Origin of the sequence: Paenibacillus sp. GCM10027628, from assembly GCF_042676385.1 — a bacterium.
In the GTDB taxonomy this organism is placed as follows: Bacteria; Bacillota; Bacilli; order Paenibacillales; family NBRC-103111; genus Paenibacillus_E.
This window is the reverse complement of sequence record NZ_JBHTHA010000005.1, coordinates 57672-115342: the sequence shown is the minus strand read 5'-3', so window position 1 is coordinate 115342 and position 57671 is coordinate 57672. Positions and strand designations below refer to the sequence as shown.

Below are 57671 nucleotides of genomic sequence, written 5' to 3'. Positions count from 1 at the left end.
TGTTCGCGCCGCGGCGGAAATGAGCGCTTCCCGCGAAGCTTGAAGCGCAGGAATCTTCAACGCTTGAAGCACGTCCGTCAAAGTAACGCCCCATTTGGGGGGCATACTTGGACTGCCGTGAAGCGTTGTTGGCAGCCCGCATGCGGCGAGCACGAATGCGGTCGGCAGTGTCGCGATGAACGTGCGGGCACGTCCATCGTAAGGTCCGGCGCAGTCCATGCTGCCTGCGACCGGATAAGGAGTGATGCGCGCGCGCAGCGCATCGATGAAAGCTTTGAGCTCATCGGGGGATTCCATCTTGATTCGCTCGGCAACAAGAAAAGCGCCGATTTGAGCGGGCGTTGCCGCTCCGGTCAATATCGCAACAGCTGCCTGCGCAGCTTCTTCATAAGTTAAATCTCTAGCTCCGCGTTTCCCGCGGCCCACTTCTTTTAATAAGGATATCATCGTTTTCTTCCTCCTTTATTCTCATCTTGCAGCAGTTGATACACTTTGACGATGGAGGTGGCGACGTCAACCATCCGTTTGCGTTCATTCATCGCTTGTTTGCGTAAAAAATCGTAAGCTTCAGCTTCGGAAATATGTTTGATTTCGCATAAAATCCGCTTCGCCTGATCAATCCATTTGCGCTCTTCGAGCTTGGACAGAAGCTGCTCCCTTTCCTGATGCCATTCCGTCCTTTGAAAATAATGGTTGACGCCGAGCAGCAAAGCGCAATGAATTTCCAAGGCGCTCATGCCGGGGCCGATTAACCCGTCAATACCGGAGTCGAGCTTACACTCGTGGCTGGGGAACGTATGCGCGTCGCACCACCAGAATACAGGGAGGCTGCGCTGCGCAAGCATACGAGTTCGCCATGGCTCCACTTGGTCTGGTTCTACTGATAATAATATAGCGTCAACCTTGGGCAGGAATAAAGGAATTTCTTTGGCGTGCGTAGCTTCGTACACCCGAAATCCCATATCTTTCAAGACGTTTTCAGGCATAGACTCCTTAACGGCAAGCGAAGCATCCAGTTTGTAAGGCGTTGACGAGGTGGAGGGGGCCCGGCGAATTCGTTCAAACTCGTCGATCAAAATAAATGATTGTAACATTAAGATACCTCCATCATCATTCAACTTCAGAACTCATGTTAGTTAAATGTTAGGTATTTGGTTGATTTTCTGGTATATTTACGCATTACTATATCATAATGTTATAATTTTTGTCGATATGCACCTATAAACGGAATAATGAAAAAATATATGTTATGTTTATTGACATTTTAAATTGAGCTATACTATAATAACAACATGAACGAACACAATGATGTGTTCATTACGAAGGCAATGGCGCCTATCCCTTACAAATGCGTAAATGGATAGGCTTTTTATGTTTTCATATCATCTAAATATTCTAACATGCAGTTCACAGAGAAGTGGCTGCAGTGGCAAAGAGGCCGATGAACATACCGCATTTGTGCGGTTTTGTATGTCGGCTTTTTTTGTTGCGGATCAGACACAAAAACGAAGGATAGGATCACAAAGAAGGCGCAAAGCCTCAAAAAAAGGAGAGGGTACACATGGTCGATCGGAAAAGTTTCTTGCAAAGCGGTCACAAGGGGTCATTACTCGGCGCATTTTTGTATTTTGACATGAGCTTTATGATTTGGGTGATGCTGGGTCCTCTTGCCGTTCTCATTGCAAAGGATTTTGGGCTGGATGCGGCGCAGAAAGCGAATCTGGTCGCTCTTCCGGCTCTCGGGGGCTCGATTCTCAGAGTTGTTTTAGGATTTCTGACAGACCGAATCGGCCCTAGGAAAACAGCCATCATCGGCATGACTTTAACCGTGGTGCCCCTCATCTTCGGTTGGAAGTTCGCAAACTCCTTGAACGACATGTACTTTGTCGCGCTCATGCTCGGTATTGCCGGAGCCAGCTTCGCAGCTGCTCTTCCGCTGGCCAGCCGCTGGTATCCGCCGGAATATCAAGGTTTGGCGCTTGGCATCGCCGGAGCGGGCAACAGCGGAACGATTTTTGCTACCTTGTTTGCCAACCGGTTAGCGCAGCATTTTGGCAGCTGGCACGTCGTATTCGGATTAGCGCTTATCCCGCTAGTTCTCGTTTTTATCATCTTTATTTTCACGGCAAAAGACAGTCCTACGCAACCGGCTCCAGCCAAGCTCGCGGATTACGGTCGCGTTCTGAAGCAAAAAGATACTTGGCTGTTCTGTATCTTCTATATGGTCACTTTTGGCGGTTTCTCCGGCATGGCGAACTATTTGACGATCTTTTTCAATACACAGTACCAATTAAGTCCTGTTAGAGCAGCGGATTTTGCCACGATTTGTATAATCGCTGGAAGCTTCTTCCGTCCTGTAGGCGGTTGGCTCTCGGATAAAATGGGCGGCTTGCGGATGTTAATGACCCTGTATGCTGTAATCGGATTGATGCTGGCGGCCGTATCTACACTTCCTGCCTTAGGTATTACAACGGCTTTGCTCTTCATCGGAATGATGTGCATGGGCATGGGCAATGGCGCCGTTTTCCAACTCGTACCTCAGCGATTCAACAATGAAGTCGGTATGATTACAGGCATCGTCGGAGCGGCGGGCGGATTAGGCGGATACTTCTTGCCAAAGATTCTCGGTAATTTGAAGCTTTCCACAGGTTCCTTTACGCCGGGGTTCCTTATTCTTAGCGGGATTGCCATCGTTTGCATCCTAATCATTGCTGCCGTACAAGGCCAGTGGAAACGCTCTTGGATCGGCGAGGGCGGGAAGGTTAAGGCGGCGCCTCCACTGGACAGCGTACATGCGTAATTGAAAAGGTTGGGGCCGCTGACCTGACCGTCAGTGGTCTCTGCTCTGCTAAACGTTTTGCTCATGCAGCTTGCCGCTCCGGGAAGTAGGCTGTATGCGCAAAGACGTTTACGACCACTCGTCTTTGGTAGTTCATGACGAACTGCTCTAGCTCCATATCCCAACTATTGTCATTTGGGGGCAGCTATCGCTCCCGATGACCCTTTTTAGTCGGTTATGGATAAAAAAACAATGGGATATAGAGATGGAAATCGAGAGAGGATGATTGAAATGTTACAGAAAGAGAAGCTCGTATTGGTCGGGAATGGTATGGCTGGAGTAAACGCTGTAGAACACTTGTTGAAACTGGCGCCAGGTAAATATGAAGTTACGATTTTCGGTAGTGAGCCTCACCCGAACTATAATCGGATCCTGTTGTCTTATGTTCTTGCCGGGGATTCGAAAGTGGATGACATCGTCATACATCCGTTCGAATGGTATGAAAAGAGCGGCATTAAGCTGTATACCAATCAAACCGTAACCGCAATCGACACGACCGCACAAACGGTAACAAGCGACAAAGGGTTGACGGTTCCTTACGATAAATTAATTTTGGCAACAGGCTCCAATCCGTTCATGATTCCGTTGCCGGGAGCTGATAAGGAAGGTGTTATGGCTTATCGTACGATTCGCGATTGCGAGATCATGATCGAGTCGGCGAAAAAATACAAGAAAGCGATCGTCATCGGCGGCGGCCTGCTTGGACTTGAAGCGGCGAGAGGCTTCCTTAATCTGGGGATGAAGGTCGATGTCGTTCATATCGTAGATACGATCATGGAGCGTCAGCTCGACCGGCCGGCGTCCAAGATGCTGCAGGCGGCGCTTGAAGAGCAAGGGATCAACTTCCTGCTGGAAAAACAATCCGCTGAAATCATCGGCGACAAGCGGGTAACGGGCTTGAAATTCAAAGACGGCAGCATCGCCGAAGCCGACCTTATCGTCATGGCTGTCGGCATTCGCCCGAATGTCCAGCTCGCGAAGGATGCCGGATTCGAATGCAATCCTGGCATCGTGGTGAACGATTATTTGCAAACAAGCGTGCCGAATGTGTATGCGGTTGGTGAATGCGCCATGCATCGCGGCATCGCGTATGGTCTCGTTGCTCCTCTCTATGAGCAAGGCGCCGTTCTTGCCAAACATCTGGCCGGCGTAGAAACCGGACCGTATGAAGGTTCAGTCGTTTACACCAAGCTTAAAGTTTCCGGTGTTGACGTGTTCTCTGGCGGGCAATTCGTGGATGCCGAAGGAACGAAAGCCATTCGCGTTCACGACGAGTTTTCAGGTATCTACAAAAAAGTTGTCATCAAAGATAACAAAATCATCGGAGCCGTGCTATTCGGCGATACGTCAGACGGAACTCGTTTAATGCAAATGATCCGTGATGAAACAGATATCAGCGGCATGGAAAAAACAGCGATTCTGAAGGATTCTTCTGGCGGCGGCGCAGCATCCGGTGTTGCAGACATGAAAGACGATGCGATCATCTGCGGTTGCAATGGGGTTACCAAAGGTACCATTTGCTCGGCGATCAAAGAACAAGGCTTGACGAGTGTGGAAGAAGTCAAGAACTGCACAACAGCATCCCGCTCATGCGGTGGTTGCAAACCGCTGGTTAGTGATCTTCTCGCATTCACGTTAGGAGATTCCTACGATAAAAACGCAGCCAAAGAAACGATTTGCGGCTGTACCGATCATACGCGCGATGAAGTTGTAGCTGCCATTCGTGAAAAAGGGCTTACCCACGTTCGCGAAGTCATGAATGTACTTGGCTGGAAAAACGAAGAGGGCTGCTCCAAGTGCCGTCCGGCATTGAACTACTACCTCGGCATGGTTAGTCCTGAAACGTACCGTGATGACAGCACTTCGCGATTTGTGAACGAGCGGATGCATGCCAACATTCAGAAGGATGGCACTTACTCCGTAGTTCCTCGGATGTACGGCGGAGTGACGAATCCTGCGGAGCTGAAGCGTATTGCTGAGGTAGCGGAACAGTTCAACGTCCCTACGGTGAAGCTGACCGGCGGGCAGCGAATCGACTTGCTTGGCGTGAAAAAAGAAGACTTGACCGCGATGTGGGAAGCGCTCGACATGCCTTCCGGTTATGCCTACGGCAAAGCGCTCCGTACGGTTAAAACATGCGTCGGCGAGACATTCTGCCGATTCGGCACTGGCGATGCGATGGGTGTCGGCATCCAAATGGAGAAACGTTTTGAACGGCTAAATACGCCGGCGAAAGTGAAAATGGCGGTATCCGGTTGCCCGCGAAACTGCGCAGAATCCGGTATTAAAGATTTGGGTGTCGTTTCGGTCGATGGCGGTTGGGAGCTGTATGCCGGAGGAAACGGCGGTGTGAAAGTTCGCGTCGGCGACCTCCTGACAACCGTGAAAACTGAAGAAGAAATCATCGAGTACACGGAAGCGTACCTGCAATATTACCGCGAAACGGGCAAATACGGAGAACGTACCAGCGAATGGGTTCACAGACTCGGTATCGAGCACGTGCGTGAAGTGATTCAAAACGATGAAAAACGAAAAGAGCTGTGCGCAAGAATGGATGTTGCATTGTCGGTGACCCAAGATCCTTGGAAAGCAGCCATTGACAGTAAAAAAATTCGACAAGACCTGTATGAAGTGGTCGAGCTTAAATAGACGTTTTTACATGGGGAGGAGCGAGTGATATGAGCGTAAAAGAAGAACAAATGGTATGGGTGAAAGCCGTTTCCTATGATGAATTGGCGGTTAATACGGGGAAAACCATTCGCTATCAAGGCGAAGAGGTAGCACTTTTTAAACTAAGCAGCGGCAAGCTTCAAGCGATTCAAAACCGCTGCCCGCATAAGGAAGGCGTACTTGCCGAAGGGATCGTTTGCGATGACCACGTTTTCTGTCCTTTGCATGATCGTAAGATACACCTGCCTTCCGGTCTGGTTCAAGCTCCCGATACCGGATGCGTTCAAACGTACTCCACGAGAGTTCAGGACGGCGTTGTGTTTATCGGATTTACTAAAACGGAAGAAATGGCCAGTTAATCTGGCCTTCCTCAGTAGAAAGCTTTAGGGGGAGAGGTGCGATGAAAGCACTACTTACGACAGTGCCTATGGAGCAGACCTCGTCCCACTGCTGCTTTTGCAGCATGCAGTGCGGGCTTTCGCTCATCCCGAGCGATAAAAGCCCTGGTCTCACCATCAAGCCGAGTCCGGATTTTCCGGTAGCTACAGGCCGGCTTTGCCAAAAGGGCTTGAATGCGATGGATCACGTTATTCATCCGGAACGGATTACGGAGCCGTTGCATAGAACATTTGGGGAGACTCGGAGTTGGCATGAAGTTACATGGACGTTCGCGTATAAAGATATTGCGGATCGAATCAAAAGGCTGCAAGCGAAGTACGGCAACGATGCTGTAGGTGTTTACGGCGGCGGGTCGCTTACTAATGAAGTTTGCTATCTGCTTGGAAAATTTACCCGCGTGGCGCTCCGCTCCAAATATATCGACTACAACGGGCGCTACTGTATGTCATCGGCTGCAGCGGCAAGCAATCAGGCGTTCGGTCTGGACCGCGGGATGACAATGCCATTATCCGAAATTCCACATGCCAAATACATTATTTTGGCTGGTACGAACATTGCGGAATGCCAGCCGACCATGATGCCTTATTTGCTAGATGCCAAGAAAAACGGGGCAGTCATCGTCACAATCGATCCGCGCAACACAATGACTTCGAAGGTCGCCGACATCCATGTCCGTCTTCAGCCGGGTTTTGATTCCGTTTTTATTAACGGACTGCTGCATGTCATGATTGAAGAAAAGCTGGTTGCGGATTCCTTTATTCAGGGGCGGACGATAGGCTTCGATCAACTGAAGGAAGCGGTTCGACCTTTCACCCCGGCAAGAGTAGAAGAGCTTACAGGCGTTCTTGAGGGAGTTATTCGCACGATTGCACGCGGTTTTGCCAAAGCAGAGACCGGGATTGTCCTCACGGCGCGTGGGTTGGAGCAGCAGGTGAACGGTGTCGAGAACACCTTGAACTATATTAATTTGACGCTCCTCACCGGCAAAATAGGGCGAAAAGGCTGCGGCTACGGAGCCGTTACGGGGCAGGCGAACGGTCAGGGCGGGCGCGAACATGGACAAAAGGCCGATCAACTGCCCGGCTATCGGCTGATCGAAGATCCGGCTGCGCGTGAGCATGTAGCCAAGGTGTGGGGCATCGCCCCCGAAGAGCTGCCGGGTAAAGGCGTATCCGCGTACGAGCTGCTGCAAAAGGTGGATGAAGGGGAAATAAAAGCTCTCATCGTACTTGGTTCGAATCCGCTCGTTTCCAGCCCGAACAGCCAAATGGTGGAGCGGGCGCTCAAGAAGCTGGAGCTGCTTGTCGTCGTCGATATGTTCGAGACGGAAACGGCGCAATATGCGCACTATTTGCTTCCGGGTTCGTCTTTTTTGGAAGCCGAAGGGACGATGACCAACCTGGAGGGCAGGGTGTTCCATCGGGGCAAAGTGTTGGAGCTTCCCGGCAATGCCAAGCTGGACTACCAAATCATCTGCGAGCTGGCGGATGCGCTGGGACGCGGTGCCTATTTTCAATATGCGGGTATTGAAGATGTGTTTAAGGAGCTGGCGCTGGCATCTGCGGGCGGCAAAGCGGACTATAGCGGCATAACGTACGAAAGGCTCAAAGCTGAAAAGGGCGTCTTCTGGCCTTGCCCCACGACTGAGCATCCGGGAACACCGCAATTATTTAAAGAATCTTTTTATCATGCCGACGGCAAAGCAAGACTATTTGGCATCAAGCCCAAAATGCCTGCGGAACCGATCGATACCGATTATCCTTATGTGCTTACGACAGGCAGGCTCTCCAATCATTACTTGAGCGGGGCGCAGACGCGCCGAACCGAAGGCTTGAACAAAAAAGCACCCGTTCCTGTAGCAGAAATACATCCGTGGCTGGCCGGCCGAATCGGTCTTGGCATCGGTCAGCAAATCCGGATAACGAGCAGGCGCGGTTCCCTGGTCTTCCAAGTAAAAGTGACCGAAGGGATTCAACCCAGAACGGTGTTCGTTCCTTTCCACTGGGGAGAAGAGCTGTCGATCAACAAGCTGACCAACGATGCGCTGGATCCGACGAGCCGGATGCCGGAGTTTAAAATTTGTGCGGTAAAAGTGGAACGGGTTTAGGCATGACAAATGGGGGGACAAAAAGGAGGGCGGCGCATAGCCGCTCTTCTTTCTGTATCCCTTTGGTTGCTTGCTCACTACCCCTTTGCTCACTCTCCGTTGCTCACTCTCCGTTGCTCACTCTCCGTTGCCCACTCCCCGTTGCCCACTCCCCGTTGCCCACTCCCCCTCCCCATTGCACTTAACACGGAAAAACCGCGTTAAAGTCAGGCACGCCCGCACGATGGTCACTTTAGCACGGAAAAACATGCTTAACTCGGTAGAAAAGGAAGCTAGGCAACTGATCCCCGACTATAACACGGAAAAACCGCGTTAAAGTCATGCACGCCCGCACGATGGTCACTTTAACGCGGAAAAACGTGCTTAACTCGGTAGAAAAGGCATCCAGGCGGCCGATCCCCGACTATAACACGGAAAAACCGCGTTAAAGTCATGCACGCCCGCACGATGGTCACTTTAGCACGGAAAAACGTGCTAAAGTCGGTAGAAAAGGCATCCAGGCGGCCGATCCCTGACTATAACACGGAAAAACCGCGTTAAAGTCATGCACGCCCGCACGATGGTCACTTTAGCACGGAAAAACATGCTTAACTGCTCGCAGGATGCTCCAAAATCTAACCTTCAGTTCAACTGGCTCGGCCAAAGCACAAAGCTGGCCCGGTCTTTTTCAGCGCCGAGCAGCTTTAAGTACTCCTGTTCAGGAGCATCAGAGATGCGTACGCCGTTCCAAGTATCGATGACGATTTTGCGAAGCTGATTTTGCTTCAAAAACATGCGGAACATGCTTTTCAGGTCATGAATGATCCGTTCCTTATCAACAGATTCCACAGGTGCTTCTTGATGGATCTGATAGATACGTTTGCCGTTATTTTCAATCCAGTAGTGCCACTGCGTTCCTTTAAAGGCGAGGTAATTACTGCTCTTGCGGGAAAAAGATACCCCCGCGAACTCCGGCCAAGGAACGATTAGACCATAGGGATTGGCTGGATCGATGGCGCTAATGATGTTGACCTTTTGCTCATAAGCTTCTGAGTTCCTCGAAAGTCCCCCACGGGTCGACGGTTGCTGCAGCAAGCCGATGAACTCCTTCGTCGCAAATTGCAGAGCGGGCAAATCCGCAATGAATAGACCGCGTACGACTAGTCCCCACGTCTCCAGCTGTTTAAGGATAGCCAAAATGGATTCCCACGGAAAAGGACACATAGCAGCGACAACGTCTTTGGTTATAAGGCCAAAACGCCCCAAAAGATGGTGCGTCCATTCCACTGCCGCTGCTTCCTTATCGAAGGCAGGACTTACTAACGAGTCTAGCGAATACCAACGCCCGAGCCCGGATTGAAACTTATCGGTTTTCTTTGGAGCACCTTGGGCATGCAGCCGCAATGGGGCGAATTGGTCGTTCGCCGCACGTCCGTCCCATACCAATTGCAGCAGCTCTTCCAAAAGCGCCGAAGGAGCTCGTCCGGTTTCGATACCTAGCTTACTTAAGAAGCTTGCGCCTTTACTTTGAAGAAGTGTAAGCAATTCCGGCTGAGAAACGGGCTTGCCTTGAACCGCCGCAAGACAAGGTTCGAAGAGGAGATGGCTTTCTGCCAAGAAAAAAGCAATTTTGCCTTCCTTCTCTTCCGGCTCTTTACGCCCCATCCAAATGACTTCGCCGGACGAGCAAAGCAAATCCAGATCTTGCTTGCGATAAGCGGGCTGCCGGGTCGGAAAAAGCACCGATTCCCACAGGGAAACGGGCAGGAAAAAGCCCTGCAATTCTCTAATGATATCGCGAAGTCCCTCCATACCAGCCGCTTCCGTACGATCCGCAAGCTTGCGTAAAAGCGGCATATGCCGCAGATAGGTTAGTGGCAGAACGCCTTGCCCATTGCGGCGATACGACTGCAGGGAAAGACGAATGAGGCGGGACGCCACCTTGCTGCTGGTCCAAAGCTCCTCAACAGCGGGATCGGCGAATGGGGCGACGGTGATCATATCTGCTTGACTGGCTTCCTGCAGCCAGGAAGCCGTGATTTGGCTCGAAACGGCATAACGCATCGCAAGTTCTTCCGTTGTGAAAGAAAGTTTGCTTTCTGCAAATCTTTGAAAAACGAACGATCTCGCTACGGATGAAACGGCTAGAGATGAATAGAACTCGTTTTCATCGCTGCTAATATAGAGCGTTTGGCCATTTGTAGCAAAGGCCGTGACCGTGCCTTTTTCCAAAAGTTCTTCTAACCAAATATCGATATCATCCCCAGCGAGCTCGCTTACTTTTCGCAGTTCATCCCTGGTAGCATCGCCGTTTTCTTTTAAATAACGAAGCACATGTTGAACACTTTTCAGTGGATCATTTGTCCTAGCAAGCTTATCTTCTTCGTCCGCGATGACTTGAGGGTTAACGGCATTGCGAATGGCCTCTGTACCGAAGATGTCGGCAGCCATCTGGCGGCTAAAGCCGAGCAGCTCCACCTGTAAGTCCTGAGTAAGCGCATCGGACTCGTAAATTCTCTGATTCACATAGTCAGACTGGAATTGAGCGGCCAATGGGGACGGAAAGTGATTGCGATGTACCGCGAACCGAATGTCCTCTGCCTGGATAGCTTTCAGGATATCCGCGAGATGCCGAATATCCACCTGCTCCTCCAGACATTCCCGCATAGCTTCTTGAAAAAGCGGGAAGCGCTCTTTGAAAGGAAGAGCTTCCTTCAACAGTTCTTGCCCTCGCAATCTTTTCTTCCAAGCCGGCATTCTGGTGAAGCTTCGGGATAAAAGCAGTGATGTTTCCGCCAAGCGCTGGAAAGCTGCGGCGAACATACCGGACTCAGCTACGCTTTCGATAACGCTTGCCTCCGCCTGCTCGGGTGAAAGGGTCATGATGCATGGCAAGATCGCTTCATTATAGGTTGGGAATATTAGCTCAATCCCGTTATCTTTGGCATTGGTGTAGATCGTGGAAAAACCGTTCTGTTTCAAGCTTCGGTCGATGGCCATCAACCAGGTTCGGTTGACTTTCCGCCCGAAGAGACTGTGCAGCACATAATGGGTCTGATTGTTTTCGTCCGCGAACGACTCGATGACGACCGTTCGGTCCGTAGGAACCGTATTGACCGCGATTTGATTGCGGATCAGTCCGATCAGACTGCTGCTCGCTTCCGTGTCCAAATGGTACGTCTCCATTAACCAATTTTGGACACGCAAATCGACCACGGATCGTTCTCCGACGGAGGAAGAATTTGGAACCTTTCGATCAGGTTCCGACGATTCAATCTGCAGCCGGTCTCGAAGCTCCCGCCATAACGCTCCGGTCTGGACGCCAAGCTCAAACGTTTTTCCGCCGCTTTCCCCGCGCCAGAAGGGGATTTCGCTGAAGCGATTATCGGCTTCGCGAACATAGATCCGCTCCGGCCGGATACGGACGATGCGCCAAGAAGCCGTGCCCAGCTGGAAGACGTCGCCGACCGACGACTCGTGAATGTACTCCTCATCGAGTTCACCGAGATGAAGGCCGGTCTCACTGTGGTGCACGGGGTACGCCGAGCTTTGCGGGATCGTGCCGGCGCCGACGAGCGCGGCCATCTGCGTAGCCGCCAGAGGGTGCAGGCGGCCGGTGTCCCGATCCCATTCGATGAGCGGGCGCACGAAAGGGTAAAGGCCGGCGAGCACCTCAAGCATCGCGAGCCACTGCTCGCGCGGCACTCCGCGGAAGCTGTCGCTCTGCGACAGCAGGCGCTCCAGGCGCGCTACATCCAGCTCGTCGCCCATGGCTGCCATGGCGACCACCTGCTGCGCCAGCACATCAAGGCTCCCCCGCGGAATGCGGATCGCCTCGATGTCGCGCGCCGCGATGCGCCAGCTGAGCACGGCCAGCTCCGGCAGCAGCGTGCGGCTGCGCGCCAGCATGACGCCGCGGCTGGCGCTGCCGACGGCGTGGCCCGCTCGGCCGATGCGCTGGATGCCGGCGGCGGCCGTGAACGGCGAGTCGATCTGGATGACCAGATCGACATGGCCCACGTCGATGCCGAGCTCCAGCGACGATGTGGCTACCAGGCAGCGAAGCTCGCCCGACTTGAGCATGCGCTCGACCTCGAGCCGCTTCTCGCGGGCGACGCTGCCGTGGTGGCTCCTTGCGATCTCATACCCGACGTGGTCATTGAGACGCAAGGTCAGTCTCTCGCAAAGCCTGCGGCTATTTGCGAACACAAGCGCCGTGCTGCAGCCGTCCATCAGCTGCAGCAGTTTCTCCACAAGGGGCGTCCACAGCGCCTCCTTGTCAGCCCCGGGCTTTGCAGGTTCCGGCATCGTCACCTGCAGCTCGTAGCGTTTGTCGGCTTTGCTCTCGACAATCGCCACCTCACGCGGCTGGTCATTCTCCCAGCCGCCAAGATATCGGGCGACGCGCTCAATCGGTTTCTGCGTCGCCGAGACGCCGATCCGCTGCACGGATCGGCCGCACCACGCCGCCAGCCGTTCCAGCGTGAGCGATAAGTGCATGCCGCGCTTGTCCGCTGCCAAATCGTGGATCTCGTCGACGATCGTCTGCTCCACGCTTTTCAGCATTTCTCTCGCACGCGGCGAGGTGAGAAGCAGATACAGCGACTCCGGCGTAGTCACCAGCACATCCGGCGGCTGCCGCAGCATCGATGCCCGCGTGCTCTGCTTCGTATCGCCGGTACGTACGCCGACCGCAATGCCCGGCCATGCCGCTGTTTCACCGGCAGCAGCGGCAACATCCTCAATCTCTTGCATGAAATGCAGCAGATGATCGTGTATGTCATTATTTAGCGCTTTTAGCGGAGTCACAACCAGCACCCTAACGCCGGGGGCGTAGTCTTCGGACGACTGCTTGCTTTTGGCCACACCGTCCAAACATGGCAGTAAAGCGGCTAATGTTTTACCGGAGCCGGTAGGCGAAGAAATGAGCGTATGGGCGCCGGATGCAATTTGCCTCCAAGCCTGCTTTTGTACATCGGTCGGATCGCCGAATCGCGAAGCAAACCATGCCTTCAGAATCGGATGAAAAGGGTAGGCATCCAGCATGCTTCCTGTCATCTTCATCGCTCCTTTTTTAAACATTTTCTTCCAAGATAGCACAACGCTCATCTTCCCGCCAGCGGCATAAAAAAAGAGTGTCTTTTTAATGTAAGGAAAGGAAACCGATTACCTTGATCCATTTAGCAGAAAATCGCTAAAATCGGCTCACTACCTGCATTTCCTACAGTTAATTACCGCAAGCTAACCGATTTTAACTAAAATCGGCTAATTGACCTGCATGTTTTGCAGGAAGATTGCCTCCTGAGAGCTAGCCAGTCTAATAACATGTACTTTTTTACATTTACTTTCTGGGGCGGACGATTTAATTGCAGTTATTCGAAAAAATAAGAAGCCCTCGAACTCCTCTGAAAGGAATTGCGAAGGCTCACATAGATCCGTGTGCGGACAGAATCAGATTATAGTTACAGTAGAATTTTGCATATTAGGATCACCCGTAAATGAAAATTAGACCTACAACGTTTTAAGGTTGTAAGTCCAATTCTCTATATGTTATTGGGGTTGGTCTATAGAATAACCAATGCAGATTAACCCAGCCTTAAAAATAAATAATAATTGCGTGAAAAAAGCATGTTTGGCTCATTGACAGACGAAGAGCCAGTACCGCCATTGCATGTCGGTGAAGTAATGTCCTTATGGACGTTGCTGACTATTTATGAAGAAGGTCAGATTATCTATAAAATCGCATTAAACACCACATCTGATCCTGAACTCAGACACGCAATCGAGAATGCGGTTAAAGAATCAATGGAAGATGTAGTAATGATCAAGAATTTCTTGATCAAAGAGGGTGTTGCATTACCTCCGGTCTCTGCAGAAAAGCCAGACTCTGATCCGGACAATATTTCTCAAGGAGTCAAATTTACAGATGAAGAGATTGCAAATCTTATTATCGGTAAGATCACAACCTCTATCGCACTATGTGGGCAAGGTGTATCTCAATGTTTAAGAACGGATGTTGGACTAATCATACTTCGTTCCATGAGCCGACTGTTGCAATTTAGTGCTCCATATCGGTCCATGATCCGCCCAGTCAATAGCTACCCCAAATAAAGCAGCATCCGTACTGGTCCGAAATCCAGCGAACGATGCTGTTTTTTATTATCCCACATAAAAAGCCCTCGAACTCCTCAAAGAGGAGTTGCGAAGGCTCACATGGATCCGTGTGCGGACGGAATCAGATCTTTAATTCCCCAAGCTTGATCAGTTCTACAACCGCTTGTGAACGACCCTTTACGTTCAGCTTTTGCATGACATTAGAAATATGATTTCGAACAGTCTTTTCACTAATGAAAAGCTGCTGCGCGATATCTTTCGTCGTTTTGTCCTGCACTAAAAGTTCGAATACTTCGCGTTCGCGGTTCGTAAGTAGAAATTTGTTTTTGTGGTCGCTGCCCATGGATGTGTGTCACCCCTCCTTGCTCGGGTATTGGGAAATACAAGGTTTAGGGATACAGTCAAAGTTAGTTTATGAAGGGCGGTTGTCAATGGTGCGGTATACTGGGAAAAATGGGCGTTCCCCGTTTTTTTGAGTTTAGCCTGAAGCCGTGGTAAGCTGAAATGAGGTATTTCCCACGGTTAGCCTATCTTATGAAGAAAGATTTCTTACGAAAATGCGGGTGGAGGCTGTTCTCATGTTCAAACGCGATTATTTCATGCGCCAGATCGAGCAGTTGACGGTCACGCTGCACCGGATTTTGTTTCATAAAGAACAGATCCCGTTAAGCGAAGCGCAGCCGTTATTAGATGAAGCCAGCCGCCATTTGCTGGGACTGAATTTAAAATCTTTGCAGGCGTTATCCAGCAAGGACATTCTTGAACTGCTGACCTATCAAGGGCATTTGGACACAGCCAAAGCAATGGTGATTAGTGACCTGTTCACCGGACAAGGAGATTTGTTTCGCCAGCACGACGAAGACGATGAAGCTTACCGCTCTTATTTGAAATCATTGGACCTATTATTGCTGCTCGTAGGGAAGCCCATTACGGACGAGCCCGAAGTGACGGAAGAGGCAAAACAGCGAATTCAGCAGTGCCTCGATCGGCTGCTGCCGTGGGTGCTCCCAGCGGATATGAAGATGCGGCTATTTGAATATTACGATATGCAAGGTCAGTTCGCCAAGGCTGAGGATGTGCTCTTTCATTATATGGATGATCATAAGGAGCTTGTGCCGACAGCGGTGGCGCAGGGCGTATTATTTTATGAACGGCTCCTGGGCAAAGATGAGGATTTGCTGCATGCCGGCAATTTCAGCAAGGAAGAGGCACGGGAGGGGCTTCTACTATTGAAAGCGAAACAATCCTGAACCTGCGGACAATGAGGCAAGGACGTACTAGTACTATTTATTTTAAATGCAAAAGGTGTGAACGATTGTGGCTTGGTATCGAGAGAGTTTTGGGAATGATTATTTAATTGTTTATAAGCATAGAGATTTACAAGGCGCTTATCACGAAGTGAAGAAAATGATGGATTGGCTAAATTTGCCGAAAAGCACGGTGGTGCTGGATTTATGCTGCGGGATGGGTCGGCATTCGATGGCACTGTCGGAGTTTGGGTATGATGTGACCGGAGTCGATTTATCGGAGGTGCTGCTGGCGGAAGCGGTCAAGCTGGATACGAAAAGCCAGGTGAAGTGGCTTAAAGGAGATATGCGTGAAGTTCCCCTCGACCGGACTTTCGATGTGGTTGTCAATCTTTTCACCTCATTCGGTTACTTTGACGATGATGCGCAGAACGAACAGGTTATCCACGAAATCCATCGATTGTTAAAAGAAAACGGTAGGTACATCATTGATTTTCTGAACCCCATTTACGTAAAAAAGAATCTCGTTCCGCAATCGGAACGCTCGGAGAATGGCCTGACCATCCGCGAGTCCCGCTGTATTGAAGAGGGCTTTGTTCGGAAAAGAATCGTCATCTCGCAAGAAGGTGTGCCTGACCGCCATTACTTGGAGCAGGTGAAGTTATATGAACGCGTCTCTTTTGAGACAATGCTGCAAAATGCCGGCTTACATATCGATCATGTATACGGAAGTTACGATGGGCACAATTACGATCCGCAGACTTCCAGTCGAATGATTTTTGTTGGACATAAGGAAGGATGACACCGCGAAATGAACAACGTAATTGTACATCATAAAGATATCATTCAGGTTAAAGTCCCGCTACCTTTCCCGCTGCGGTGGGTGAACGCCTACCTCGTGCGCGGCGGCAGCGGCTACACCGTCATCGATCCGGGGCTTCATACCCCGGAGGCGGAGGCGCTCTGGCAGCAGGTGCTGCAGGAGCGCGGAATCGCTTTTGAGCACGTCGAACAGATCGTGCTCACACACCACCATCCCGATCACTACGGGATGGCGGGCTGGTTCCAGGAGCGCACGGGCGCGCCGGTTCTCCTCTCGGAGACCGGCTGGCGGCAGGTGCAGCTCCTGTGGGGCGAGGAGCAGCCGATGTCGGCGCTGCTCCTGACGCTTTTCGCTCGGCATGGCATGCCGGAGGCCGGGCTGGAAGAAATGACGAAGCACATGGCGAGCTTCGTCCCTCTGGTTTCCCCGCAGCCGCAGGTCACGCTGCTGCGGGAAGGACCCGTGCGCCTCGGGGACCGGGTGTACGAAGCGATCGAGACCCCCGGCCATGCCGCGGGTCATCTCATCTTCTACGATGCCGAGGCGGAGACGGTCTTTTGCGGCGACCACGTCCTGCCGCAAATATCGCCGAACGTCAGCTTCCTCCCGCAGGTGGAAGACAATCCGCTCGGCGCGTACTTGAGCAGCCTGCAGGAGATCGGCAGGCTGCCGGTCAAAATGGCTTACCCGGGCCACCGGGAGCCATGGTCCGGCTTTAGCGCACGCGCAGCGGAGCTTGTGCGCCATCACCATGAGCGGCTCGCGCTCATGGAGCAGCATCTCAGCGCGCCGCTCAGCGCTTATGAAGTGTGCCGGTCGACGTTTGGGGACCGGCTCACCATTCATCAGCTGCGATTCGCGCTGTCGGAGACGATCGCGCACCTGGTGCTGCTGGAAGCGGAGGGACGTATCCGGCAGTTGGAGCCGGATGCCGAATTTATTCGCTATATCGCAGTTTAGGGTTTATCAATAGTCATCTGCGCCATATAAACGGAGGGATTCAGTCATGAGAACATTTCTGAAAGAAAAGTCGCTCGTTTTAAACGAAATGAGAGATGAAGTTTTTCATCATTTTCCCCAAGCCGATATTGAAACCGCAATCGCCCGACTCTTGGTCGAAGTGAAGGGGATCAAAAAAATTCCCCATGACCTTATTGCCGAAACGCTACTTGGCGTGCTTAGCAAAACGGAAACTTACAATGTAATGATGACCCTGCTCGAGTTGGATAAAAAGGTGAAGCATGATTCGGAACTGCTCGCCAGCATGAAAGATTCGGCTTACAACCTGCACCGGACGATCGCAATGTCCATCTGCGGGATGTACGGCAGCGGAGCGAGCTCCTTATTCGGATTTGTTGATTGTAAATTCCGTTTCTTTTTTCCAACCAAAAGACCCAAATCGTTCCTTTCCAAAGGCATTTGCGCCCTGGTGGCATCGACAGCCAGCGTAGTGATCTCGGAAAAAGTGAAAGACGACTATACGCAGCGTAACCTGGCTTTGCTCGCTTCGCGCGGTGTGACACTTGACGATATCGTTGATATCGTCGATATGCTGCAGCGGCCTTATAGTCCGGATCTGGATCGTAAGGTATGTGAGCATCATGTGCTCGCCGTACTTCGCAAACAGCAAACGTTTCATGCGGTGCAGCTCGCCATCAAAATTGATGCGGGCGTGGAACATAATGAGTTTAGCAAGCAGTATAATCACATTGTAGGCAGTGATGAAGGATTGTTCGGGGTTGATGAGTCGATCGCGACAGCAATCCCTCTTATGTACGGCACGATCGCATTGACGAATTTCGGCTACTTGGATAAAGCGAAGATCGGCATCATTAAAGAACTGGACAGCGATCACACAGGCGGGAAATGCAACACGTTTGTGGATGACCTGGTTTGCGGGCTCGTCGCCGCCGCCTGCGGAAGATTGGCGCATAACAGTATTTCTACGTATAATAAACCGCAAGATTAGCTTGAAAAAGCATCGCCACCCACAGTCCAAGTTGCGGGTGGCGATGCTTTTTTTCAAATCAATATGTGTAATTCCATGAATAGTTAAACGTGATTCGGAAGCCATTTTATGCGTAAAAAAACGTATGTTCAACTTTCATTAAACTTGGCCCCTTTTTTGGACAAAAACTAGTTATAAATCGGACAAAGCCTCGTATACATAGTAATACGAAAAAGCTTAGTACAGGCTAGACTTAAAGTCCATGCTTACGAAGCCAGTTTTCTATCGAAAACTCTAAGGAGGAAACAAGCATATGAAACAACAACATTGGATTCGTTCAGCCGCTATCGCGGGGGTGATTGCTTTGCTGACTACAGGATGCTCGGTTCTGGGCTCCGGGAAGAAGAGTGACATCGATGCGCCTCCGAAAACAGGGGCGGGAACGGATGCGCAGACCACATCGGCGGCAGTCACGATCGACATGGCTGCAGACAATTCATCGCAAATGACCGTGTATGTGAAAGATGCGAAAGGATTCGTTGCGCCGGTCAGCCTGGGCCTGCCCAAATCTCCATCCGTAGCAAAGACGACGCTGGAATACATGGTCGATGGCGGGCCGGTAGCGAGCCTGCTGCCTGCTGGATTCCAAGCGATACTTCCAAAAGACACCAAGGTGCTCGGCGTCAACGTTACGGCCGATAAGAGGGCTGTCGTAGACTTCTCCAAAGAATTTTTGAACTATGACCAGCAAAATGAACGTAAAATTCTTGAAGCCGTTACTTGGACGCTTACGAGCTTCCCGACGGTTGAGAAAATTCAGCTCCGCGTTGATGGCAAAGATCTGAAGGAAATGCCAAAAGGCAAAACGCCGCTGGATACGCCGCTTGCGCGTACGATGGGCATCAACATCGAAAAAGCGGCAGACGCCGAATTCGGACAATCGACACCGGTGACGCTCTATTTCTTGAACCAAAACGATCAAAATTACAAATATTACGTACCTGTTACCCGCATGGTCAAAAGAACGGATGATGTGGCCAAAGCCGTTGTGGACCAGCTCATTAAGGGACCTGACGCCAAAAAAGGCTTAACCGGCGTGTTGAATGCAACTACGGAAGTGAAAAGCGTCAAACAGGCGGATGGATTAGTCACGGTCGATTTCTCCGGCAAGCTGCCTGGCGCGGATCAAACGGCATCCGGTGATGCGCTGCAGTCGGTGATCCTTTCTTTAACTGAAAATACCGGCATTAAACAAGTACAAATTAAGGTCGACGGAAAGATTACATCAACGGACGATCAAAAATACAACAAGCCGGTCTCCAGGCCGACGCATATCAATCAATTGAAGCTCTAATCGAAAATGATCGAGACCTCTACTTGCAAGTATTGTCTAACCGGACTGCTTGCGGTAGGGGTCATTTTTTGGATGAAGTGGAAATAATAAAATCAATTTTAAGGGGAGTTTGCCTATTTTTTTTACAAAAGTCCCGCACTACATTACAATGGGGACATAGGCAAGACGAGTACAGGAGGAGAACAACAATTTATGAGAATCAATGGAAGAACGAATCAAGAACTGCGACCTATGCAAATAACCCCTCACTATATTAAACACGCTGAAGGCTCGGTGCTTATTGAGGTCGGGGATACGAAGGTTATTTGCACAGCGACCATTGAGGATCGGGTCCCGCCTTTTATGAAGGGTCAAGGAAAAGGTTGGGTGACGGCGGAGTATTCGATGCTGCCGCGTGCGACGCAAGTTAGAAATCAGCGTGAAGCGGCCAAGGGCAAGCTTGGCGGTCGTACAATGGAGATTCAGCGGCTCATCGGGCGTGCACTTCGATCCGTTGTTAATCTCGAGGCGCTGGGCGAGAGATCGATTACGCTGGATTGCGATGTGATTCAAGCGGATGGCGGTACACGAACCACTTCGATTACAGGTGCTTTTGTAGCGATGGCATTTGCCATTAATAAACTGGTAACGGATAAAAATTTAAAGGTATTTCCAATCAATGATTTTCTCGCATCTGTCAGCGTGGGGGTCATCGGTCAAACGCCTCGATTGGATCTCAATTATGAAGAAGATTCCCAGGCAAAAGTCGATATGAACGTGGTCATGACAGGTTCCGGCCAATTCGTCGAGATCCAAGGCACCGGCGAGGATGCACCATTTTCCCGCAAGGAGCTGGATGAATTATTGGCACTGGCTGAAACGGGCATTCAGGCGATGATTGAGGAGCAGCGGAAGGTTCTCGGACCTATTGGCGCACGCATTCGAGGTGTGGAACATGCGACTGCAGAGTAATTTTGTCGTTATAGCCACACGTAATGAAGGAAAAGTCAAGGAGTTTGCAAAGCTTTTTGAACCCAAAGGCTATAAAGTCCGCAGTTTGGCTGATTATTCCGATCTCCCTGAGATCGTAGAGAACGGAGCCACTTTTGCCGAAAATGCGCGCATCAAGGCGCAGGTCATTTCCGCTCATCTGCACGTACCTGTGCTGGCTGATGATTCCGGGCTGTGCGTTACGGCCCTTGGCGGAGCGCCAGGCGTATATTCGGCCCGGTACGCGGGCGAGGAAGCGACAGATGCCGAGAACAATGCGAAGCTGCTGCGAGCGTTAAATGAGCAGATTCCCTCTGATGCTTACCCAGCGAACGCCGAACAGCCGAAGCTCCTGAGTGAAGCCGCATTCGTTTGTGCACTCGCGCTTATCGACCCGGTCGCAAATGAAACGATTGAAGCGGAAGACCGCTGTGAAGGCTATATTATAAGCGAACCCAGAGGTGAGCGCGGGTTCGGCTACGATCCGTTGTTCTATATTCCGGCGTTTGAGAAGACAATGGCGGAATTGACAGTTGAAGAAAAAAATGAAATGAGCCATCGGGCGAAAGCGCTCCGAAAGTTTTTGGACAGGCTGCCGAACGAAGCTGACGAATAAATGCAAAACCTGCTTTCCTCCGAAAAGGGGAAGCAGGTTTTTTTTCATCGAATCGATATTTTGTATGTGCGCAGCCAAGTGTCCACTTGAGCGAGGTAAGCGAATAGCTGCGGTCCCGACATCAACTGACCGAACCATGGTATGTTCACATCGGCTTCTTCCGAGCTGGCGAGTTCGCGAATTTTTTTCACATCGATAAAGGGGAGCAGCGGCGAGCTGGAGTCGTCAAGTATTTCCAGTACCCATTTTCTTACTGCCGTTAAATAATTTGGATTATGCGTTTTCGGATAAGGGCTTTTTTTGCGAGTCAGCACATCGTCAGGGAGTACGCCTTTGAGCGCTTTTCGCAGAATGCCCTTCTCCCTTTCTCCGGATGTTTTAATTTCCCAGGGAATATTCCATACATATTCGACAAGCCGATGATCGCAGAAGGGAACGCGTACTTCCAGACCAACGGCCATACTCATACGGTCTTTACGATCGAGAAGTGTCGGCATGAATCGGGTGATGTTCAGATACGACATTTCGCGCATCCGGTTCTGCTGCTGCGTTTCTCCGGCTAGCCGCGGCACCTCGTCTAATGCCTGTTGATATCGGTTGCTGACGTAATCGAACGGTTTGATCCAATCGATCAGATCAGGAGCCAGAATGTCGACCCGGTTGTTCAGTTTGAGCGACCACGGAAAAGTATCCGCTTCAAGCGCGTCATCACGGTGAAACCACGGATAACCGCCGAAAATTTCATCGGCCGCTTCTCCGGAAATGGCGACGGTCGCTTCTTTTTTAATTTCCCGGCAGAACAAATACAGGGATCCGTCAACATCCGCCATCCCCGGTGTATCGCGGGCAAAAACAGCTGTTTTCAGCGATTCTACGAGCTCGGGGGTGTCAAATTCGATATAATGATGCGCGGTGCCTAAATGCTCGGTCATTCGTTTGATCCACGGTGCATCGGCATTTGGCTGAAAGGCATTCGCTTTAAAGTGCTTGTCATTGTCGACGTAATCGACAGAGAATGTATGAAGCTGGCCCTTGCCGCTTTCCTTGTAATGATTCGCCGCAAGAGTCGTCAGCGCGCTGGAGTCAAGCCCTCCGGACAGCAAAGTGCAGATGGGCACATCGGAGACGAGCTGGCGCTCAGCGGTATCCTGGAGCAGTTCCTGCACGCGCTTTGCGGTTGCGTCTACATCATCCGGATGCGTCTTGCTTTCCAGCTTCCAGTACGTGCGGATGGACAAGCCGTTGCGGTCAAAGACAGCGCATTGCCCGGGCTTAAGCTCCGACATGTTGCGATAAATCCCGTGTCCCGGCGTCCGTGCGGGGCCTACTGCGAATATTTCCGCCAAACCTTCCGCGCCAACCTCGACTTTGAAATCCGGATGGGCAAGAATCGCCTTCGGTTCGGAACCGAATAGAAGCACACCATTCTGATGAGAATAAAAAAGCGGCTTTACGCCGAGCCGATCTCTGACCAAATAGAGGGATTGCTCCTGATCGTTCCACGCCGCAAAAGCGAAAATCCCGTTAAGACGATCCACGCAAGCACGGCCCCATTCGATAAAAGCGACAAGCAGTACCTCCGTATCGCACGTGGTGCGGAAATGGTGCCCGCGTCCTTCGAGTTCTTTTTTCAGCTCCGGGGCGTTGTAAAGTTCACCGTTATATACGATCGTGTACGTATAATCACCTTGTTTCCGGATCATCGGCTGGGCGCCGTTCTCCGGGTCCATCACGCTAAGACGTCGATGGCCAAGCGCACAATGCTGCGATATCCAAGTGCCGGAAGCATCCGGGCCGCGCAGATTTAAGGTTTCCGTCATATTCTCTAGAATGGACGGGTACCCGGTCAAGTCTTTCCGCCAATCTATCCATCCCGTTATTCCGCACATAGACGTTCATCCCTTTCCTTAAGAGAGCATGATGATAAAGGGTATGCGTCCTGAGGGCATAAAATGTCTGTCCCGCTTTGGCGCCCGCGCCCACATTTCAACTCGGCTTTGTGTTTTGCGGACAGGGCTGTTACAATGAATCCAACTCTTACTTATTCTATGACGAAGGTGATGACAATGAAAAAAAAGCACTCCAAAGCACAAATTGATTACCTGGCGGCCAGAGAACATTTTCTGCAAATCAGCAATCAAGCGGATAAACGAATCGAAGCTTTGAAAGAACAAGGCAAGGAAGTCGGACAAGCGGAAATGGAAGAAATCATCGAACGTGTCGGTCTTCATCGTGCCTATAATGAATTGACCCATGCTGAAAACGTACTGATTAACTGGACGCAAACCGCGATTAAGACAGAGCCGGTATTTATGGAGAAACGGGCCGAGTTCGAAGAACTTTACGAGTTGGTCAAAACGAATGCGGAAGCCAGAGGAGCTATTCTTAACTTGGCGATGCGTTTAAATTTAGAGCTAGTGTGACATTCTAAATAGGCAGTGCCATTATTTCTTCAGGAGGCGAATGCTCATGGATAGCCATTTCATCAGCAAGCTGCATGACAAGCAGAGAAAAGCCGAGAAGAATTTGAGGACACAAGGGCATAAACGTCCGGGCGATAAACTGCCCAATCACAAGCACTAATGTCTAATGGCACCGAAGGGCCTGCAAGGAAATTCCTTGCGGGCTTTTATTATGGTTACACAACAATGGTCAGCAAGTGCACATCTGAAAAGATGGTTTTCATCGTTCCAGACCTTTGGGGACATCGCAATCGTGTCTCTAACGATAATTTTGAGGCTGTCGATTTATTGGGGATAGTATTGACGTGAACGGAAACATGCAGAAATTGTATATGATTTTTCGTATTCATTTACAGAATCAGGGCCCAAATCGCGTTTTGTGTATGAAATTTCGAATAGAATCGACTGATTCGATGTGTGCGCCGCTCATTTTGTATGATTTTTCGCATACATTTTGTGGTCTCCCGCAGATTTCCGAAGGTATGAACAGTTAATCGACAGCCTCATTTTCATCTTTAGAGACGAGAAAATCAGTGGCACTGTACGCTGGGTGGAGCTGAAAAGATGTTATTCATCGTTCCAGACCTGTGGGGATATCGCAATCGTGTCGATAACGATGTTTTTCATCTTTACAGACGAGGAAAAAAGCAGCACTGTACGCTGGGTGGAGCTGAAAAGATGTTTTTCATCGTTCCAGACCTTTGGGGATATCGCAATCGTGTCTCTAACGATAATTTTCATCTTTACAGACGAAAAAATCAGCAGCACTGTACTCTGGGTGGAGCTGAAAGATGTTTTTCATCGTTACAGACACGTGGGGATGTCGCAATCGTGTCGATAACGATGTTTTTCATCTTTACAGACGCGAAAGATGGAGGATTGACGTCCCCAAACATACAACCTTAGATAAGAACCTGGCCATCTGCCGGGTTTTCTCATAGGCCAGAGAACCCTCACTTTTCCAGCATACGATAAAGGTCAATAATCCATACTAATTTAGTAACCATTCTACTCTATTAGCAGGAGGGTATGCCCTTTATGAGCAGGAAAAAAGGTAGAAATTTAGATTCAATAACGCAAAGTACAATCGCTCACTCCAAACAATCTTCTCGAATACAGCAAAACCTGGATTCTACTGAGCCTGGTCACCATCCGGCTAACCGTCCTTCCGTTTAACAATCGCTCATCGAACAAATCTAGCAAAAAAAACCGCCCAATATATGGACGGTTTTTTTTTGTAGTACTGACGAACGTCAGTACGTTTATCATTTACGTCCCAGGAGGGATTCGAACCCCCGACCGTACGCTTAGAAGGCGTATGCTCTATCCTGCTGAGCTACTGGGACTTATTGCATTTCGCTTTAGAAACAAGTTCGTTTTTAGCGAAGCAAGAGTTATATTATCACATCGATTTCAGTGAAGTCAACCCCGTTTTTAATTTCTTTTGCAATCGATAGAACAATCGAGTAAACTGTCTCCAGCGAGACGAAGTTTTTTTGAGGTGATCCCCATTACAGAACCATCTGTCAACAATTTGATTCTTTTTCCAAAAACCGAGCAATTTTATGAAGAAGAGCTAACCCGCTTTCTACAACGGGAGCAGTACAGCGACGCCTTGCAACTGCTGACGTTTCTTTTGCAATTTCCGAACGTCGATACAAATAAAACGGACCAATGGGAAGCGCTTTTTAATTGGCTTCAGACCATGCATCCGGAAACGGTATTTCCATCAGCCCCCACAACGTATGAGGAAGTGGAAGAAGAGGAAGTGTTGCTGAGGCAGTATATACAAGAGAAAACGACGGACGATGCAGCCTATGTCGAAAAGCTTCTGGGTATGCTTCGTGAAGGCAGTTTGGAGCAGCAGGTTACAGCGCTCGAACAACTGGCATATGTCGAGCTTCCGGACGCCAGCTTGGCTGTAAAACAATGGGTTTCTGAAAAGGCGCGGCATCCGCATATTCAGTTCAAGGCGCTTCAGACACTTAGGCAGATGGGAGAGCGCGGCATTATAGAAATGCCTAAGAACGGGATTAAAGTCGCGGTTGATATCGAAGAAACGCCGCTTTGCCCGGAAGATTTTCCAGCGCAAATTCGTGATATGATTCGCAGAGTCGGGGAAATTAGTGAAATGGACCAGCCTGATTTTGTCTTTTTCGCCGGGCAATCGTGGCAGGAGTTTCTGGCTTACGCTTACGGCACTTCCGTCTATACCGATCTATTGAAACCGGAGGAAGGGGCTGTCGACATATGGGCTTCAGCCTTGCACGCGGCACTTCAGGAAAGGCTGTTCGGGACGCCCAACCGTGAAGAATTGCTCGAGAATTATGGGATTGTCGATTCGATGAAACTCCAATGGAAACGTGCCCATTTGACGCTGCAAACGTTCATCAATCAATTCAATCCGTATCCTTCTTAATTGAGCGGAAGAGCCTGCCTTGAAATGAAAATGTTATATGTTATAATAGAGTGGTTATAATGGTAGGTAGGGGTATGAGTATTAGCACTCCACTTGCCAGAACGTGAAAATATGTCATGGTACATTTTTGGAGGGGAAGGCATAAAATGAAAGCAAGTTGGGAAAAAATAGAGAAGAACGTTGGCGTTCTTGAAGTGGAAGTTGGCGCGGAGCGCGTCGCAGATGCACTGGATAAAGCATTCAAAAAAGTATCCGCGAAAGTGAACGTTCCGGGTTTCCGTAAAGGTAAAGTGCCTCGTTCGATCTTTGAAGCTAAATTTGGTGTGGAAAGCTTGTATCAAGATGCTTTGGATATCATTTTGCCGGAAGTTTACGTACAAGCAATCGAAGAGGTTAAAATCGAGCCTGTTGATCGCCCTGAAGTAGACGTTGAGCAATTTGGCAAAGGACAAGTTCTGAAGTTCAAAGCGAAAGTAACGGTTAAACCTGAAGTAACGCTCGGCGACTACAAAGGCATCGAAGTTGAAGCGGTAGACGCTAACGTAACGGATGAAGAAGTGAACGAAGAATTGAAGCGTCTGCAACAGCGTCATGCTGAGCTCGTGGTTCTTGAAGAAGGACAAGCGGCTAACGGTGATGTGGTTGTTCTTGATTTCGAAGGTTTCGTAGACGGCGAAGCGTTCCCAGGCGGAAAAGCGGAGAAGTATTCGCTTGAGCTGGGTTCCAACAGCTTCATCCCTGGCTTCGAAGAGCAACTTGTCGGTCTTGCAAAAGGCGAAGAGAAAGATGTTGAAGTGACGTTCCCAGAGAACTATCACTCCGAAGATCTCAAAGGCAAAGCGGCAGTATTCAAAGTGAAAATTCACGACATCAAACGCAAAAACTTGCCTGAGCTTGACGATGAGTTCGCTAAAGACGTAAGCGAGTTCGATACGCTTGAGGAATACAAAGACGACATGAAAAAGCGTCTGCAAGAGCGTAAAGAAAAAGACAGCGAGGCAGCTAAAGAAACGGCTGTTGTCGAAAAAGCTGCAGCAAATGCTGACGTTGAAATCCCGGCTGCTATGGTAGAAGCTGAGCTTGACGTGATGGTGAAAGAATTTGAAAGACGTCTTCGTTCCCAAGGCATGACGCTTGAGATCTACTTCCAATTCTCCGGCCAAAACGAAAGCGTGCTGAAAGACCAAATGAGAGAAGACGCTGAGAAGCGTGTTCGCAACAACCTTGTTCTTGAAGCAATCGCAGCCGCTGAGAGCATCACGGTTTCCGACGAAGAAGTGGATGCAGAGCTTGAGAAATACTCGCAATCTTTCCAAAAATCTGCAGCAGAACTTCGTGAGCTGTTCGCTTCCAACGGCAGCCTTGAAGGTTTGACCAATGATCTGGTTGTAAGAAAAACCGTAGACTTCCTGCTCGAAAATAGCAAGAATGTTTCCGCAGCAGTGTAAATAAGGTTAGTAAAGGCACGTTCGTAACGCTGGCGTGCCTTTCTTTTACCCTATTTTCTCTCCGGACGGCCTCACAAACATAAGAAATAAACGCATACATAGCCTTACTTTGAAAAAATGACTTTGCTGCTCAAACGTGTTAAACTGTAACTTAGATGGTTATGGAGATTCTTGAAATTTCTGTTCCATTATAGATCCCGTATAGGGTGAACATGGCGAATTGCCGTTAAAGGAGTTGGTACAATGAGTCTTATTCCTATGGTTGTTGAACAAGAAGCTCGTGGGGAACGTTCTTACGATATCTACTCACGACTGCTCAAGGACCGCATTATCTTCATCGGGAGCGCAATCGATGACGATGTGGCTAATTTGGTCATTGCCCAGCTGCTCTTTTTATCCGCTCAGGATCCTGAGAAGGATATCAGCTTATATATCAATTCTCCAGGGGGATCCGTTACGGCGGGGATGGGGATTTTTGATACGATGCAATTCATTAAACCCGATGTATCTACGATTTGCGTAGGTATGGCTGCAAGTATGGGTTCTTTGCTTTTAACAGCCGGAGCCAAAGGCAAGCGTTTTGCGCTTCCTAACGCAGAAGTTATGATTCATCAACCACTCGGTGGTGTTAGAGGTCAAGCGACCGATATTAAAATCCATGCAGATTGGATTATTAAGACGAAGCAAAAGCTCAACGAGATTTATGTGGAGCGTACGGGACAGCCGCTTGAAAAGATCGAAAGAGACACCGATCGCGATAACTTTATGAGCGCTGAAGAAGCGAAGGCATACGGTTTAATCGACGAGGTTATCACTCGAAACGACTTGAAATAAAGGAGTGATCCCATGTTTAAATTTAACGATGAAAAAGGCCAACTCAAATGTTCCTTTTGCGGAAAATCCCAAGACCAAGTGCGCAAGCTTGTTGCCGGTCCGGGAGTTTACATTTGTGATGAATGTATAGAGCTTTGCACGGAGATTGTGGAAGAAGAATTAGGCCACGAGGAAGAATTGGACCTCAAGGATGTTCCGAAACCACAAGAAATTCGCAACATTTTGGACCAGTACGTTATTGGACAGGACCAAGCTAAAAAATCGCTTGCAGTAGCGGTATATAACCATTACAAGCGCATTAACTCGCAGAACAAGCTTGAAGATGTCGAGCTTCAAAAAAGTAATATCGTTCTTCTTGGGCCAACTGGCAGCGGTAAAACGTTACTTGCGCAGACGCTGGCCAAAATTCTTAACGTTCCATTCGCCATCGCGGATGCGACTTCTTTGACGGAAGCTGGTTATGTAGGTGAAGACGTAGAGAACATTTTGCTCAAGTTGATTCAAGCCGCTGATTACGATGTGGAAAAAGCCGAGCGCGGTATCATCTACATTGACGAAATCGATAAAGTGGCCCGCAAATCCGAGAATCCATCGATTACAAGAGATGTTTCCGGCGAGGGTGTTCAACAAGCATTGCTGAAAATTCTCGAAGGCACGGTTGCCTCGGTTCCACCGCAAGGCGGACGCAAGCACCCGCATCAAGAATTTATTCAAATCGATACCACCAACATTCTGTTTATTTGCGGCGGCGCCTTCGATGGGCTGGAGCAAATCATCAAACGCAGAATCGGTAAAAAAGTCATCGGTTTCAGCACCGATGGCAGCAAAGTGGATCTGAAACCAGGCGAGTACCTATCCATGGTGCTTCCGGAAGATCTGTTGAAATTCGGATTAATTCCGGAATTCGTGGGTCGTCTTCCAGTTATTTCCACATTAGAGCCGCTGGATGAAGCAGCCCTTGTTCGTATTCTATCCGAGCCGAAGAACGCTCTGGTGAAACAGTACCAGAAGCTTCTTGATATGGATAACGTGTCGCTTGAATTCGACGCGGAGGCGCTCGACGCCATTGCGAAGGAAGCGATCAAACGGAATACAGGCGCGCGCGGTCTTCGGGCCATTATCGAAAGCATCATGCTGGACGTAATGTTCGAGGTTCCTTCTAGAACGGACGTCACCACTTGCAAAGTGACCAAAGAAACAGTGCAAAACAAGCTTCTGCCTGTTTTGACAACGAAAGACGGCGGTCAGGTGGCGGGCAAGAAGAAGGAAGAAAGCGCGTAACCCATAATTTCATAATTCCACACACAGCCTCCAATCCGGTTTCCGTTCAAGGAAATTGGAGCGGAGGATGTTTGGTGTCATGGGGAGAGAAACCATAATGTTCCATAGAAAAGATACGCGGCCTGTCCGCGTTGGGGATTTAACGATTGGCGGCAGCAATGAAGTCATTATGCAAAGTATGTGCACGACGAAAACTGCCGACGTCAAAGCGACTGTTGCCGAAATCCTCCGCTTGGAAGAAGCCGGTTGCCAGATCGTCCGTGTGACGGTGAATAATAAAGAAGCCGCGGAAGCGATCAAAGAGATTAAGAAGCAGATTCATATCCCGCTCGTTGCAGATATCCATTTCGATCATCGGCTGGCACTTGCGGCCATCGAGAACGGAATCGACAAGGTTCGTATCAACCCGGGAAATATCGGTCGGCGTGAGAAAGTGGAAGCAGTCGTCAAAGCATGTAAAGAACGCGGCATTCCGATTCGGATCGGTGTTAATGCAGGCTCGCTGGAAAACCATTTGCTGGAGAAGTATGGATTTCCGACTCCTGAAGCGATGGTAGAAAGCGCGCTTTTCCACATCAACATTTTGGAAGAGCTTGATTTTCATGATATCATCGTCTCCCTTAAGGCATCGGACGTGCCCATGGCCATAGCTGCTTATTCCAAAGCGGCCCAAGCCTTTAACTATCCGCTGCATCTTGGTATTACAGAAGCCGGAACCCTGTTTACAGGTTCTGTGAAAAGTGCAGCCGGTATCGGTGCCCTGCTCAATATGGGCATTGGTAATACGCTGCGAATTTCGCTAAGCGCTGATCCGGTGGAAGAGATTAAGGTCGCTCGTGAATTGCTCAAGACATTTGGGCTTATCACGAATGCTGCAACTCTCGTATCTTGTCCGACCTGCGGCCGATTGGACATCGATCTGTTCTCCATTGCCAACGAGGTGGAAGCGTATATTGCCAAGATCAAAGTGCCGATTAAGGTATCCGTACTTGGCTGTGCGGTAAATGGTCCTGGTGAAGCGCGTGAAGCCGACATCGGGATCGCAGGAGCTCGTGGCGAAGGTATGTTGTTCCGCTATGGAGAAATGATTCGAAAGGTTCCGGAAGCCGATTTGCTGAACGAACTGAAAAAAGAAATTGACGTGATTGTAGATTCGTATGAAAAAACGGGAGTTATCCCGGGACGTAAGCATTAAGAAAAGAAGCCTTTAAGGATGAATCGTCATCCTTAGAGGCTTCTTTTGTTTGCACGCATATTCTTTGTCTGTGGGAAGCATAATGAATAAATCTGGAAAGCGCAGGTTTATCAGTAAGTTTTTTATGAAAACACCAAAGGAGAATGACTATGGACTGGAAAATTAAAAGGCCATTAAGTAAATCGGTTCAAACGCTAATTCTGTGCTTTGCGTTGCTGCTCATGATTCCCTATCGTGCAGGAGCCTCAATAGAGCCTTTGCCTATACCGCAGGAGTCGGTTGAACGCTCAAAACAAGTGGCCATCGTTATTGACGACTTCGGCAATAATATGGATGGCACCGCGGAAATGCTAAGCTTGCCCATCCCGCTTACCGTTGCCGTTATGCCGTTTCTGCCTTCAACAAAACAGGATGCCCAGCTTGCTCATGAGAAGGGTCATGAAGTACTTTTACACCTCCCAATGGAGCCCGTGCGCGGCAAGAAGAGCTGGTTAGGCCCAGGAGCAATTACAACCGACCTCTCGAATGAAGAAATACGCAAACGGGTGCTTGCAGCCATTGAAGACGTTCCTTACGCCATAGGTATTAACAATCATATGGGATCGAGAGCGACAGCGGATGAAAGAGTCATGAAAATTATCGTTGAAGTTTGCAAAGAAAAAGGCTTGATGCTGCTGGACAGTAGAACGACCCCAAAAAGTTTGATTGGAAAACTGTCCGAACAAATGGGAGTACCCTATACGGAGAATCAGCTCTTTTTTGATGATCTCTACACCTATAGTCATATCAGCAAACAGATGGAAAAGTTTAAGAAACTTTTACATGATAAAGAAACCTGCATCGCAATCGGCCATGTAGGTCCTCCAGGCAAAAAAACGGCACAGGTGATTAAAGAAGCGATTCCTTCCATTCAGAAGGAAGCCCAATTCGTATCGATTTCCAAAATGGTGAAAATGCCCGCCATTAAGTAGGGTGAATCATGGCAAAATATTGCTCCACCGCAGCGCTGATCGCTTCCGCCAGCTTACTTTGGTGGTGGGAGTCGTTCAGTAATTTGCGGTCTTTTCGATTTGAAATAAAACCTAATTCCACAATAACAGCGGGACATTTGGAATGTTTGAGAACGTAATATTTTTTTCCTAGCACAGGAGTTTCTTCCATTCCATATACCCTGTTCAATGACTGCTGCAATAAATTCGCTAACAAAATACTGTCAGAATTATTCTGGTAGATCACTAGCGGACCGCGGCGACCCGGTTTGCCGGACCAATTGATGTGCAAACTTAGCATGACCTTTGGTTTAATCGTGTTTGCAATCCCCACCCGTTGGGCGAGATCTTTGCGATGTCTTCCGCCTGAAGACCAATGGTTATCATCGCTTAAAGCATAATCTTGATTGCGGTCGATGACGACACGGTATCCCTTCTTTTTTAACAGCTTATATGTCTTATTGGAGATGGCTAGATTCATATCTTTCTCTTCATATTTACCGAACATCGCTCCGCTATCGATACCGCCATGTCCGACATCAATCAACACGTCAGCTTCCGGGAGCAATGGATTGCTTGTATATGCGTGGGTTTCAGTATTCGTTAAACAAAGACAAAGGGAAAGTAGAATAATGACCATGCTTTGCTTCATGACGCCACATCCTTTTGCATCAATATCTACTCTTATCCTTCTACCGAAGATGGTCGCTCATTCATCCTGCAAAAGTTTGCATAGATTGGATTAACCTTCTTTTACACGGGAATAATGAAGAGTATGACGATTTGCAGTTTACGCTTATGAAGTCGTTTTGCTGAAGCGAAACGCAGCTAAGGAGGAATGAAAGATGAGCTTAAGTATTATTCTCATGGTAATTCAAGTATTTTTTGCTGTTGTGATTGGATTGTATTTTTGGAATTTATTGCGCAATCAACAGACGAATAGGTCTGCTGTCGATAGAGAGTCCAGGAAAGAGCTGGAGAAGCTGCGTAAGCTGCGATCCATATCTCTTACTAAGCCATTATCTGAGAAGACGAGACCGTCTTCGATGCAGGATATCGTCGGACAGAAGGAAGGACTTAAAGCGCTGAAAGCGGCATTGTGCGGACCAAACCCGCAGCATGTGCTTATTTATGGCCCTCCTGGCGTAGGCAAGACTGCTGCTGCCCGTGTTGTTTTAGAAGAAGCGAAAAAAAACCAAGAATCCCCTTTCCGTCCTGATTCCAAATTTACTGAAATCGATGCGACAACGGCACGTTTTGACGAGCGAGGGATTGCTGATCCGCTAATTGGTTCGGTTCATGATCCGATCTATCAAGGAGCAGGGGCGATGGGCGTGGCGGGCATTCCGCAGCCTAAACCTGGTGCTGTTACGAAAGCGCACGGGGGCATTTTGTTTATCGACGAAATCGGGGAATTACACCCGACCCAAATGAACAAATTATTAAAGGTGCTGGAAGATCGTAAAGTATTTCTGGAGAGTGCATACTATAGCTCAGAAGATACGAACATTCCTAACTATATCCATGATATATTTCAAAATGGCTTGCCGGCCGACTTCCGCCTGGTAGGTGCAACAACACGGACGCCGAGCGAAATTCCGCCTGCAATCCGTTCGCGTTGTCTGGAGATTTTTTTCCGGCCTTTGCTTCCTGAAGAAATAGGCGAGATCGCCCAGAAAGCGCTCAAGAAAATCGGGTTTCAAGAAAGTCCTTCGGCGGTGAATGTCGTCACGAAATACGCTACCAATGGCAGGGAGGCGGTTAACGTGATCCAGCTTGCCGCAGGTATTGCTCTAACGGACAAACGGGACGAAATTACAGCCGCCGATATCGAATGGGTGGTCAACTCGTCGCAAATTCCGCCAAGACCGGAACGCAAAGTGCCGGCACAACCGCAAATCGGTTTTGTCAATGGGTTGGCGGTTTATGGACCTAATTTGGGAACGCTGCTTGAAATCGAAGTCATCGCGATTCCCGTTTCTGTTCCGGGGACAGGGAAATTCAATATAACCGGTGTTGTGGACGAAGAGGAGATGGGCGGAGGCACCCGTACGATTCGGAGAAAAAGTATGGCTCGCGGCTCCGTGGAAAATGTATTGACGGTTCTGCGCAAGCTTGGCTTTAATACTGCAGATTACGATCTGCATATTAACTTCCCGGGCGGTGTGCCGATTGACGGACCTTCAGCTGGAATTTCAATGGCTACGGCGATTGCGTCTGCGATACATAAAATTCCAGTCGATAACAAGCTGGCGATGACCGGCGAAATGAGCATCCACGGTAAAGTAAAGCCGGTAGGCGGTGTTGTGGCTAAAGTAGAAGCAGCTTTTCAAGCTGGAGCAACGAAAGTCATTATTCCAAAAGAAAACTGGCAAGAGATGTTCGCCGATTTGCCTGGCGTAGAAGTGAAAGCTGCGGAATCCATCGAGGAAGTGCTACAAGTTGCCCTTGGCATCGAACTGCAGGACAATGTCATTCCAATGCCGATTTCTGCTGAACGTGCTGTATCGCCATCCACACTTCCAATTTTGCACGCCAAATCGCCAGGCACTATCGAGTCTTAAAATGAACTGCCCAGACCCCACAAACCGCGCCAGAGCGCCAATTGGTGTTTTGTTTGCAGTTTTGATAAAATGTAAAAGCAGCATAGATACAAAAAATGGGAGACATTGATCCCTATAATTACAAATATTTGTGGGGTAAATTTAGGAGGTGCAGAGGATGGGGCCTGGTAAAATCAAGGTACGCAGATTGCCGCTTTTACCTTTAAGGGGACTATTAGTCTATCCGAGTATGGTTCTACATCTGGATGTGGGGCGGGAAAAGTCGGTAAAAGCGCTCGAACGGGCGATGGTAGATGACAGCATGATTCTCCTCTGCTCTCAATCCGAGATCAATATAGAAGAGCCCTCTAAAGAGGATATTTACCGCATCGGCACCATCGCAAAAGTACGGCAAATGCTTAAATTGCCGAATGGCACGATTCGTGTTCTTGTAGAAGGCGTTTTGCGCGCTGAAATCAATGAATACCTTGCCAATGACGAGTACTATGAAGTGACGGCCAAAGAATTGCCGGAACAGGAAATTACCGATCCGGAGATCGACGCCTTAATGCGGACAGTGTTGAACCAGTTCGAACATTATATCAACCTGTCCAAAAAGGTGACGCCTGAAACGCTTGCTGCAGTTTCCGATATTGATGAACCCGGACGTTTAGCGGACGTCATTTGCAGCCATTTGTCGTTGAAAATCAAGGATAAACAGGAAATTCTCGAAACCGTTGACGTACGTGAACGTCTGGAGAAAATGCTGAACATCTTGAATAATGAGCGCGAAGTGCTGGAATTGGAACGCAAAATTAGCCAGCGCGTCAAAAAGCAAATGGAAAAGACGCAGAAGGAATACTACCTTCGCGAGCAAATGAAGGCGATTCAGAAAGAGCTTGGCGACAAAGAAGGCCGTGCCGGCGAAGTGGATGAACTGCGCACCCAATTAAGCGAAGCCGAGCTCCCCGATAAAGTGCGCGAAAAGGTTGAGAAGGAAATCGACCGTCTCGAGAAAATGCCTGCAACATCTGCGGAAGGCGGCGTCATTCGCAACTATATTGATTGGTTGCTCGGACTTCCTTGGTCGAAGCGGACGGAAGATGATCTTGATCTCGGCAAAGCGGAAGAGATTCTAAATGAAGATCATTTTGGTCTGGAAAAACCAAAGGAGCGCGTACTTGAATATTTGGCCGTTCAGAAGCTTGTTCAAAAGCTGAAAGGACCGATCCTTTGTCTCGTCGGACCTCCAGGCGTGGGTAAAACCTCGATTGCCCGTTCCATTGCCAGATCGATGGGAAGACAATTCATCCGTATTTCACTAGGCGGTGTGCGGGATGAGGCGGAAATTCGCGGTCACCGGCGCACTTATGTCGGAGCCATGCCTGGACGTATCATCCAGGGAATGAAAAATGCTGGAGCAAGCAACCCTGTATTTCTTTTAGATGAAATCGACAAAATGGCCATGGATTTTCGCGGCGATCCGGCTTCCGCTCTGCTGGAAGTTCTTGATCCCGAGCAGAACAGCACTTTTAGCGATCATTTCATTGAAGTTCCGTTTGATTTATCAAGCGTTATGTTCATCACGACGGCCAATGCGATACACAACATTCCACGACCGCTGCTCGACCGGATGGAAGTTCTTTATATCCCGGGCTACACGGAAATCGAGAAGCTTCAAATCGCGAATCGATATTTATTGCCGAAACAGAAGCGCGACCATGGTTTGCAGGAAGAGCAATTGGTTGTTGAAGAAGCAGCGTTGATGAAGATCGTGCGGGAATATACGCGCGAAGCCGGTGTGAGGAATCTGGAGCAGCAAGTTGCGGGAATGTGTCGCAAAGCAGCGAAGCAGATTGTATCCGACCCATCGACACCTGTGCAAGTGACCGCCCATAACCTCCAGGATTATCTCGGACCCTCCAAGTTCCGTTATAATATCGCCGAGGAGAAGGATCAGATTGGCGCTGTAACGGGTCTCGCTTGGACAGAAGTCGGTGGCGACACCTTGGTCATCGAGGTGACGGTGATGCCCGGAACGGGTAAGCTGACTTTGACGGGGAAATTGGGTGATGTGATGAAGGAATCGGCGCAAGCCGCTTTCAGCTACACACGCTCTCGTGCTGTGGAATTGGGAATCGCAACTGATTTCCATGAAAAGAACGACATCCATATCCATATTCCTGAAGGAGCAATACCGAAGGATGGACCTTCTGCAGGGATTACGATGGGGACAGCGCTGATCTCTGCGCTGACAAATATTCCGGTCTCTCGCCAAGTCGCGATGACCGGCGAAATTACGCTCCGCGGCCGTGTGCTGCCGATTGGCGGCTTGAAAGAAAAGGCGCTTGCCGCGCATCGGGCAGGTATCCGCAAAATTTTATTGCCGCAGGACAATGAGAAGGATATTATCGAAGTTCCGGAAAGCGTCCGGAATGAAATAACGTTTGTTCCAGTCAGTCACATGGATCAGGTGCTGGAGCATGCACTAGTGAAAAATAAGCCGCCTGTAGAGGTCGGATAACGAAAGAAAGTAGTGAACATCTATGAAGGTCAATCAAGCTGAATTTATTATCAGTGCGGTCGGACCTAGCCAATACCCAGAAGATGCCTTGCCGGAGATAGCTCTGGCAGGGCGTTCTAATGTAGGGAAATCATCGCTGATTAACCGGATGATAAACCGTAAAAATTTGGCTAGAACCAGCTCGCAGCCCGGTAAAACCCAAACACTGAATTATTACAAAATTAATCAGGACTTATATTTCGTCGATCTTCCCGGTTACGGTTACGCCAAAGTGTCCAAAACTCAGCGGGAGCAATGGGGCAAATTTATTGAGAATTATTTACTGAATCGGGAGCCGCTGAAGCTTGTTATGCAGCTGATCGACTTACGCCATCCGCCGACCAAGGACGACCAGGCCATGTACCAATGGCTCAGACATCATGACGTTCCTGTGCTTGTCGTAGCAACTAAAGCAGACAAAATTCCGAAGAGCAGATGGCAAAAACACGCCAAAGTCGTTCGCGAGACACTGGGCATGGATCAAGGGTTTCACCCGCTTTTGTTTTCCTCGGAGCTTGGCCTTGGCAAGGACGAGCTATGGGCACTGATTGAAAAGCAAATTGGGTATGTTTCGGAAGAACAGGGAGAACAGAAAGAACAAGAGCCGAAAGAATGAAACTAACAACATCTTATCCGCTGCCAAGCGGAGGGATGTTGTTTTTCTTTAAAACCTTTTTTGACAAAAAAAAGAAAATCACTTATACTACAATTAAACATTTAGATAATTATCTAAATATCTAAGGAATGGGGTGGACGATCCATGAACGAATCGTTCAAAGCGTTATCCGATCCGACGCGAAGAGCGATCATTAAGCTTCTACGCGAGAAGGATCGTACTGCCGGCGAAATTGCCGAGCATTTTCAAATGACCAAACCAAGTATTTCCCATCATCTGAACGCGCTTAAGACAGCTAAGTTGATCTTAGACGAACGCCAAGGACAAAACATTATGTACTCGCTCAATACGACTGTCGTACAAGAAGTCATGGGTTGGTTCATGGATATCATTAAAAAAGGAGATGAAGAAACGTGAATAAAAATACAAAAATATCATGGGGCTGGAAAGACGTAGTCCTGCTTCTGATAGCGCTGGCACCCATTATTGTTGGAGCGGTTATGTATAATGACTTGCCCGATCCGCTCTCTTCTCACTTCGATTTGAATGGGAATGCAAACGGTTATATGAGCAAATCCGTCTTTTTTATTTTCACATTTTTGCTCAATCTGATTTTGACCATTGGTTTAAAAGTGGTTCCAAGATTGGATCCAAAGCGTGATAATTATGCGAAATTTATGAATGTTTATGAATTGTTCCGATTTGCTCTCGTACTTTTTTTAAGCGGTATTTTCGTTATTGTTCTCTTTCATAACCGGGGATATGACATTTCGATGAATACTGTCTTGTTTTTGTTTCTTGGCGGGTTATGGATCATTTTCGGCAATTATATGGGCCGTATACGCCAAAATTACACGCTGGGCGTCCGAACGCCTTGGACAATCGCCAGCAAAGAAGTTTGGAATAAAACGCACCGCCTTACAGGCCCGTTATGGGTGCTTTGCGGACTTGTCATGGTTATTTGCGGCTTTATCGGCGGCGCTTCGCTACCGTATTTCCTTTTTATTTGTCTCGGCCTTTCCATAGCTGTACCCGTCATTTATTCATACCTGATTTTCAAAAAGCTGGAGCAAGAAGGGAAGAAATAGCGTATGGTCAACTCTCTTGTCCTAACTGGCATTCTATTGCAAGGCATAATTCCAATCATCGCTGTCGTCTGCACTTTCCTTTATTTTTATAAAAAGGATCGCTTCAGTTGGAAGCCGGTTTGGATCGGCGTTCTTACTTTTTTCATATTCACGCAGATTCTAGAGAAAATCATGCATGTTGCCGTATTAGGCACAAATCCGGACGTAAATAAACATGCCATACTGCTCATTATTTACGGACCGCTCGCGGCGGGAGTATTCGAAGAAACGGGCAGATATTTGGCAATGCGCTTTATACTGAAGCGTCACCGGGATCGAAAAGACGGGATCGCCTTTGGCATCGGACATGGCGGCTTTGAAGCGCTGTTCATAGGTGTAATTACAAGCATTCAGAGTTTTATGTACGCTCTATTGCTCAATCAAGGAAAGCTGGACTCCATGTTAAGCGGCAAACTGTCGGCTGAAGCCATCGCTTCGTTAAAAGCATCGATCCTGCAAGTGCCTTTTTCGCATTTGCTTGTCGGTGGTTTGGAGCGCATTCCCGCGATACCGATACAGATCGCATTGTCTTTATTCGTGCTTATTGGTATTCGGAAGGGGAATAAAATGATTTTGCCCGCGGCCATCTTCCTACATGCGGCTTTTGACTTTTTCCCCACATTGTATCAAGTTCATTTCGTTAACCTGTGGACCGCCGAATGTCTGATCGCAATCGTCGGATGTTTAGCAGCCTTATACATCGTCAAATCCCGCAAAGCTTATGCGAGTTGATATTTTGTTCCTAAAATACAGAGGGAAGTAAGGATGAAACGCAGGGAAACAGAGGTATTATCATAAAATTCATACATCTTGATGAGGAAATGCGGATTTTGCTCGATTTCTCCTGAAATTTACGGGATGCCGCGCAGGAATATTAAGCTCTCGTGTAGTATAATAATAAACAAGGTAACAACAATGGCTTGAAAACAAAGAATCGAGGGATTTTTATGGCACAAAGGTTAGCGACTGAATATGTCAAAACCTGCCTCCAGTTAACAGAAGCCGAGATGTTCAAGTTTTTTCAAATGTTTGTGGATCATCAAGTGACGCTGCAAGTGAAAGTATTGGAAAATGGCAATCAAGAGGTTGTTTTTCAAGACGGTGCAGGTCAGGAGATCGTCCTGTCATTTGAGCAGAAATCGGGCCTATATGAATGCACGGGATCCTGTCGATTAAGCAATACCTTGCTGGCTAATTTGATGCGCAAAGCGGTGTCCGAATTTAAAGGCAGCGCAATTGTAAATCGGATTTATCCGGGCTATACGATGGTCTATTATTATGAACGCGGCACTGTTGTTAAGATTGTTGAAGTAAAGGGCCAACTTTTGACTGTTATTTATGAGTACAAAGACACGATTGGTCAACTTGAGCAGCTGTTCCAAAAGAAAGAAGTGGAGCGGGAAATTGAATCGATACAAGATCAGATCAACCAGCTCCTTGACCTGCGCAATGCGATGCAAGAGCAGGAGATGCACCAGCAGATTGACACTCGCCTTGGTGAACTGACGCACCGTTTGTTTACATTGGAGGCTTAACTCAAACATACATGAAACCACTTCGAAAAGACCCTTTCAAGGGTCTTTTTTGTTTGGACGCACGGGCTGATGCATTACTACATATCGTAGTTAGTGAGTTCAATTGCTTGAAAGCAGCTGGATAAAAAAAACTATTGCATTTCTGGTCGATAGATGTTATTTTTATTTTCGTTGACAACAATATAGGAACCAGGATTCACTCAGGACATTGAATGTTGCGAGAGATTATTCCCTCGGGAAGTGAATGACGTAGGTCCTAGCGGATGAAATTTTTTTCAAACATTTTATTCCTAGGAAGGGGGAACCGAAAGATGGAAATGGAATACTCAACTTTCGGAAGACACGTTGCTGTAGATACTTGGGGGGTAGATTTCGAACTTCTGAACAATGCAGAATGGCTGCAGGCTCAGATGGTAGAAGCTGCCGAGGTATGCGGAGCAACCGTACTATCTGTACAATCCAAGCAATTTGAACCACAAGGAGCAACAGTGCTAGTCATGTTGTCCGAGAGTCATCTCTCCATTCATACTTATCCTGAGAGAGGTTTTGCCGCGCTAGATTGCTATACTTGCGGTGAGACAGTAGACCCTCAATTGGCTATTGACTTCATGGTATCCGTATTGAAACCAGAGACGGTTTATGCGAAGAAACTTGTTCGCGGAATCGGTGAATTGCAAGTTGAAACTCCTGAAATTAAGCAAGCAGAACTTGTAAAATAAGAGACTGCTCATAGTGATAACGAAAACCACGGAGAAATCCGTGGTTATTTGTTTGTCCCAAACCCCATACAATGGTACTGCTGATCATGTTTTGTTTGCAGTTAAAGGGGAGGGAATGTGATGAGAAAAAAGTTGGCGCGGAAAGCAGTGATGTATAGCATCGTTTTATTTCTCGTCATCTGGCCGATCTATCAAGTGATTGGCATGCTTGGCACGCATAAAGAGGATCATGATGCGAAGCACTTGCTCTACCAGGTCTCCCTATTCCAAATGGAACTTTTAAACAGTTATTTGGGGGAAGCAGGCAAGTTTAAAGACACCAATGAGCTTAATGCTGCCAAACAGGCTTTGTATTCCGCCGGTTACACGCATGAACGGTTGGTGCTTGCAGTTGGCGGGAACGAATATCTGACGTCGCTGGGTAGTGTTACGCAGCTCATGCAATACATACAACGGCTTCAAATTGGCGGTGAACGCCAGTTGAAGCCTGATGAAATAGGGACGTTTCAGGAAGCCGCGAATCAATACCGCGCCATATATGCGATCTATGAGAAAATGATGGCCTCAAACGGAGGAGTTATTGCATCGCAAAATGCAAAGCTGTCCGAGTTGGACAACGCTCTAAGCGCATTGATTCGCAAAAAGCTGCTGCAATGACATGGTTTTGTAACCAGCTATAGTATATACATGCAGTTTGCTGTAAAAACTAACGAGCAGAGACTGCGCATTCATAAATTATTCAAAAAAATTGTCGGAATGCTTGTTTTGCTATGCTATAATGGTTCATAGTAATGAACGGGAAGGCAGGTGGTACCCTTGCATATTATCGCTGTAGGTTTGAATTATCGTACGGCTCCGGTTGAAATTCGCGAAAAGTTCGCCTTTTCCGAGTCTGATTTGCCGAAAGCTCTGGAAGAATTGAAAGAAACCAAAAGCATACTGGAGTGTGTGATTGTCGCCACCTGCAACCGGACGGAAATATACGCGGTTGTGGATCGGCCTCACTTGTGCAGTCATTACATTACTCATTTTATTGAACGTTGGTTTGGTGTTGCCAAAGAGCAATTCCAAAAGCATTTATATATGCATGAAAGTGAGAAAGCGATTGAGCATCTGTTCCGTGTAACGAGCGGTCTCGACTCGATGGTTCTTGGAGAAACACAAATACTCGGTCAAGTCCGGGATGCTTTTTTACTATCGCAAAATTTGAAAGCGACCGGCGCTTTTTTCAATACGCTGTTTAAGCAGTCGGTTACGCTTGCCAAAAAAGCGCACTCGGAAACGGGAATCAACGATAACCCGGTTTCTGTCAGCTACGCCGCGGTTGAGCTTGGTAAAAGGATTTTCGGATCTTATATGAACAAAACCGTGATGATTATCGGCGCAGGTAAAATGAGCGAACTAACGGTCAAGCATCTTTATGCGAATGGCGCTAACAAAGTAATCGTCGTTAACCGTACGTTTGAACGGGCGGTGGAACTGGCTCAGAAATTTAGCGGAATTCCTTGTACGATGGACCAGATGCTGGAGCGTTTGCCTGAAGTGGATATCATCATTAGCTCGACTGGAGCACCGGGATACGTACTCTCCAAAAACGATATTCAGCCTTATTTGCAAAAGCGAAAATCGCGTCCGCTATTCATGATGGATATCGCGGTGCCGCGGGATTTGGATCCGCAAATTAGCGAACTTGCGAATGTGTTTCTGTATGATATCGACGATTTGGAAAATATTGTAGACAAGCATTTGCAAGAACGTAAGAAGGAAGCAGCCAAAATCGAAACGATGATCTCGTCCGAGATGGCGGTTTTCGATCAATGGACGAAGACGCTTGGCGTCAGTCCTGTCATCCATGCTCTTCAATCGAAAGCGAACCAAATTCATGAAGAGACGATGGAAAGTATGTTGAAAAAGCTTCCTGATTTGGATGAACGTGAAGTCAAAGTAATTCGCAAATTAACCAAAAGTATTGTGAATCAGGTGCTTCGAGATCCGATCCTGCGCATTAAGGAAATGGCGGGAGAACGTCACGGCGATGAAGCGCTGGAGATGTTCACCAAGCTGTTCGCTCTGGAAGAGACGCTGGAGCGGCAGGAGCAAGCGGATCAATTGGCACAAGAAGCAGAACGGAAAGCAGTAGAAGCGGAAGCAAAGCGCGTTCAGGATGAGAAATTGTCCGTGATTGGGCTGCAAGCTGCAGATGCTCTAGCGCAATCTTGAAAGAACGGCGATATCATCGCCGGGGAGAGGTGCCATGGTCACACGTAGCTGGTTGTTTGATGCGATGATTTATTTGTATGCCCTGAGCCTGCTGTTTTACTTTTCCGATTTCGCGAATGCGAATCGGAACGCAAAACGGATGGGGACGGGGCTGCTTTTGTTTGTATGGGTTCTGCAAACCGCTTACTTGGGGCTTAACCTGTACGGACATTTGACGGAATGGGCGTTTGCCCGTTCGGATGTGCTTTTTATGTTTTCATGGTTGATTGTCACGATATCGTTGATTGTGAACCGATTTTTCCGGATTGAATTGTTCGTCTTTTTCGTGAACGTGTTAGGATTTGCGATACTTGCTTTAAATGTATTTGGAAATCCGCATGTAACGCCGATCAAAGCAGGCTGGAATATCAATGATGAGCTATTATTCATACATATTACACTGGCCATCGGCAGTTATGCTTCTTTTTCCATAGCGGCGATTTTCTCAGGCATGTATCTGTTTCTACACAGAATGTTAAAAGAAAAAAAGTTCTCGCAGACGGTGATGAGGCTGCCTTCTCTGGAGAAGATCGAGAAATACACTTACATGGCGGTCATTATTGGCGCACCTTTACTGTTGCTGGCTTTAAGCTTAGGCATTGTGTGGGTCGTTCTGGAAGGGAACAATAACCTTCTATATGATCCTAAAGTTGTGAATTCTTTCTTTGTTCTGATCGCTTATGCATTTTATTTATTTCAGCATCATTCCATGCGCATTTCAGGAAACCGGCTTGCGGCTTGGAATCTCGCAGCATTTCTCATTGTCGTTATCAATTTTGTCGTATCCAATAGCGTTTCAGGCTTTCATGACTGGATATGGAGTTGAGTGAACCATGAAGCATCCATATCCCATTATGCTGAATGTAAATGATCGCCCCTGTCTGATCGTCGGAGGCGGGCGCGTAGCTGAGCGCAAGGCTCGTTCGCTGGTTCAGGCCGGTGCTCATGTCGCGGTAATTAGTCCGGAAGTGACAGCCGGGCTTGCTGATATGGAGCGCCGCGGAGAAGTGGTACTCTATAGACAGACGTTCGATTCGCAAGCGATGATCGCGGGTGTTGCGGAAGGTACGACTCCGTATGTGCTTGTCATTGCAGCTACCGATGATTCCGATGTAAACAGTAAAGTTTTTGAGGTGGCAGTTGGGTGCGACATGCTTGTTAATGTAGTCGATCAGCCGGAACAAAGTACGTTTATCGTACCGTCTGTTGTACGCAGAGGAAAATTGGTGATAGCTGTATCTACAGGCGGTGCGAGTCCGGCATCGGCGCGTAAAATAGCGCGTGAGCTTGAACAAGCTTATGGGGATGAATATGAGCTTTATCTGGATTTTTTGAGCGAGATACGTCTGAAAGTCCAGTCCGTCATTCAGGATAAAGAAAATAGGCAGCAGCTATTCAAAGAGATGTTGGAGTGGGATGTGCTGTCCAAGATTCGTACCGGCACGTTTGAGGATTGGAAAGAAAAGTTGTTCGCGGCTTTTGAGCAAGAGCCGGTATTGTCAACGATTCAAGCTTTCGGGAAGCGAGTATAGAGTGCGGGGAGAGATAGAGATGAGAACCATTATTGTGGGTACAAGGCAGAGCGCATTGGCGTTGACACAGACCGGGCAAGCAGTAGAGCAGCTGAAACAACTGGCTGCAGCGCATGGTATCGAGTGTCAATTTGAAATTAAGAAAATTGTTACCAAGGGCGACCGCATTCTGGACGTTACTCTGTCCAAGGTAGGCGGCAAGGGCCTGTTCGTCAAGGAAATCGAACAAGCTTTGCTGGACGGCGAGATCGATATGGCCGTCCATAGCATGAAAGATATGCCCTTTGAGCTACCCGAAGGGCTAGTGGTAGGAGCGGTACCCCAGCGAGAGGACGCGCGAGACGCATTGATCACGCGGGGGTACCGCTCCCTGGACGAGCTGCCGCAGGGCGCGCTCGTCGGCACCAGCTCGCTGCGCCGCGCCAGCCAGCTGCAGCACGCCCGCCCGGACCTCCGCATCGAGTCGGTCCGCGGCAACATCGACTCGAGGCTGCGCAAGCTCGAAGAAGAGAACTTCGATGCGATTATGCTGGCCGCGGCCGGTTTGCACCGGATCGGCTGGCAGGATCGCATCAGCGCGTATTTGCCGCCCGAGGTCTGCCTCCCTGCCGTAGGGCAGGGGGCGCTGTGCATCGAGTGCCGGGGCGGCGACGCCTTTATGCTGGACCTGCTCGGCAGGTTCCAGCATGAACCGACAGCGCTCGCGGTGCGCGCGGAGCGGGCCTTCCTCGGCAGACTCAATGGAGGCTGCCAGGTGCCGCTCGGCGCTTACGCGAGCGTAAGCGAGAGCAACAGCGGTGGGGAGCCGCTGTTGACGCTGACGGGCATGGTCGGTACGCCGGACGGCAAGACCATGCTCAAGGAAGCCGCTTCCGGGAGCGACCCGGAAGCGCTTGGTTTGCTCGTCGCGGATAAGCTGATCGCGCAAGGAGCGGACCGTATTTTAGCTGAGGTGAGGGAGTGAGCGGTGTGGACAAAGGCAAAGTATATCTTGTCGGTGCAGGTCCGGGAGATCCTAAACTCATCACCATTCGCGGTTTGGAAGCCATCCAGAAGGCGGATGTCATCGTCTATGACCGCTTGGCCAGCCCTCGGTTACTGAAGCATCGCAAACCGGAAGCAGAGCTGATTTTTGTAGGCAAGCTGCCGGATAAACATATGTTAAAGCAGGAAGAAATCAACCAACTGCTGGTTGACCTGGCCCTGCAAGGCAAAGTGGTCACCCGTTTGAAAGGCGGCGATCCGAGCGTGTTCGGCCGCGTCGGCGAGGAAGCGGAACTGCTCGCTGACAATGATGTCACTTATGAAATCATTCCGGGCATTACGTCCTCCATCGCAGTTCCTGCCTATGCAGGCATCCCGGTAACACATCGGGATTTTACATCATCAGTTGCCATCGTGACCGGCCATGAGTACCCGAACAAAACGTATTCAAGCCTCGATTGGGAGCATCTGGCCAAAGCGATCGGCACGATGGTTTTCCTCATGGGCGTTGCCAACCTGGAGCAAATTTGCCGCGAACTGATTCGCTGCGGGAAGCCGCCCCAGATGCCGGTTGCGCTCGTGCGCTGGGGCACTTGGACGGAGCAAGCCACGATCACAGGCACGCTTGAAGATATCGCCGAGAAGGTCAAACAAGCAAACTTCCAGTCGCCTGCGGTCATTATTGTCGGCGAAGTGGTTAAGCTTCGCGAGAAGCTCGCTTGGATTGAGAAAAAGCCGCTTTTTGGCCGCAGAGTGCTCGTGACACGCGCCAGAAGCCAAGCCAGCGAGCTTGTCGATCGGATCGATGAGCTTGGCGGCGAGGCTGTTGAATTCCCTGTTATCCGTCTTCAACCGCCAAGCCGTCCGGAAACGCTGCAGGAACTTGATGCAGCGCTCGATAAGCTGCATGAATTTGACTGGATTTTGCTGACGAGTGTAAACGGTGTGGAATTCTTTTTCCGCAGACTTCGTGAGAAGCGCATCGATGTGCGCCGGATGGGGAATGCGAGAATTGCCGCTGTTGGACCGAAAACAGCTGAAGCCCTGGCGGAACGCGGATTCCTGGCAGACGTATTGCCTGTGATTTACCAAGGTGAAGGGATGCTGGAAGCCATTCGATCCGAGCTGAAACCGGGTCAGAAAGTGCTTCTGCCGACCGCTGATCTCGCCCGTGACTATTTGCCATCCAAGCTCAAGGAGCTTGGCCTGGAGGTTACGGAAGTTGACGTCTACGAGAACGTGCTTGCTTTAGAGGATGGAGAAGAAGTCGTTTCGCTTTTACAAAACCAAGGCATTCATATTATCACTTTTACAAGTTCTTCAACTGTAACGAATTTGATCGAGGCATTGCGTCAGTTGGGCGTAGACGATCCACTGGACCTGCTGAAAGGCGTAGAAATCGCTTGTATCGGGCCGAAAACAGCGGAAACCGCTCGTGAGATCGGCCTGCCGGTTACCTATATGGCCAAAGAAGCGACTGTTGCGTCGCTCGCAGAAAGTTTGTCGCAGCGAAAATAACAATGGCTGCATAGTAGTTAGTGCTTCCTGCTGAGAAGGAAGTTTAACTGCGACATCCGTTGACTTTAACGCGGAAAAACCGCCTTAAAGCAGCATCAGACCGGCTTCTACGCCAGTTAAGACGGAAAAACAGCGTTAAAGGCTGACGCAAAGGGTGCAACTGAGTCTTCCTTTGACTTTAACGCGGAAAAACCGCCTAAAGCAGCATCAGACCGGCCCTCTACGCCAGTTAAGACGGAAAAACAGCGTTAAAGCCGTTCGCAAAAGTATGCAACAGCGTCACCCGTCGACTTTAACCCGACAAACCAACCAACTTTTTTAAACAAGCACTAGTTAAGGAGGCTGAATTCCCATGAGTTTTCCTGTTATTCGTAATCGCCGTTTGCGCGGCTCATCCGCACTGCGCAACTTAGTCCGTGAAAATCAAGTCACCGTCCATGACGTTGTACAGCCTGTTTTTGTAACGCATGGCTTTAATATCAAGGAAGAGATTCCTTCCATGCCGGGTGTTTATCATTTCTCTTTGGACCGCTTGGAAGAAGAAATCAGTGAAATAACGGCATTGGGCATTCAAGCGATTCTGTTGTTCGGCGTGCCTGAGCATAAGGATGCTGTTGGGACGTCGGCTTATGACGATGAAGGTATCGTTCAACAAGCGACGCGCCGAATTAAGGAGTTGAATCCTTCGCTGCTGATTATCGCTGATACATGCCTGTGTCAATTTACCGATACAGGACACTGCGGAGTGATTCATCACAATCCGATTTCGGGACAAGCGGAAATTCATAATGACCATTCTTTAGAGCTTCTCGTCCGCACAGCGGTATCGCAAGCGAAAGCCGGAGCCGATATTATCGCGCCTTCCAACATGATGGACGGCTATGTGCATGCCATTCGCGCCGGTCTGGATGAAGCAGGCTTCGAGAACGTTCCGGTTATGGCGTATTCCGTTAAATACGCGTCTGCCTATTACGGTCCTTTCCGGGATGCCGTTCATTCGGCACCGCAATTCGGCGATCGCAAAACGTATCAAATGGATCCGGCCAACGGCCGCGAAGCATTGCGCGAAGCGGAAAGCGACGTCATTGAAGGTGCTGATTTCCTGATGGTGAAGCCTGCGCTGGCGTATATGGACGTTATTCGATTGCTCAAGGATAACTTCGATTTGCCGGTCGTCGCTTATAATGTCAGTGCCGAGTACTCGATGATTAAGGCAGCCGCACTTCAAGGCTGGATTAATGAAGAGGCTATCGTCATGGAAACGATGACGAGCTTCAAGCGTGCGGGCGCCGATATTATATTGACTTACTTTGCCAAAGATATCGCGCGGTATTTGCAAAAACGCTAATTTTCGACTTTGAGAACCATTCACCCTAGAGCAGCTAGGCGCGGGTGGTTCTTTTGTCATACTTTTGTCGTAATCCCAAAGCTTCCATCGGTTGTGACAGGCGTATAATTAGGGCATAATGGATGAGAATAGCAGGAAACTTTACGGCTTTAAAAAAGAGGAAGGTGCCTCATGAGTTATAATGATAATTTTATTAAAGCATGCCGGAAGGAAAAGGTAGATACGCTCCCCGTCTGGTATATGCGCCAAGCAGGCCGCTACGATCCGGATTACCGCAAAATCAAAGAGAAATATTCGCTGTTGGAAATTTGTCAGCAACCCGAGCTGGCTGCCGAAGTTACCATGATGCCGATTCAAAAGCTCGGCGTGGATGCGGCTATTTTATATTCGGATATTATGAATCCGGTTGCCTCGCTTGGCGTTGATTTTGATATCGTCAAAAATATCGGTCCGGTCATTCATACACCGATCCGCACCGCTCAAGACGTAGAGCGACTGCGTCCCATTGATGTAGAAAAAGATTTATCTCATATTATCCAAACCATCAAAATTTTACATAAAGAGCTTGAAGTTCCTTTGATTTCATTTGCCGGTGCTCCGTTCACGATCGCTAGCTACCTCATTGAAGGCAAGCCATCCAAAAGCTATATCCGCACTAAGCAGATGATGTATTCAGAGCCAAAAGTGTGGTATGCCTTGATGGATAAGCTGGGGGACATGGTCATTACCTATTTGAGATCCCACATAGCAGCCGGAGCCAAAGCGGTGCAAGTGTTCGACAGCTGGGTCGGGGCGCTTTCGCCTGCAGATTTTCAACTGTATGTGCTTCCAACGATGACAAGGATCTTTAAAGAGCTTTCGGATCTTAAAGAACCTAAAATTTATTTCCCGGGTGTAAGCTCAGGCGAATTACTGCCATATCTGACTCATTTACAGGCGGACGTTATCGGTCTTGACTGGCGGATTCCGATTAATGAAGGACGCCGAAGAGTAGGGGAACGCTTTGCGGTTCAAGGCAATTTGGATCCATATGTACTGACGGCACCGATGAGCATTATCGAGAAACAAGCAAAAGAGATTATTGATGAGGGCATTGAACGTCCAGGTTATATTTTTAATTTGGGACATGGTCTGTTCCCAGAAGCATCCCTGGAAAAATTGAAAGAACTGACTACATTCATCCATACGTATTCGCATTCCGCATTATCTAAGCAAGCAGAAAAGAGTGGTGTTTAACATGGCAAACCGCCGAATCGGCGTATTGGTAATGTCCTACGGAACTCCGGCAAGTTTGGATCAAGTCGAAGCTTATTACACGCATATCAGACGCGGTCATCCGCCTACGGCAGAGCAGCTGCATGAATTGACTTCGCGTTATGAAGCCATTGTTGGCGGTTTTTTTCCTTTGCGAGAAAATACGAATAAGCAGGTAAAAGGATTGGAAGAAACGCTTCGCCGGGAACATCCCGAACTGGAGTTTGTTTGCTACCAAGGATTGAAGCATGCTCAGCCTTATATTGAAGACGGCGTCGAGCAAATGGTGAAGGACGGTATTACGGAAGCTATCGGTGTGGTACTGGCACCTCATTATTCCACGATGAGCGTAGGCGGCTATGTAAAGCGGGCGAAAGATAAAGCTGAAGAGCTCGGTTTGAACATCGATTTTGTTCTTAGCTATCATTTGCATCCGAAGCTGCTTGAAGCGTTAAGCACTAGGGTGGAGCGAGCACTGAGTACATTTACGGATGTACAGCGCGATGAAGTTCGCGTCATTTTCACAGCGCATAGTCTACCGGAAAAAATCTTGGAGATGAAAGACCCGTATCCGGATCAACTTCTGGCTACCTCCCAAGCCATTGCGGACCGTGTGGGGATTACGAACTGGCAGTTCGGCTGGCAAAGCGCCGGGCAAACCGCTATGCCGTGGCTTGGGCCCGACATTTTGGATGTTCTTCAAACCATTCGTAAAGAAGAAGATGTGAAGAACGTGCTGCTCTGTCCGATCGGATTTGTATCCGATCATTTGGAAGTTCTTTATGATATCGATATCGAAGCGCAAGCACTGGCACAAGAGCTTGGTATTCATTTAGAGCGCACGGAATCGTTAAATACCGATCCACTTTATATGGAAACATTGAGCGATGTTGTTTTTGCGAAGCTGAATGATGCATCGAAACGGTCATGAGTACGTCTAGACCGCATTTCATCATTGTAGGCGGAGGAATTACAGGTCTAAGCTCCGCTTTCTACCTAAAGAAGCGATTAGAATCTGAGGGTGTAGACGCCCGTATATCCGTTGTGGAGAAATCATCGACTTTCGGAGGCAAGATTCATACGCTGGAAAGAGACGGGTTCGTCATTGAAAAGGGACCGGATTCGGTCCTGGCACGAAAACGTCCGACAATCGATCTGGCGCGCGATTTGGGGCTGGAGGGAGAGCTTACGGGAACAAATCCAAAGGCGAAAAAAACGTATATCGTCCGTCAAGGAAAGATGCACCGAATGCCTCCCGGCCTCGTGCTTGGTATCCCGACGCAAATGACGCCCTTCATGAAAACGGGGCTGATTTCACCGTTAGGCAAGGCACGTGCGGCACTAGACCTGCTTAAGCCCAAACGGGAGCAGACTTCCGATGAATCGCTCGGGCATTTCCTCGAGCGGCGCCTCGGCAAAGAGGTGCTGGAACGCATCGTCGAGCCGCTGTTGGCGGGTATTTATGCGGGGGATACGTTTAAGCTTAGCTTGAAAGCGACCTTCCCCCAGTTTCAATCGATGGAACAGAAACATCGCAGCTTGATTTTGGGCATGATGGCCAGCCGAAAAAACAGTGCGGAAGAAAACGCCCATGTGCCGGCAGCGGTTCGAAGCTCAGCTTTTGTTACCTTTAAAAAGGGGCTGCAAACGCTCGTTAACGGACTTGTGAAGGCCTTGGACGGCGTAGATTTACGGACGGGTGTCGGTGTCGTTGCCATTCGTGAAGATGCAACTGGACATCAGACGGAAGTTACCTTCGAAGACGGCCACAGCGAAATGGCTGACGGCGTGATCATCACGACGCCTACGTTTCAAGCTGCGCAAGTTTTGGCGCAATTGCCTGCTGCAGCTGCCTTGAAGCAAATTGAGTATATCTCCGTCGCGAATGTCATTATGGCTTTTGATCGCAAAGACATCCCATTTGAACTGGATGCTTCCGGTTTTCTCGTGCCGCGTTACGAAGGCAGAACAATTACAGCCTGTACATGGACGTCGGCTAAATGGCTGCATACAGCTCCGGACGGCAAAGTGCTGCTCCGTTGTTATATCGGCCGATCGGGTCAGCAGGAATGGCTGCAATGGAGCGATGAGCAGTTGGTCGAAAAAGCACGCCACGATCTTGGCGAACTATTGGGCCTCCATGCGGTACCGCTGTTCACCGAAGTGACTCGTTTGCCGCAGTCGATGCCGCAGTACCCCGTTGGCCACTTGGATGAGGTGGCACGCTTCCGCAAAGAGCTTGCTGAAAACATGCCGAACGTGTTCGTAACGGGGGCGGGGTTTCACGGAGTCGGTATCCCTGATTGTATACGGCAAGGGCAGGAGGCTGCTATGCAGCTCGCTAACCTGATCAAGCAAAACGTACCCGCACCAGCGATGCCCGTAAGATAAATTAGCGAAGCTTGGCCAAATCGAGTTTGAAATCGGAAGGAGAAATGGTTAAGATACGCTTCTCTTCGAGATCGCGGATGACCTGCATCAAGGTAACCTTCTGGACGCCGGCAAGCTGAGAAATCTCGTCGAAATTAAGCACCAGCTTGATCGTGATGATTGTCCCGTTGCGCAATCCATGTTTATTGGCCATCGTGATCAGGCTTTTAATAACGCGGGTTCGGGCATCCAGAAAAGTCAGGTCATACACATGTTGATTGGTGTCGCGCAGCCGGTTGCTGAGCTCTTGCATGATGCCAAGGGTGATATCGAAGTGTGCTCGGAGCAAATCGAGGAAGTTTTGTGCCGTGAGAGTAATTAGAACACTTTCTTCCAACGTCTGCGCAGAGGCTGAACGCGGCTTGCCGTCGATTAAAGAAAGCTCTCCGAAGCTTTCGCCGGATTTGCAGATCGAAAGTATTTTCTCCTCGCCGGTGCTATTGGTCGTATAGATTTTGACCGAACCGCTGTATACAAGATAGAAAACGGAGCCAATTTCTTTTTCGGAAAACAGGACGGTGTTTCCTTTGTATGAACGTTTGGTACAAATTTCAGCAACCGTCTGTAATTGCGCTTCATTCAATTGAGTGAACAAAGGTACTTTTTTGATGAATTCAATCATGATCGTGGGTACCGCCCTTTTATCAAATTGCGAGTTTCAAACTTAATATAAAGTCAACTCATTTTACCATAACCTGTCGGGTGGGAGTATGAAAATTATGAAAAATTCGACTAGAATCGACACGCGATCTTCTGAAGCGTTTAGTGAGTCCAAAAAGGTGATTCCAGGTGGCGTTAACTCGCCTGTGCGTGCTTTCAAATCTGTAGGCCTTACACCCATGTTCATGGAAAAAGGGTTTGGTTCCCGGGTTACAGATATCGATGGCAATAGCTATATCGATTATGTAGGTTCTTGGGGGCCCTTAATTGTCGGACATGCTCATCCGGTTGTGCTGGAAGCCATCAAAGCTACCGCAGAAAAAGGGACAAGCTTCGGTGCGCCGACTTTGCTTGAGACTGAGATGGCCAAATTGGTCATTGAACGTGTACCGTCGATCGAGATGGTTCGCATGGTGAATTCAGGAACCGAGGCAACGATGAGTGCGCTCCGTTTGGCTCGAGGCTTTACGAAGCGGAATAAAATCGTTAAGTTCGAGGGCAGCTATCACGGACATGCGGATGCTTTGTTAATCAAAGCCGGGTCTGGGGTTGCCACTCTAGGGTTGCCTGATAGCCCTGGGGTACCGGAAAGTGTAGCGGTGAATACGATTACTGTGCCTTACAATGATTTGGCATCGGTACGGCTCGTATTTGAGAAATTCGGGGAAGATATCGCCGCGCTGATTGTGGAGCCAATCGCAGGCAACATGGGCGTTGTTCCACCGGTGGAAGGGTTTCTGCAAGGGCTGCGCGACGTTACGAAGCAGTATGGAAGCCTGCTCATCTTTGACGAGGTAATGACCGGTTTCCGCGTCCACAAGCATTGTGCGCAGGGACTATACGGAATTACACCGGACTTGACCTGTTTGGGGAAAGTCATCGGCGGTGGGCTCCCTGTTGGCGCTTATGGCGGTAGACTTGACATCATGGAGCAAATTGCTCCGGCGGGGCCGATCTATCAGGCTGGAACGCTCTCCGGCAACCCATTGGCAATGGCAGCAGGGTTCGCAACGTTGTCTTTACTAGGCGAACCTGGCGTATACGAAGAACTGGAGCGTAAATCCGCTTTGCTTGAAGTCGGCTTTGTGAAGAATGCCGCTGAAGTTGGGATTGCAAGCACAATTAATCGCGTCGGATCGATGATTTGTCCTTTCTTTACCGAGCAGAAAGTGATCAATTATGAAACGGCCAAAACGTCGGATTTAGGCAAGTTTAATGCCTACTTCGGCCATTTGCTGGATCTGGGCGTGTCTGTTGCGCCTTCGCAATTTGAAGGAATGTTCATGTCGACGGCTCATTCTGACGAGGATATTGCTGCCACGATTGAGGCTCACCGCGAAGCATTGAAACGACTATAACAATTGCAAACAAAGAAGCTGACCCTCATGGGTCAGCTTTCTGTATGTATACTGTTTAATTGGATTTGTTAGTTGGTGCCGGTGCCTGATTTTGGGTGCTTCCTGTACCGGCTTGTCCTTGCTGCTGTCCGGCAGAAGGGGCGTTTGTCGCCGGTGCCGTGCTTGGTTTGGGTTCTGCGGAAGCGCCTGTTGTGGCGCCCCCTGTTGCAGAACCGGACCCTGTTCCGGTATTTGTGTTACCATTCCCTTGCGCATTGCCTGGATTGGACGAAGTCGACGGCGAAGCTTCTGGCTTCACGGAAGGACTTGGTTTGGCTGATCCACCATTTGTTCCTGTTGGCGGATTGGATGCACCGTTTTTACCCGGTTCCGTATCGCTGCTTGATTCAGGTTTCACCGAAGGCGTAGGTGTTGCCGTAGGCTTAGGAGTAGGTGTTGTTTTCGGTGCGTTAGCCTTTTTCTCAGCCTGTTCTTTCAAGAACTCAGGATGGTCATATGCACCGCCCGGATCGATTGTTGTGAGACCTTCCCAAACGTTCTTGACTTTAACAGCTTCCGGATGATCAAACACCAGGAAAGCGGAAGGCAATCTTCGCTCACCATAACGGCTGGAAGGCTTCGTAATAAGCTCATTGTTATACACCATTTCGGAAGATGCTCCACCATCCAAGAAGCCTGCGTTGATGACGCCGTCCTCAAGGAATAGATCTTGCACTTCTTTTAGCGTTGCGCCCACGCTATGCGCTTGACGGCCGTCGATCACGATGAAAATGACCGTCCCGTCCGCTTTTTGACCGACAGCCGTACGAGGCGCTCGTCCCCATCCTCCGTCTCCGCTCGTAATAAGCGGTTTGCCGTTGGCAATTACGCGAGGATAGAAGGAAACGGCATCCGTTACATTCAGTTTGAGCAGCTCGTTAATCGTATATTTACCGATAATGAGCGTCCCTTCCTTGGTAAAACCGACGATGTGCTGCGGTACGCTGCCGTCTTGGTCGGTATAAAGAATGTTGCCGCCGGACATAATAGCCCCAATTGGCGCAAACCCGTTTCCAAGTCCGTCCGGATCGTTAAAACCCCCGCCATTGACGCCGGCAACAGCTCCCGTGCGTTCGACCATCGATGTAATCCGTTCGCCTTCACCTTGCTTGGAAGGGACTACGACGCGAATGGTGCGCGGATCGTATACATACATTTTTTTGCCTTTCCAGAACTGGCCGGAGATGTCTTCAACTTTAACCAGACTCTCCATCGAACGGTTCTTGTTGTATTTGACCGCTTGCAAATCTTGCTTTTCCACAGAGTTAATCTCGGTTAAGTTTTGCATTTCCAGAACCAGTTCATCCCTGCGCTGCGCACCGACAAAAATCCAGGCCCAATCACGATGCTGGGTGGTGATGACCGTCTTGGCCAAATATTCGCGGATATATGCCCCAGGCGGGGTCAAAAATAAAAAGCTTGAACAAATGAACGTTAACGCAGCAATGACGAGCAGCATGCGTTTGAGCCAACTATAACTACGAAAATGATCCATTATTGCAGTACCCAAGGTTGTTCCTCTCCTGCTCTCTTTTTCTACTTAATCTACTGATGTCGAAAAAACACAATAATAGATTTATATTATCATAATTTCATGTGCAGCTGCTAATGGTAATTGTTAAAATAAAGTGTACGATATCCCTTTACTTAAGGAGTTTTCAAGATGACGCGATATTACTTTTTCGATTTCCCGATAGATCTAGGCCTGATAGTTTTTGGTTTTCTTATTGTTTTAATCGCAATCGTGATTTCATTTCGCAAAGGGGCCCGGTCATGATCGCTTGGAAACGCAAAGGCGAATGGCTGGAACTGCCCGTTCCACATGCGGAATGGAAGCCTCTGCACCCGCGTGCGGTAGACGAACTATCGACTCTATTGCCTGTTCCTCGCAAACTATTTTTGCGGTTAGCCTCGCAAGGAGGGATCCGGGTGCAAGGCAACAAGCTCTTGATGCATCTTTTTCCGGAAGAAAAAGCCACTTTTGCACCGGAGTTTCATGATTTGGAAATTTGCTTTGAGGACGATTTTTGCCTGGTTGTGGGCAAGCCCGCCGGCATGTCGATTCACCCCGCAGAGGCCGGGCAAAAAGGAACTTTAGCGTCAGCCGTCGCTTACTACTTTGCTTCAACAGGTCAAGCTTGTGCGATTAGACATATTCATCGATTAGACCAAGACACAACGGGCGCGGTTTTATATGCAAAAAATGAATGGGCGCACGTATTGTTGGATGAAGCGATGAGGGAGAAAAAAATCGACCGCCGTTACGTGGCTTTTGTACAAGGTGTAATGAGGGCCCAAAAAGGGACGATCGACGAGCCGATCGGTCGCGACCGGCATCATGCTGGCAAACGCCGGGTAACGCCTGGCGGCGATGCGGCAGTTACGCATTACCGGGTACTCCAGCAAATGAAGCGGGCTGCACAGGTTGAACTGGTGCTTGAAACAGGGCGCACGCATCAAATTCGTGTCCACCTCAGCCATCTGGGACATCCCTTAATCGGGGATTCGCTGTACGGCGGATCTACCGCTTTGTTGAAGCGGCAAGCGCTTCATGGAGAGCGGCTGCAATTTGTTCATCCGGTTACCCAAGAACCGATTACGGCGCGGGCATCTTGGCCCGAAGATATGCTTGATTTGCTTCGCAAGCTGCAGACATCATAAAAATGTAGTCATGCCTCGACTTCTTCACCCATATACTTTTAGAGACAAACAAGGCATTGGGCTGGGCAATTCAGATGTTTACAGCATCTTGAATTGAAGGAAGGGAGGATTTAGACAGTGGCAGAACAGCAACCAGGGTTAAGATTTGATATTTATGAACGCGTCCATTTGCAGGAAGGGTTAGCAGGGATACAAGAGTTAAACGATGTCGAGCTGCTACCGCACATTCAGGTGTTAACGCTTGATGACCAAGCTATCCTCAAAGGAAATTTGCTATTGACTGGCAATTATTCCAGTGATGAAGGGGAGGAACCTCGCCAACTTGAGCATCTGATTCCAGTCGAAATCACTTTGCCTCTAAACCGGATTCAACGGGTAGAGGACATTTTAGTTGAGATTGAGAACTTTGACGTCGATCTGTTGTCACCAAGAAGCTTGAATGTTACCGGTGTTTTATCTTTACAAGGTGTTGAAATGGTTTCAGCGCCGCTGGAAAGCTGGCGTGAAGAAGAGGAAATCACATTCTTGCACGAAGCCGAATTCCCGCGGGAAGTAACGGTGCCACAAACTGCCCATTCTGCACATGAACCGGTTCCGATGCCATATGAGGAGCCGACTTCTCAGCCGGAATCACAACTGGAATCACAACCGGAACCACAACAGGAATATATTGCACATATGCCTCAGGTTGTCGAGCAACCAATTATTCACTTTCATGAGCCGCCTGCTGCCGAGGTGGAACATTTTGCCGCTGAATTGGAACAAACCGAGTTAAAGGTAACGCCGCATCCGGAAAGCACGGTTGTTTCGGAAGAGAAGAAAGAGCTTAAAG

General features: G+C 49.0%; 50 protein-coding genes and 1 tRNA gene (2 of these 51 cut by a window edge). 42 read left to right on the top strand and 9 right to left on the bottom strand.

What is annotated here, in order from left to right; translation table 11 throughout:
* Both ACFQZT_RS08695 and ACFQZT_RS08690 read right to left on the bottom strand, forming a co-directional pair.
* Nucleotides 1-447, bottom strand: partial view of an anthranilate phosphoribosyltransferase gene (locus ACFQZT_RS08695; RefSeq protein WP_379298697.1) — the start only. 585 nt of this gene lie to the left of the window's left edge; only the first 447 of its 1032 coding nucleotides appear in the window; it begins with the start codon at nt 445-447; the stop codon falls past the left edge of the window.
* Nucleotides 444-1094, bottom strand: a complete 651-nt coding sequence (locus ACFQZT_RS08690; RefSeq protein WP_379298695.1) for an ANTAR domain-containing response regulator — start codon at nt 1092-1094, stop codon at nt 444-446. Before ACFQZT_RS08690 ends, ACFQZT_RS08695 begins: the two co-directional genes overlap by 4 nt.
* Nucleotides 1095-1561: 467 nt before the next feature.
* Between ACFQZT_RS08690 and ACFQZT_RS08685 the strand changes: the two genes are divergently transcribed.
* The 4 genes from ACFQZT_RS08685 to ACFQZT_RS08670 all read left to right on the top strand — a co-directional run bounded on the left by ACFQZT_RS08685 (nt 1562) and on the right by ACFQZT_RS08670 (nt 8015).
* Nucleotides 1562-2800 (top strand): nitrate/nitrite transporter, encoded by a 1239-nt coding sequence (locus ACFQZT_RS08685; RefSeq protein WP_379298693.1) that lies wholly within the window; start codon nt 1562-1564, stop codon nt 2798-2800.
* 270 nt (nt 2801-3070) lie between these two features.
* On the top strand, nt 3071-5488 hold the full coding sequence (gene nirB, locus ACFQZT_RS08680; RefSeq protein WP_379298691.1) for a nitrite reductase large subunit NirB: 2418 nt from the start codon (nt 3071-3073) through the stop codon (nt 5486-5488).
* A 29-nt stretch (nt 5489-5517) separates the two neighbouring features.
* Nucleotides 5518-5868, top strand: coding sequence for a nitrite reductase small subunit NirD (nirD, locus tag ACFQZT_RS08675; RefSeq protein ID WP_379298689.1), 351 nt, complete (start codon nt 5518-5520; stop codon nt 5866-5868).
* A 41-nt stretch (nt 5869-5909) separates the two neighbouring features.
* A complete protein-coding gene (locus tag ACFQZT_RS08670) occupies nt 5910-8015 on the top strand; it encodes a molybdopterin oxidoreductase family protein (RefSeq protein ID WP_379298687.1) in 2106 nt (701 codons plus the stop codon).
* A 621-nt stretch (nt 8016-8636) separates the two neighbouring features.
* Here the strand turns inward: ACFQZT_RS08670 and ACFQZT_RS08665 are convergent.
* A complete protein-coding gene (locus ACFQZT_RS08665; RefSeq protein WP_379298685.1) occupies nt 8637-13052 on the bottom strand; it encodes a DEAD/DEAH box helicase in 4416 nt (1471 codons plus the stop codon).
* Nucleotides 13053-13634: 582 nt separating this feature from the next.
* Here ACFQZT_RS08665 and ACFQZT_RS08660 point away from each other — a divergent pair.
* The gene (locus tag ACFQZT_RS08660) at nt 13635-14105 is read left to right on the top strand and encodes a DUF3231 family protein (RefSeq protein ID WP_379298683.1); all 471 of its coding nucleotides are present in this window, start codon (nt 13635-13637) and stop codon (nt 14103-14105) included.
* Nucleotides 14106-14229: 124 nt separating this feature from the next.
* Here ACFQZT_RS08660 and ACFQZT_RS08655 read toward each other — a convergent pair whose 3' ends face one another.
* On the bottom strand, nt 14230-14451 hold the full coding sequence (locus ACFQZT_RS08655) for a helix-turn-helix domain-containing protein (RefSeq protein ID WP_028556998.1): 222 nt from the start codon (nt 14449-14451) through the stop codon (nt 14230-14232).
* 235 nt (nt 14452-14686) lie between these two features.
* Here ACFQZT_RS08655 and ACFQZT_RS08650 point away from each other — a divergent pair, with 235 nt between their 5' ends.
* The 7 genes from ACFQZT_RS08650 (at nt 14687) to ACFQZT_RS08620 (ending at nt 21065) form a co-directional block, all read left to right on the top strand.
* Nucleotides 14687-15358 (top strand): DUF6483 family protein, encoded by a 672-nt coding sequence (locus tag ACFQZT_RS08650; RefSeq protein ID WP_379298681.1) that lies wholly within the window; start codon nt 14687-14689, stop codon nt 15356-15358.
* A gap of 64 nt (nt 15359-15422) precedes the next feature.
* Complete coding sequence (locus ACFQZT_RS08645; protein ID WP_379298868.1) at nt 15423-16157, top strand: class I SAM-dependent methyltransferase; 735 nt, start codon at nt 15423-15425, stop codon at nt 16155-16157.
* 9 nt (nt 16158-16166) lie between these two features.
* The gene (locus ACFQZT_RS08640; protein WP_379298679.1) at nt 16167-17138 is read left to right on the top strand and encodes an MBL fold metallo-hydrolase; all 972 of its coding nucleotides are present in this window, start codon (nt 16167-16169) and stop codon (nt 17136-17138) included.
* 46 nt (nt 17139-17184) lie between these two features.
* The gene (locus ACFQZT_RS08635; RefSeq protein ID WP_379298677.1) at nt 17185-18147 is read left to right on the top strand and encodes a phosphatidylglycerophosphatase A family protein; all 963 of its coding nucleotides are present in this window, start codon (nt 17185-17187) and stop codon (nt 18145-18147) included.
* Nucleotides 18148-18439: 292 nt separating this feature from the next.
* The gene (locus ACFQZT_RS08630; protein ID WP_379298675.1) at nt 18440-19480 is read left to right on the top strand and encodes a GerMN domain-containing protein; all 1041 of its coding nucleotides are present in this window, start codon (nt 18440-18442) and stop codon (nt 19478-19480) included.
* 192 nt (nt 19481-19672) lie between these two features.
* Nucleotides 19673-20431, top strand: a complete 759-nt coding sequence (gene rph / locus ACFQZT_RS08625; RefSeq protein WP_379298673.1) for a ribonuclease PH — start codon at nt 19673-19675, stop codon at nt 20429-20431.
* Nucleotides 20415-21065 (top strand): XTP/dITP diphosphatase, encoded by a 651-nt coding sequence (locus tag ACFQZT_RS08620; protein WP_379298671.1) that lies wholly within the window; start codon nt 20415-20417, stop codon nt 21063-21065. Before rph ends, ACFQZT_RS08620 begins: the two co-directional genes overlap by 17 nt.
* A 44-nt stretch (nt 21066-21109) precedes the next feature.
* Here ACFQZT_RS08620 and asnB read toward each other — a convergent pair whose 3' ends face one another.
* Nucleotides 21110-22954 (bottom strand): asparagine synthase (glutamine-hydrolyzing), encoded by a 1845-nt coding sequence (gene asnB, locus ACFQZT_RS08615; protein ID WP_379298669.1) that lies wholly within the window; start codon nt 22952-22954, stop codon nt 21110-21112.
* A gap of 177 nt (nt 22955-23131) precedes the next feature.
* On the opposite strand from asnB, the gene ACFQZT_RS08610 reads away from it, so the two are divergent.
* The 3 genes from ACFQZT_RS08610 (at nt 23132) to ACFQZT_RS08600 (ending at nt 24433) form a co-directional block, all read left to right on the top strand.
* Nucleotides 23132-23488, top strand: coding sequence for a hypothetical protein (locus tag ACFQZT_RS08610; RefSeq protein ID WP_379298667.1), 357 nt, complete (start codon nt 23132-23134; stop codon nt 23486-23488).
* 46 nt (nt 23489-23534) lie between these two features.
* On the top strand, nt 23535-23648 hold the full coding sequence (locus tag ACFQZT_RS08605; protein WP_379298665.1) for a DUF4023 family protein: 114 nt from the start codon (nt 23535-23537) through the stop codon (nt 23646-23648).
* Between the two features lie 443 nt (nt 23649-24091).
* Nucleotides 24092-24433, top strand: coding sequence for a hypothetical protein (locus tag ACFQZT_RS08600; protein ID WP_379298663.1), 342 nt, complete (start codon nt 24092-24094; stop codon nt 24431-24433).
* A 366-nt stretch (nt 24434-24799) separates the two neighbouring features.
* On the opposite strand, the gene ACFQZT_RS08595 is transcribed toward ACFQZT_RS08600, so the two are convergent.
* Nucleotides 24800-24873: transfer RNA gene (locus ACFQZT_RS08595), tRNA-Arg, on the bottom strand.
* A 155-nt stretch (nt 24874-25028) separates the two neighbouring features.
* On the opposite strand from ACFQZT_RS08595, the gene ACFQZT_RS08590 reads away from it, so the two are divergent.
* The 6 genes from ACFQZT_RS08590 to ACFQZT_RS08565 all read left to right on the top strand — a co-directional run bounded on the left by ACFQZT_RS08590 (nt 25029) and on the right by ACFQZT_RS08565 (nt 31675).
* Nucleotides 25029-25946 (top strand): hypothetical protein, encoded by a 918-nt coding sequence (locus ACFQZT_RS08590; protein ID WP_379298661.1) that lies wholly within the window; start codon nt 25029-25031, stop codon nt 25944-25946.
* Nucleotides 25947-26092: 146 nt separating this feature from the next.
* The gene (tig, locus tag ACFQZT_RS08585) at nt 26093-27394 is read left to right on the top strand and encodes a trigger factor (protein WP_379298659.1); all 1302 of its coding nucleotides are present in this window, start codon (nt 26093-26095) and stop codon (nt 27392-27394) included.
* 243 nt (nt 27395-27637) lie between these two features.
* Nucleotides 27638-28228, top strand: a complete 591-nt coding sequence (gene clpP / locus ACFQZT_RS08580; protein ID WP_379298657.1) for an ATP-dependent Clp endopeptidase proteolytic subunit ClpP — start codon at nt 27638-27640, stop codon at nt 28226-28228.
* Nucleotides 28229-28240: 12 nt separating this feature from the next.
* Complete coding sequence (gene clpX, locus ACFQZT_RS08575) at nt 28241-29509, top strand: ATP-dependent protease ATP-binding subunit ClpX (protein ID WP_379298655.1); 1269 nt, start codon at nt 28241-28243, stop codon at nt 29507-29509.
* Nucleotides 29510-29606: 97 nt separating this feature from the next.
* Nucleotides 29607-30704, top strand: a complete 1098-nt coding sequence (ispG, locus tag ACFQZT_RS08570; protein ID WP_379298653.1) for a flavodoxin-dependent (E)-4-hydroxy-3-methylbut-2-enyl-diphosphate synthase — start codon at nt 29607-29609, stop codon at nt 30702-30704.
* Between the two features lie 221 nt (nt 30705-30925).
* A complete protein-coding gene (locus tag ACFQZT_RS08565) occupies nt 30926-31675 on the top strand; it encodes a divergent polysaccharide deacetylase family protein (protein ID WP_379298866.1) in 750 nt (249 codons plus the stop codon).
* Here ACFQZT_RS08565 and ACFQZT_RS08560 read toward each other — a convergent pair.
* Nucleotides 31668-32345: an N-acetylmuramoyl-L-alanine amidase family protein gene (locus tag ACFQZT_RS08560; protein ID WP_379298651.1), complete on the bottom strand. Its 678-nt coding sequence runs from the start codon at nt 32343-32345 to the stop codon at nt 31668-31670. The genes ACFQZT_RS08565 and ACFQZT_RS08560 overlap by 8 nt on opposite strands.
* 193 nt (nt 32346-32538) lie before the next feature.
* Here ACFQZT_RS08560 and lonB point away from each other — a divergent pair, with 193 nt between their 5' ends.
* From lonB to hemG, 18 genes are all read left to right on the top strand, one after another.
* Nucleotides 32539-34257, top strand: a complete 1719-nt coding sequence (gene lonB / locus ACFQZT_RS08555; protein ID WP_379298649.1) for an ATP-dependent protease LonB — start codon at nt 32539-32541, stop codon at nt 34255-34257.
* A gap of 157 nt (nt 34258-34414) precedes the next feature.
* Entirely contained in the window at nt 34415-36760 is a 2346-nt protein-coding gene (gene lon / locus ACFQZT_RS08550) for an endopeptidase La (protein WP_379298647.1), read from the top strand.
* 22 nt (nt 36761-36782) lie between these two features.
* On the top strand, nt 36783-37415 hold the full coding sequence (gene yihA, locus ACFQZT_RS08545) for a ribosome biogenesis GTP-binding protein YihA/YsxC (protein ID WP_379298645.1): 633 nt from the start codon (nt 36783-36785) through the stop codon (nt 37413-37415).
* A 144-nt stretch (nt 37416-37559) separates the two neighbouring features.
* A complete protein-coding gene (locus tag ACFQZT_RS08540; protein WP_379298643.1) occupies nt 37560-37832 on the top strand; it encodes an autorepressor SdpR family transcription factor in 273 nt (90 codons plus the stop codon).
* The gene (locus tag ACFQZT_RS08535) at nt 37829-38503 is read left to right on the top strand and encodes an SdpI family protein (RefSeq protein WP_379298641.1); all 675 of its coding nucleotides are present in this window, start codon (nt 37829-37831) and stop codon (nt 38501-38503) included. Before ACFQZT_RS08540 ends, ACFQZT_RS08535 begins: the two co-directional genes overlap by 4 nt.
* A 3-nt stretch (nt 38504-38506) precedes the next feature.
* Nucleotides 38507-39274 carry a YhfC family intramembrane metalloprotease gene (locus ACFQZT_RS08530; RefSeq protein ID WP_379298639.1) on the top strand — a complete coding sequence of 256 codons (768 nt, stop codon included), beginning with the start codon at nt 38507-38509 and terminating at the stop codon, nt 39272-39274.
* 215 nt (nt 39275-39489) lie between these two features.
* Entirely contained in the window at nt 39490-40077 is a 588-nt protein-coding gene (locus ACFQZT_RS08525) for a non-ribosomal peptide synthetase module (protein ID WP_379298637.1), read from the top strand.
* A gap of 317 nt (nt 40078-40394) precedes the next feature.
* Entirely contained in the window at nt 40395-40796 is a 402-nt protein-coding gene (gene speD / locus ACFQZT_RS08520) for an adenosylmethionine decarboxylase (RefSeq protein ID WP_188175707.1), read from the top strand.
* 120 nt (nt 40797-40916) lie between these two features.
* Complete coding sequence (locus ACFQZT_RS08515) at nt 40917-41453, top strand: hypothetical protein (protein WP_379298635.1); 537 nt, start codon at nt 40917-40919, stop codon at nt 41451-41453.
* Between the two features lie 159 nt (nt 41454-41612).
* Entirely contained in the window at nt 41613-43016 is a 1404-nt protein-coding gene (gene hemA / locus ACFQZT_RS08510) for a glutamyl-tRNA reductase (protein WP_379298633.1), read from the top strand.
* A 34-nt stretch (nt 43017-43050) separates the two neighbouring features.
* Complete coding sequence (locus tag ACFQZT_RS08505; RefSeq protein ID WP_379298631.1) at nt 43051-43881, top strand: cytochrome C assembly family protein; 831 nt, start codon at nt 43051-43053, stop codon at nt 43879-43881.
* Nucleotides 43882-43888: 7 nt separating this feature from the next.
* Entirely contained in the window at nt 43889-44587 is a 699-nt protein-coding gene (locus tag ACFQZT_RS08500) for a precorrin-2 dehydrogenase/sirohydrochlorin ferrochelatase family protein (protein WP_379298629.1), read from the top strand.
* Between the two features lie 19 nt (nt 44588-44606).
* Nucleotides 44607-45551 (top strand): hydroxymethylbilane synthase, encoded by a 945-nt coding sequence (gene hemC / locus ACFQZT_RS08495; protein WP_379298626.1) that lies wholly within the window; start codon nt 44607-44609, stop codon nt 45549-45551.
* 5 nt (nt 45552-45556) lie between these two features.
* Complete coding sequence (gene cobA / locus ACFQZT_RS08490; protein ID WP_379298624.1) at nt 45557-47089, top strand: uroporphyrinogen-III C-methyltransferase; 1533 nt, start codon at nt 45557-45559, stop codon at nt 47087-47089.
* A gap of 352 nt (nt 47090-47441) precedes the next feature.
* A complete protein-coding gene (gene hemB / locus ACFQZT_RS08485; RefSeq protein WP_379298622.1) occupies nt 47442-48437 on the top strand; it encodes a porphobilinogen synthase in 996 nt (331 codons plus the stop codon).
* Between the two features lie 171 nt (nt 48438-48608).
* Nucleotides 48609-49673, top strand: a complete 1065-nt coding sequence (gene hemE, locus ACFQZT_RS08480) for a uroporphyrinogen decarboxylase (protein ID WP_379298620.1) — start codon at nt 48609-48611, stop codon at nt 49671-49673.
* A gap of 1 nt (nt 49674) precedes the next feature.
* Nucleotides 49675-50622, top strand: coding sequence for a ferrochelatase (gene hemH / locus ACFQZT_RS08475; RefSeq protein ID WP_379298618.1), 948 nt, complete (start codon nt 49675-49677; stop codon nt 50620-50622).
* Nucleotides 50619-52082 (top strand): protoporphyrinogen oxidase, encoded by a 1464-nt coding sequence (gene hemG / locus ACFQZT_RS08470; protein ID WP_379298616.1) that lies wholly within the window; start codon nt 50619-50621, stop codon nt 52080-52082. The genes hemH and hemG overlap by 4 nt, the downstream gene beginning before the upstream one ends.
* A 1-nt stretch (nt 52083) precedes the next feature.
* Here the strand turns inward: hemG and ACFQZT_RS08465 are convergent, their stop codons facing one another.
* On the bottom strand, nt 52084-52743 hold the full coding sequence (locus ACFQZT_RS08465; RefSeq protein ID WP_379298614.1) for a Crp/Fnr family transcriptional regulator: 660 nt from the start codon (nt 52741-52743) through the stop codon (nt 52084-52086).
* A 97-nt stretch (nt 52744-52840) separates the two neighbouring features.
* On the opposite strand from ACFQZT_RS08465, the gene hemL reads away from it, so the two are divergent.
* Nucleotides 52841-54139 carry a glutamate-1-semialdehyde 2,1-aminomutase gene (gene hemL / locus ACFQZT_RS08460; RefSeq protein ID WP_379298612.1) on the top strand — a complete coding sequence of 433 codons (1299 nt, stop codon included), beginning with the start codon at nt 52841-52843 and terminating at the stop codon, nt 54137-54139.
* 55 nt (nt 54140-54194) lie between these two features.
* Here hemL and ACFQZT_RS08455 read toward each other — a convergent pair whose 3' ends face one another.
* Nucleotides 54195-55688, bottom strand: a complete 1494-nt coding sequence (locus ACFQZT_RS08455) for a phosphodiester glycosidase family protein (RefSeq protein ID WP_379298610.1) — start codon at nt 55686-55688, stop codon at nt 54195-54197.
* Between the two features lie 263 nt (nt 55689-55951).
* Here ACFQZT_RS08455 and ACFQZT_RS08450 point away from each other — a divergent pair, with 263 nt between their 5' ends.
* Together ACFQZT_RS08450 and ACFQZT_RS08445 are read left to right on the top strand one after the other, a co-directional pair.
* Nucleotides 55952-56839, top strand: coding sequence for an RluA family pseudouridine synthase (locus ACFQZT_RS08450; protein ID WP_379298608.1), 888 nt, complete (start codon nt 55952-55954; stop codon nt 56837-56839).
* A 117-nt stretch (nt 56840-56956) separates the two neighbouring features.
* On the top strand, nt 56957-57671 hold the 5' portion of the coding sequence (locus tag ACFQZT_RS08445) for a LysM peptidoglycan-binding domain-containing protein (RefSeq protein ID WP_379298606.1). The gene runs 356 nt beyond the window's last position; 715 of the gene's 1071 nt are visible here — the first part of the coding sequence; it begins with the start codon at nt 56957-56959; its stop codon lies off the right edge, out of view.

Coding starts and splice junctions, on each gene's coding strand:
- ACFQZT_RS08630 (WP_379298675.1), top strand. CDS start 18,440: ATGAAACAACAACATTGGATTCGTTCAGCCGCTATCGCGGGGGTGATT.
- ACFQZT_RS08515 (WP_379298635.1), top strand. CDS start 40,917: ATGAGAAAAAAGTTGGCGCGGAAAGCAGTGATGTATAGCATCGTTTTA.
- clpX (WP_379298655.1), top strand. CDS start 28,241: ATGTTTAAATTTAACGATGAAAAAGGCCAACTCAAATGTTCCTTTTGC.
- asnB (WP_379298669.1), bottom strand. CDS start 22,954: ATGTGCGGAATAACGGGATGGATAGATTGGCGGAAAGACTTGACCGGG.
- ispG (WP_379298653.1), top strand. CDS start 29,607: ATGTTCCATAGAAAAGATACGCGGCCTGTCCGCGTTGGGGATTTAACG.
- hemC (WP_379298626.1), top strand. CDS start 44,607: ATGAGAACCATTATTGTGGGTACAAGGCAGAGCGCATTGGCGTTGACA.
- yihA (WP_379298645.1), top strand. CDS start 36,783: ATGAAGGTCAATCAAGCTGAATTTATTATCAGTGCGGTCGGACCTAGC.
- rph (WP_379298673.1), top strand. CDS start 19,673: ATGAGAATCAATGGAAGAACGAATCAAGAACTGCGACCTATGCAAATA.
- hemL (WP_379298612.1), top strand. CDS start 52,841: ATGAAAAATTCGACTAGAATCGACACGCGATCTTCTGAAGCGTTTAGT.
- speD (WP_188175707.1), top strand. CDS start 40,395: ATGGAATACTCAACTTTCGGAAGACACGTTGCTGTAGATACTTGGGGG.
- ACFQZT_RS08540 (WP_379298643.1), top strand. CDS start 37,560: ATGAACGAATCGTTCAAAGCGTTATCCGATCCGACGCGAAGAGCGATC.
- ACFQZT_RS08620 (WP_379298671.1), top strand. CDS start 20,415: ATGCGACTGCAGAGTAATTTTGTCGTTATAGCCACACGTAATGAAGGA.
- ACFQZT_RS08525 (WP_379298637.1), top strand. CDS start 39,490: ATGGCACAAAGGTTAGCGACTGAATATGTCAAAACCTGCCTCCAGTTA.
- ACFQZT_RS08690 (WP_379298695.1), bottom strand. CDS start 1,094: ATGTTACAATCATTTATTTTGATCGACGAGTTTGAACGAATTCGCCGG.
- ACFQZT_RS08635 (WP_379298677.1), top strand. CDS start 17,185: ATGAGAACATTTCTGAAAGAAAAGTCGCTCGTTTTAAACGAAATGAGA.
- ACFQZT_RS08565 (WP_379298866.1), top strand. CDS start 30,926: ATGATTCCCTATCGTGCAGGAGCCTCAATAGAGCCTTTGCCTATACCG.
- nirD (WP_379298689.1), top strand. CDS start 5,518: ATGAGCGTAAAAGAAGAACAAATGGTATGGGTGAAAGCCGTTTCCTAT.
- hemB (WP_379298622.1), top strand. CDS start 47,442: ATGAGTTTTCCTGTTATTCGTAATCGCCGTTTGCGCGGCTCATCCGCA.
- ACFQZT_RS08665 (WP_379298685.1), bottom strand. CDS start 13,052: ATGACAGGAAGCATGCTGGATGCCTACCCTTTTCATCCGATTCTGAAG.
- ACFQZT_RS08650 (WP_379298681.1), top strand. CDS start 14,687: ATGTTCAAACGCGATTATTTCATGCGCCAGATCGAGCAGTTGACGGTC.
- ACFQZT_RS08600 (WP_379298663.1), top strand. CDS start 24,092: ATGTTATTCATCGTTCCAGACCTGTGGGGATATCGCAATCGTGTCGAT.
- ACFQZT_RS08685 (WP_379298693.1), top strand. CDS start 1,562: ATGGTCGATCGGAAAAGTTTCTTGCAAAGCGGTCACAAGGGGTCATTA.
- ACFQZT_RS08605 (WP_379298665.1), top strand. CDS start 23,535: ATGGATAGCCATTTCATCAGCAAGCTGCATGACAAGCAGAGAAAAGCC.
- clpP (WP_379298657.1), top strand. CDS start 27,638: ATGAGTCTTATTCCTATGGTTGTTGAACAAGAAGCTCGTGGGGAACGT.
- ACFQZT_RS08500 (WP_379298629.1), top strand. CDS start 43,889: ATGAAGCATCCATATCCCATTATGCTGAATGTAAATGATCGCCCCTGT.
- ACFQZT_RS08610 (WP_379298667.1), top strand. CDS start 23,132: ATGAAAAAAAAGCACTCCAAAGCACAAATTGATTACCTGGCGGCCAGA.
- lon (WP_379298647.1), top strand. CDS start 34,415: ATGGGGCCTGGTAAAATCAAGGTACGCAGATTGCCGCTTTTACCTTTA.
- ACFQZT_RS08465 (WP_379298614.1), bottom strand. CDS start 52,743: ATGATTGAATTCATCAAAAAAGTACCTTTGTTCACTCAATTGAATGAA.
- hemE (WP_379298620.1), top strand. CDS start 48,609: ATGAGTTATAATGATAATTTTATTAAAGCATGCCGGAAGGAAAAGGTA.
- ACFQZT_RS08505 (WP_379298631.1), top strand. CDS start 43,051: ATGGTCACACGTAGCTGGTTGTTTGATGCGATGATTTATTTGTATGCC.
- ACFQZT_RS08560 (WP_379298651.1), bottom strand. CDS start 32,345: ATGAAGCAAAGCATGGTCATTATTCTACTTTCCCTTTGTCTTTGTTTA.
- ACFQZT_RS08640 (WP_379298679.1), top strand. CDS start 16,167: ATGAACAACGTAATTGTACATCATAAAGATATCATTCAGGTTAAAGTC.
- ACFQZT_RS08655 (WP_028556998.1), bottom strand. CDS start 14,451: ATGGGCAGCGACCACAAAAACAAATTTCTACTTACGAACCGCGAACGC.
- nirB (WP_379298691.1), top strand. CDS start 3,071: ATGTTACAGAAAGAGAAGCTCGTATTGGTCGGGAATGGTATGGCTGGA.
- ACFQZT_RS08450 (WP_379298608.1), top strand. CDS start 55,952: ATGATCGCTTGGAAACGCAAAGGCGAATGGCTGGAACTGCCCGTTCCA.
- ACFQZT_RS08670 (WP_379298687.1), top strand. CDS start 5,910: ATGAAAGCACTACTTACGACAGTGCCTATGGAGCAGACCTCGTCCCAC.
- hemH (WP_379298618.1), top strand. CDS start 49,675: ATGGCAAACCGCCGAATCGGCGTATTGGTAATGTCCTACGGAACTCCG.
- tig (WP_379298659.1), top strand. CDS start 26,093: ATGAAAGCAAGTTGGGAAAAAATAGAGAAGAACGTTGGCGTTCTTGAA.
- ACFQZT_RS08530 (WP_379298639.1), top strand. CDS start 38,507: ATGGTCAACTCTCTTGTCCTAACTGGCATTCTATTGCAAGGCATAATT.
- hemG (WP_379298616.1), top strand. CDS start 50,619: ATGAGTACGTCTAGACCGCATTTCATCATTGTAGGCGGAGGAATTACA.
- lonB (WP_379298649.1), top strand. CDS start 32,539: ATGAGCTTAAGTATTATTCTCATGGTAATTCAAGTATTTTTTGCTGTT.